We start from the raw sequence: 57,671 nt of genomic DNA, 5'->3' as shown, positions 1-57,671 counted from the left end.
CGCCCCCGATGACGAAGTTGCCGGTGAAGGAACAGCCGTCGCCCGCCGAAACCGAAACGTCGCCGGTTACGTTTGCCGTGCATTCGATTGCATGGTTGAATGCGTAGCCGCCTCCGATGACAAGGCCGCCCGACGTGCATCCCTCGCCGAAGGCGACCGAGGTGCTTCCCACGTCAGCCGATGCGTTGCGCGCTCCCTGCGGCTTGCCGTCGAACTCGTTTCCCCATGCGATGCCGCCTCCCACGGCTCCCCGCGCTACCGAAGCGCCGGGTTTCGCCTCGATGCGCGCCGTGCCTGCAACGTCGGACGTGCATACGTTGCCTTTTGCGATGCCTCCCCCGATAACGCTCATTCCGGTGCTGCTTCCCGAGGTGAGGTTAGCTCCCTTGTGGATGATGACTTCGGTCGAATCGGCGCAGGCGGATGTTGCAAGATCGTTCGAGTTGTTTTCGGCGAATCCCCCGCCTGCAACGAGGTTCGCGTTCTCGTAGTTCGCTTTCTGCCCTTCGATGCCGAACACTTCGACGCGCGTCGCCCCGAGCACGTCGGCCGTGCCGCCTGCAAGCGCATAGCCGCCGCCGATGATGCCGGCGGCCGATTCCCACCCGCATCGGGCGGTCATGATGACGGTTGCCCCCACGTTGGCCTGCGCGCCGCCGTACAGGGCGCATCCGCCGCCGTAAAAGCGCGAAAACGCCTTGCTGTCAGGTTGGGATTGCGCCGCCGTGTCGTCTTCGAGCGCCGTGATGGTGACCGTTCCTGCGACGTCGGCGGCCGAACGGTTGGCGTTTTCCTTGCTGGTGCCGGTGGCGAGGCCGCCGCCGTACACGTGCATCTTGCTCATCGATCCCGAANAAGGGAAACAAAGAGGGGCAGGACGAAGGCTGTCTCTTATAACCATCTGGATGGGTAGAAGGAACAGGCGTCGCCCCGACCCCGCCGGCCGTGCCGCCTGCAAGCGCATAGCCGCCGCCGATGATGCCGGCGGCCGATTCCCACCCGCATCGGGCGGTCATGATGACGGTTGCCCCCACGTTGGCCTGCGCGCCGCCGTACAGGGCGCATCCGCCGCCGTAAAAGCGCGAAAACGCCTTGCTGTCAGGTTGGGATTGCGCCGCCGTGTCGTCTTCGAGCGCCGTGATGGTGACCGTTCCTGCGACGTCGGCGGCCGAACGGTTGGCGTTTTCCTTGCTGGTGCCGGTGGCGAGGCCGCCGCCGTACACGTGCATCTTGCTCATCGATCCCGAAGAATACGCCTGGGCTTTCGCTCCGAACGTAATCGATGCGCTGCCGGCGACGTTTGCCGTTGCGGCGGTGTTGGAAAGGGTGCTGAGCGCGATCGATGCGGCCCCGGCGCTTCCGCCCCCGTACACTTCGTCGATCGAGCCGTTCACCGTGATGTTCGTCGAGCCCGTTGTGGCCGCATCGGCGCTGAGAGCGGCGCTTCCGCTGCTCGGGAAGCAGGCGATGCCGCCTCCGATCGCCTTTTGGGCGCCGCCTGCTTCGCCGATGTCGACAAAAGACGATCCGCGCAACGTCGCCGAAGCGTTCGCCAGGCCGCTGTCCGAGGCGTATGCCCGACATCCGCCGACGACGGTCGAGGCGGTGCCTTCTACGAGAATCGTCGCATCGCCCGAGAGATCCGCGTTGAGGCTTCCGCCGAACAGGCTCCTCGCGAAGGCTCCTTCGCGAACGGTTATGCTCGAAGCTCCCGAAAGAGGCGTGCCGTTCGATCCGCCGTAGATGAGGGCGTTCATTTTCAGAGGAGCTTCGATGATGATCGGCACGCCGTTGGCGAACAGGTTGATGCAGTAGGAATCCGATCCTCCGTTGCCGACGATGATTTGCTCGTTTGCATCCGAGGTGATAGTGAGCGAGGTCATGTTGCGATCGGTGGGCAGGCTGAACGAGATGCCGCCCGGCAGATAGTCCCGATAGTCTTGGTACAGATCGCTTTTGACGTTGAAGACGACATCGCCCGCATCGTCGGGTATGGCTGCGATCGCCTCGGCGAATCCGGCATAGGGCTGGCCGTCTCCGATATCGAAGACCGATGCGGCATTGGAGCGGGCTTCTGCGGAGCTTTGCGGGGCGGAAACGTTGGCCTTCGCTTCGGCTTCTACTGGAAGGGAGTCCCCGTCAGCAAGTCCTGCGGCCTCCCGGTCGGTCTCGTCGTCTATTTCGTCGGGGGCCTGAACCTCATCGGGCGCCCCTGGTTCCCGTTCGGGCTGGACGGCTTCGCTACCGTTGACGTCGCCGACTGTCGAGGGAGCCTGGGGGGGGGTGGAGCTTTCCGCGCTCTCCGTCTGCGCAGCCCAAGCGCAAGGGGAACAGAGCGTTATTCCAAGGAGGGCCGCCATGCAGGATGCGAGCAGGTCTTTCTTCATCATGCTTCCTTAATATATAACCGAATCGCTTATATTAGGATAGCTGAAACTTTAGGTTGAGTCCATGTTAAATCGCCTGTTAGATTGCCTGCTTCGGCAATTTATCCGAGGGCGTGCCGCCTTGCGGGCGATCGCGCGGTAGCGGATTCGGCCAATCGGGCGCTCGGGATGAGCCTTGCCCGCGCCCGAGCTGAGCTTGGGCGATGCTGCAATCCTTGATAACTTTTGCCCGTCAGGGCTTTTCTTTTCAGATGGTTGTGCTAATATAACGTCCGCTGCAACAACAGCATCGGGATGTGGCTCAGTTTGGTAGAGCGCTGCGTTCGGGACGCAGAGGCCGCAGGTTCAAATCCTGTCATCCCGACCATGTAGACTCGGGATGTATTCTTTTGTTAAGATGCATCCCTTATCTATAGGTATTGTGGTAATCTGACGAGGTTAGATTGCGCGGGCGGACGTCCCGCATCAACGAGTGGAGGACAATATGAAAATTCTCGGCATGGGCGTTCCCGAGCTGTTGATCATCCTTGTTGTGATCCTGCTTATCTTCGGCCCCAAAAACCTTCCCAAGCTGGGCAGTGCACTCGGTAAGACCGTCAAGAACCTCCGCGAAGGCATCGGCGGCGGCGATAAGGAAATCGAAGAGGTCGAGGAAGAAGAGGAAGTCGAAGAGGTCGAGGAAGAGCAGCCTGTTAAGAAGACTGTCAAGAAGACCACGACGACGGCCAAAAAGCCGGCTACGAAGAAGAAGGCCGAATAGTACCACCCTTCGGGTATGTTTTCGCGGCATGTGCAGTGCGTGCACGTGCCGCGTTGTCGTATACCGAGCCCAGGTTCGCCGCGAAAGCGATGGGCTCGATCGATATAAGCGAACCGCGTACACGTAAGCGCACGCTTCCAAGCGTGCATGTTTCTCTGCAACAGACAGGTGATGGTATGGCAGACAAGGATTTTATCCTCACGCAGGAGGGAAAGGAGAAGCTCGAAGCCGAGCTTCATTTCCTCGAAACCGAGAAGCGTGCCGAAATAGGCGAGCGCATCAAGGTTGCCCGTGAGTTCGGAGATATCTCTGAAAACTCCGAATACGACGACGCCAAGAACGAACAGGGCATGATGGAGGCGCGCATCGCCGAGATCAGCCGCATTCTGAGCGAGGCGACCGTCGTCACTATTCCCAAGCGGTCGAACAAGGTCAACATCGGCTCGAGCGTGACGGTCGACATGGACGGGCGGGAGCGCGTGTTCACAATCGTCGGCGGCGCAGAAAGCGATGCTGCGGCGGGCAAGATCTCGAACGAATCGCCCGTAGGGTCGGCCTTGCTCGGGCACAAGAAGGGCGATGTCGTGGAAACGCAGGGGCCCACCGGCAAGAAGATCGTGATGACGATCACGAAAATAGATCACTAAAAACACGGCCCCGGCGAAACGGGCCGCCACACAGCGGTTCCGCCGAAGCGGTGCCGAGCTTTACGGGCCCCGGGAATCGAGGGCCCGTTTGCGTTATCGGACGATACGAAAAGGAAGCACATGAGCGAGACAACGAACACCGCCCAGGATGGAGCCGAGCAGATCGAAGACGATCCGATCGAGGTTCGCCGAGCCAAGCGCGAGGCTTTGCTTGCGGCCGGCAAGAACCCCTACGGCCATGCGTTCGAGTACAGCCATCACATCGAAGAGCTCGACGCGAAGTACGCCGATCTGCCCGATGGGGAATCGACCGAAGATGCCGTGAAGGTGGCGGGCCGCATCATGGCGAAGCGCGACCAAGGCAAGATCATGTTTCTCGAACTGCGCGACGCTACGGCCGATATCCAGCTGTTCTGTCGCATCAACACCCTCGGCGAAGAGGTGTACGCTGAATTGAAGGATCTCGACGTGGGCGATTGGATCGGCGTATCCGGCACCATGATCCGCACGCGTCGGGGCCAGCTTTCGGTGGCGGTCGAATCGTTCGAGCTTCTGTCGAAGTCGCTCAGACCCCTGCCCGAGAAGTTCCACGGCTTGGCCGACAAGGAAACCCGCTATCGTCAGCGCTACGTCGATCTGGTCATGAACCCCGAGGTTCGCTCGACTTTCGAGGCCCGCTTCAAAATCATCTCGGCCATTCGCTCCTATATGGAATCGCAGGGATTCTACGAGGTTGAGACGCCGATTCTCCATCCCATTCTCGGCGGCGCGAACGCAAAGCCCTTCATCACCCATCACAATGCGCTCGACAAGGATTTCTACCTGCGCATCGCAACCGAGCTGCATTTGAAGCGCCTGCTCGTGGGCGGGTTCGAGAAGGTGTTCGAAATCGGGCGTCAGTTCCGCAACGAGGGTATGGATCCGTTCCACAATCCCGAGTTCACAACCATGGAGGCCTATCAGGCTTATTCCGATCTCGAGGGCATGATGGAGCTCACGCAGGGCTACATCCAGGCCGCCGCCATGGCAGCGTGCGGCACGCTGCAGATCACCTATCAGGGCAACGAGATCGATCTTTCGGGCGAGTGGCCGCGCAAGACCATGATGCAGCTCATAGAAGAGGAGTCGGGCGAAAAGGTCGGCTTCGATATGATCCGCGAGGAGCTTGTCGAGATTGCCGAGAAGTACGGTGTGAAGGTTGAGGATGCATGGGGCAAGGGCAAGCTCATCGCCGAGATATTCGAAGCGACCGCTGAAGACAAGCTCGTTCAGCCGACGTTCGTGACCGACCATCCGCTCGAGGTGTCGCCGCTTGCCAAGAAGAAGACCGATGACGAGAACCTTACCGAGCGCTTCGAACTTTTCATCTGCGGACACGAGTACGCAAACGCCTTCAGCGAGCTGAACGACCCGGTCGATCAGGCGGAGCGATTCCGGGCGCAGGTCGCCGCGAAGGAAACCGGCGACGACGAGGCGATGGGCTACGACGATGATTACGTGCGCGCGCTGGAGTACGGCATGCCGCCTGCGGGCGGCGTCGGCATCGGCATCGACCGTTTGGTCATGCTTTTGACCGATTCGGCATCGATCCGCGATGTGCTGCTGTTCCCGCACATGCGCGACGAGGCGAGGTAGGCGGTCCCGAAGCGCCGCCTGGCCGTCGGTTTCGCTATCGTGCGCCAGTTTTGGTGATGTTGTGAGAGCGCTTTACGGCAAGGTGTCGTTTTAGCACTCTCTTGACTTGAGTGCTAATATTATGCGGAAACCAAAAACTTGCGAGAATTGAGGCATGCATGAGCTTTGAGAAATTCACCGACAAGGCCCGCAAGGTCCTCGTCCTGGCTCAGGATGAGGCCCGTGCCTTGCACCAGCCCTACGTGGGCACCGAGCACTTGCTGCTCGGGTTGATACAGGAAGAAGACGGCTTGGCCGCCCAGGCTCTCGATCGATTGGGCGTCGAATACAACGCCGTCGTCCAAGCCATCCGCCAGGTCGTCGCAATCGATGAGGATACCGATGTCTCGGGGCATCTGAGCTTCACGCCGCGCGTCAAGCGCGTGCTTGAAAACTCGCTGCGCGAGGCCATGCAGATGGGGCAGAGCTATATCTCCACCGAGCACTTGCTGCTCGGCATCGTCCGCGAGGGAGACGGCACGGCGCTCGAGGTGCTCGGTCGCCTTGGCGTCACGGGCGACAACGTCCGTTCCGCCTTGAACGATCTTGTGGGCCAGAGTCCGGTATACGCGGGCCGCGGCGCGTTCGAGGCGCAGGCTGCATCGTCGGACAGCATGCTCAAGGAGTTCGGGACCGACCTTACCAAAAAGGCGACCGAGGGCAAGCTCGATCCGGTTATCGGGCGCGCAGGCGAAATCGAGCGCGTCATGCAGGTGCTGTCGCGCCGCCAGAAGAACAACCCGCTTCTGATCGGCGAGCCCGGCGTGGGCAAGACCGCCGTCGCCGAAGGCTTGGCGCAGCTGATCGTTTCGAACCAGGTTCCCGATATCCTGCGCAACAAGCGTCTTATCACGCTCGACATATCCGCGCTCGTCGCGGGCAGCAAATACCGCGGCGAATTCGAAGAGCGCCTGAAGAAGTGCATCAAAGAGGTGCAGGACGAAGGCGATATCATCTTGTTCATCGACGAGATCCATACGCTCATCGGCGCAGGTTCGGCCGAGGGTTCCATCGACGCCGCCGCCATCCTGAAGCCGCCGCTGTCGCGCGGCGAAATCCAGGTCATCGGCGCCACGACGATCGACGAGTACCGCAAGCACTTCGAGAAGGACTCAGCGCTCGAGCGGCGCTTCCAGCCCATTACGGTGGGCGAACCCAACGAGGAGCAGGCGCTGCGCATCATGGAGGGCCTGCGCGATCGCTACGAGGCCCATCATCAAGTGCATTTCACCGACGATGCCCTGCAGGCCGCCGTGTCGCTTTCCGGGCGCTACATTCAGGATCGATTCCTTCCCGACAAGGCGATCGACGTGCTTGACGAGGCGGGCGCGCGCATGCGCATCCGCAACATGACGCTTCCCAAGGAGCTGCGCGAGCTTGATGACGAGCTCAGGCGCCTGCGTGCCGAAAAGGACGAGGCGATCGCATCGCAGGATTTCGAGCGTGCCGCAAGCCTGCGCGATGAAGAGTCTCAGCTGCGCGAGAAGCGCGCCGAGGCCGAGAAGAAGTGGGAAGAAGATGCTCAGAAGTCCATCAACCAGGTGACGGTCGAGGATATCGCCGACGTCATCTCGATGACCACGGGCGTGCCGGTGTCGAATCTCACCGAAGCCGAGACCGAGAAGCTGCTGCGCATGGAAAGCGTGCTTCACGAGCGCATCATCGGCCAGGAAGAAGCCGTGACGGCGCTTTCGAAGGCCATCCGTCGCAGCCGTTCGGGGCTCAAGGATCCGAAGCGCCCCGCCGGATCGTTCATCTTCCTCGGCCCTTCGGGCGTCGGCAAGACCGAGTTGTCCAAGGCGCTCGCCGAGTTCCTCTTCAATTCCGAAGACGCGCTTCTGTCTTTCGACATGAGCGAGTACATGGAGAAGCATTCGGTGTCGAGGCTCGTGGGATCGCCTCCGGGCTACGTCGGGTTCGACGAGGGCGGCCAGCTTACCAAGGCGGTGCGCCAGCGCCCGTACTCGGTCGTGCTGTTCGACGAGATCGAGAAGGCCCATCCCGACGTGTTCAACATCTTGTTGCAGATCCTCGAAGAGGGTCGCTTGACCGACGCCCAGGGCCGCACGGTCGATTTCCGCAACACGATCATCATCATGACGTCGAATGTGGGCGCCCGTGAAATCGCCCAGTCCACGCCGCTCGGATTCCAGAGCGATCCGAACACCGGGCTGTCGGACAAGGAAATCCACAGCCGCGTTATGAGCGAGATGAAGAAGCTCTTCCGTCCCGAGTTCTTGAACCGCATCGATGAGATCATCGTGTTCAAGTCGCTCAACGAGGAGCAGATAGCCCAGATCGTCAGCCTCATGGTTGCCGAGCTGCGCGAGCGCCTGATCGCACAGAACATGTCCATCAACTTGACCGATGCCGCTGCGCGGCACATTGCGAAGGAGGGAACCGATGCAACGTTCGGCGCGCGTCCTTTGCGCCGCGCCATCCAGCGCTTGCTTGAAGATCCCATTTCCGAGCAGATCCTCGAGGGGCGGTGGACGAGCGGTTCCATCATCGATGTCGATTACGTTGACGGCGAACTTACGTTTGAGGCGGGAAGCGGCTCTATACCTGCACCGCGCAAACGTGATAGCATAGCCAAGGACACAGAATTGCTCCTGACCAACTTCGATCTGGGGCATGCGGGTGTCACGAGCGGCGGCTCGATGTCGGGCGGTGCTGCAGACTAACGCGTGTTTTGAAAAAGCGATGAACCTTACGGGAGCCGTCGCCGTTGCGCGACGGCTCCCTCGCATCGCCGACGAAGAAGGGCAGAAGACCACATGGCGAAGACCATCGATCCTGTATTTTCGCCTCAGGTGCTGAAAAGACCTGAGCTGGCGCTTGACGATCTTGATTTCGACGCGCTTTCGCAGAGTATGGGGGGCCTTAAGGGCAAGATGGATGAAAACCCCAAAACGGCGGCCATCATCCTGGCCGGCGGAACGGGCGAGCGCTTCGGCAAAGAAGGCGGCAAACAGCTCGTCGAGATCGCGGGCAAACCCATCCTCACCTGGTCGGCCGAGGCGTTCGATGCGGTGGGCGATATCGGGCTCATCGTGATCGTGTGCCCCGAGGATCGAGAGGACGAGTACCTCAAACGCGCAGTCGATCCGTTCCCCTTCGTCACGCCGGTCGTCGTCGCCCCCTCGGGGCCGAGCCGTCAGGAGTCGGCGTTTTCGGGCCTCGAATGCGTGCCCGACGAGTTCGAGTACGTGGTGCTGCACGACGGCGCCCGCCCGCTCATCTCGCCTGATCTTATCCTGCATGCCATCAACGTGCTCAAGGGCAACATCGACTGCGATGGAGCCGTAGTGGCGCATCCCGCCGTCGACACGCTCAAAGTCGTTGAGAACGGCGTCATCGTGGGAACGCCCGATCGGCGGGTGTTCTGGAACGCCCAGACACCGCAGGTTTTTCGCTCGGGCATTTATCGTCGCGCCCACGCTTCGGCACTGTCCGACGGGTTCATGGGCACCGATGACTCGTCGCTCATCGAGAGGCTCGGAGGCCGCGTGCTCGTGGTCGAGGGAAAGCGCGACAACATCAAGCTCACGGTTCCCGAGGACTACCTGCTGCTTGCCGCCGCCGTCAGATCCATGTACATGAGGGATGCCGAGCAGTGATCGAGAGCACCCGACAGGCTTCCAGCCAACCGCAGGCGTCGGGCGCCGAAGCGCCTGCCATGAGTTCGCGCGTCTCCGATGCGCCGCAGCAGGACGCGTGCGCTGCCGGCCGGTCGCAGGAGGCGACCGCCGCACAGGTGCCTGCCGCGTTGGCGAGCCTGAAAACCGGCCTCGGATTCGACGTGCATGCGTTCGCCGAGGGCCGCAAGCTCATCTTGGGCGGCGTCGACATTCCCCATGATCGAGGATTGCTCGGGCATTCCGATGCCGATGTGCTCGCCCACGCCATCTCCGATGCGCTGCTCGGGGCGGTGCGCGGCGGCGATATCGGCAAGCTGTTCCCCGATACCGATCCCGTCTACAAAGACGCCGACTCGCTCAAGCTTCTGGCTGCGGTAGCCGAATTCGTGCGCAGCTGCGGGTTCGAGATCCTCGATGTGGACAGCGTGATAGCCGCCCAGGCGCCCAAGCTGTCCCCGTACCGCGATGCGATGCGGGAAAATCTGGCGCGCGCGATGGGCGTTGCGGTCGAATCGGTGGGCGTAAAGGCGACGACGACCGAATGGCTCGGCTTTGAGGGCCGCGAAGAGGGAATCTCGGCACGCGCCGTCTGCCTCGTTTGTCGATGTAGCGGGCAAGAGCGCTAATCTGCGCGCCTTGCCGCATGCGATCGGCATGCAATGCTACAATGCACATTCGACTGGAAGACGGATGCTCTATGAATATATTCAAGACCATAGGTGAAGATATTGCAGCGGTGAAGGAACGAGACCCCGCCGCACAGAACTCGTTTGTCATTTGGCTCACGTACCCGGGTCTCCACGCCCGATGGTCCCACGTGGTGGAACACTGGCTCTGGACGCATGGCTTCAAAAGCCTCGCTCGCATCTCATCGCAGTTCACGCGCTTCATGACGGGCGTTGAGATACATCCTGCCGCGGTTATCGGACGCAGGTTCTTCATCGACCACGCCATGGGCGTCATCATCGGCGAAACGACGGTCATCGGAGACGATGTGACGCTGTACCAGGGCGTGACGCTCGGCGGCACCGGCAACGAAACGGGCAAGCGCCACCCGACGCTTGGCAACAACGTGCTGGTGGGTGTGGGCGCCTCCGTGCTCGGCAACATTACGATCGGGGATAACTCGAAGGTGGGCGGGGGAGCGGTCGTCGTGCGCGACGTGCCCCCGAACTGCACGGTTGTCGGCATCCCCGGCAAGATCGTCATACGCGACGGCAAACGGGTCGAAACCGAGAAGCAGGATGCCGCCAAGCATCGCGAGTGCTTGCCCGATCCGGTAACCGAGGAATGCGAGCGGCTCGCCGAGCGCATCGACGGGCTGGAGCGCAAGCTGAGAGAAGCGCAGGAAGCGTCGGCGGTAGACTTGCTGGCTGCCCGCATCGACGAAGTGGAACGAAGGTTGGGAGAGAAAGCATGATCAAGGTATACAACACCCAGACCCGAAGCAAGGTTGATTTCGAATCGGTCGAGCGAGGCAAGGTGGGCATGTACGTGTGCGGCCCGACCGTGTACAACTACATACACATCGGCAACGCGCGCACGTTCATCGCGTTCGACATTATACGGCGGTACTTCATGTGGCGCGGGTTCGACGTCACGTTCGTGCAGAACATCACCGACGTCGACGACAAGATCATCGCCAAGGCCAACGAAGAGGGCCGCACGGCGGCCGAGGTCGCCGCGGAGTACACCGAGGCGTTCATTGCCGACATGCGTGCGGCGGGCGTGCTCGATCCCGATATCAGGCCCAAGGCGACCGAGGAGATCGACGCGATGATCGAGCTCGTATCCGAGCTCATCGAAACGGGGCATGCTTACGACGCGGGCGGCGACGTGTACTTTTCAGTGCGCTCGTACCCGGCCTACGGCGAGCTGTCGCATCGCAACGTCGACGAGATGGAGTCGGGTCATCGCGAGCTGCGCGCATGCGGCTCGGGCCTTGAAGACCGCAAGCGCGATCCGCTCGATTTCGCGCTTTGGAAAGCGGCGAAGCCCGGAGAGCCTTCGTGGCCTTCCCCTTGGGGCGAAGGGCGCCCCGGCTGGCACATCGAGTGCTCGGCCATGTCGCGCAAGTACCTCGGCCTTCCGTTCGACATCCATGGCGGCGGTGCCGATCTCGTGTTTCCCCATCACGAGAACGAGCGCGCTCAAAGCGAAGCCGCGTGCGGCTGCCGATTCGCCAACTACTGGTTGCATTCGGGCATGCTCCAGATCAATTCCGAGAAGATGAGCAAATCGCTCGGCAACTTCCTGCTTCTGCGCGACGTGCTTGAAACCACGAAGCCGGCCGTGCTGCGGATGCTGATTCTGCAAACCCAGTACAGAAGCCCGCTTGACTTCTCCGACGAGCGTTTGGGCGAGGCCGAAGCGGCTCTTTCGCGCATCATGAACGCGGTGAAGAACATCGAGTGGATCATCGAGAACGCCGAAGACATCCCCTCGCCGCTCGATACGCGGGCGATTCTGGACGCTACGCGAAACCTGCGCACTTCGTTCATCCTTTCGATGGACGACGATTTCAATACGGCGGGCGCGCTCGGCGAGATATTCTCCTTTGTGGGAGAGCTCAACGGACAGCTGGGCGACAAGACCGTTTCCGTAACCGATGTCGCCGCGCTCAAGCAGGCTCGCGATACCGTCGTCGAGCTGATGGGAGCCTTCGGTATCGATCTTTGCGAGAACGAAGCGTGCAAAGCATATCCGGCGGAGGTCGTCGGCCTTGCGCGCGAGCTTGCAGGTTATGCGGGCGAAAATCCGGTCGAAGCGGTTGACGCGCTGCTGGAATGCCGCGCCGATGCGCGCAAGCAGAAGGACTGGGGTTTGGCCGACAAGGTGCGCGACGGGCTGGTGGCGCTCGGATTCGTGATCGAGGATACGCCGCAGGGCGCACGCGTGACGCTCGGTTAGGCTCGGCTCGTCTGTGGATCGCTCTCGAAAAAAACCCGAGCTGCTCGCTCCTGCCGGGGGCATGGACCAGCTCGAATTCGCTCTGCATTTCGGGGCCGATGCGGTGTATCTCGCCTGCGACAGGTTCGGTTTGCGCCAACGTGCGGCGAACTTCTCGCTCGACGAGATTCCGCGGGCCGTCGAGCTCGCCCACGCATGCGAAGCGAAGGTGTACGTGACGCTCAACGCTGCGATGACGGGCGACGATGTGGCCGTGTTGCCAGCATACCTCGAGGCGCTGTCAGCGGCGGGCATCGATGCGGTGATCGTGAGCGATCTGGGGGCGGTGCGGCTCGCCTTGCGCCACGCCCCCGATGTGGCCATCCATATCAGCACCCAGGCTTCGTGCATGAACGCCGAGGCGGCGGCGATGTGGCACGAGCTCGGCGCGAAGCGCATCGTGTGCGCACGAGAGATGAGCGTAGCCGATATCGCCGCCTTGCGCGCCGCCGCGCCGAAAGATCTCGAGCTCGAGGCATTCGTCCACGGCGCCATGTGCATGGCGGTTTCGGGCCGTTGCCTCATCAGCGATCATCTCAACGGCAGATCGGCCAACAGGGGGCACTGCACCCAGCCCTGCCGATGGACGTATTCGCTTGTTGAGGAAACCCGTCCCGACGAGCGTTTTCCCGTAGAGGAGGATGAGGGCGGCAGTTTCATATTGAGTTCGAAGGACCTCAATATGCTCCATCACCTCGACGATCTTGCGAACGCGGGAGTCGATTCGATAAAAATCGAGGGACGCGTCAAGAAGGCATACTACGTGGCGACCGTCGTGAACGCGTATCGCCAGGTGCTCGATGGCGCCGAGCCGAGTGATTTCGACCGCGATCTCGAAGCCGTGAGCCACCGGCCCTATTCGACGGGCTTCTTCTACGGACCCGCCGAGCAGGCCCCGCATGGCCCCGAGTACGCGCAGACCCATGCGCTTGCCGGCACGGTTCTCTCGTGCGAGCAACGCGACGACGGCCTCTACGATGTGCGCATCGATCTGCGCAACCGGTTCTTCGAGGGCGATGTTCTCGAGGTTCTCTCTCCCGGGCAACCCGTGCGAGCGCTTTCTGCCGCCTGGATTCGCCGCATCGCCGTATCCGAAGCCGAGGGCAACCCGTGCGAGTGGGAAGAGGCGGTGCCGGTGGCCGATCGCGCTACGACCGTCTACGCGATCGCGAGTCCGTTTCCGCTGCAGCCCAAGGATCTCCTTCGCGTCGAGCGGCCCGATCTCTCAGCACGTTCGTCATAGAACGGTTAACCTGCGAACCGTTCCGATACCCAGCTGCTACACCGCCGCGACCGACGGATGCGGCTGCGTTGATAGACTTTTCCCAGACAAGCCAACGGGCCGCCATGCGGCTTTCGTTTCGAGGGAAGAGGACTAGCGATGAGCGATACAGCAAGCAGCGCCGCATATCGGCAGAGAAAACAATCGGTGGCGCAGGCGACGGGCGGTACGTGGCGCGATGCCGGCGGGCACGAAGCCGACGGGACGCACGCCGCAAAGACGAACATCGCGCTCGTGTGGGTTGCCTACGCGATCACGATCGCCTGTAACGCAGCGTTCGAGGTATTCTCGTTGGGCGGCACGACATCGGCAGAGGTGTCGGGCGAAGTGTTTGCGTGGTTCACGCCTGCAGGCTACGTGTTCGCCATCTGGTCGGTCATCTACATTGGGCTTGCAGCGTGGCTCGTCTCCTATTCCGGCGAAGCCTCGCACGACGAGCCGATGGGCGCGATGCGGATAGGCAGGACCGCAGTTCTTTTCACCGTATCGTGCGCTCTCAACATCGCCTGGCTTGCGCTGTGGCACTTCGAGCTGTTCGTTCCTTCGATCATCGTAATCGCCGCTTTGCTCGCAACGATCGGATTGCTGTACCGGCGCGTGCATGTCGAGTCGACTCGCCTGATCGACAGGGTGCCGATCTCGCTGTACTTCGCATGGCTCTGCGTAGCGACGGTTGCCGATATCGCCCATGTGGCAACTCGTTTCACGGGAGCCGAGACCTCGATTCTGCAACCTGCCAGCACGCTTGTGCTCGCGGTGGCATTCTTTGCGCTTGCCGTGTACATGAAACGCGCGTTTAACGACTACGCGTTCGGGGTGGTGATCGTGTGGGCTGTTGTCGGCATCGGCGTGCACCTGATGACCGTGAACCTCGCGATTTCCGTCATCACCATCATGCTTTCCGGACTCGGCGCCCTCGCCGTCTTCTTCCCGTGGGAAAAATACCGCCTCCAACCGCGAAGGTAGAAACCGCGCTCGCCAGCTCAAAACGGAAGCAGAGTTTGCGTTTGCTGGATCGGCTTGGAGCAGGGCTCGCGTTCGCCTGTTCGGACCGGGCCGTTGCGCGAGCATTCGGGATTCTGCCGATGCCGACAGCGTTTCGAACGCTCGCAACCCCGAATGCTCGCAACCCCGAACTCTTGCGATCCCCGAGCGCTCGCGACTCCGAACGTTCGAGGTCGCGAATGCGTTGCGTAAGAGCTTCCTTTGTGAAAATCACGTCAAAAATGGCGGTCAAGGCATGCTTCTGTCGGTAAAACGCGCCATTTTCGGTGTGATCGGACCCATTCGGGCCGCCGCAGGTCTCCTTGATTTTTGCGACCTGCGCAAACGTTGGGAATTTTTCAATCCTAACATGAAGAAGATGACAGAAGCATGCCTTGACCGCCATTTCGGCGCCGTTTTTCCGAGGTTGTATCGAATTGCGGGCTTTCGGTCCTCGGAGCTTATCGGTGCGGGTATAATGCTCGCATGAAGATTGCAGAAACATTCACCCAGGGCTCCCAGCCCATATCGTTCGAGATATTTCCGCCCAAGGGGGATCTCTCCCTCGAGGTCGCGCATTCGGTCGCCCGAGAGCTGGCGGATCTCGAACCCGATTTTATCAGCGTCACCTATTCGGCGGGCGGCAGCGGCAATTCGGGCGCTACGGCGGATGTCGCCCATATGATTCAATCGGAATTCGGCATTCCGGTCATGGCGCACCTCACGTGCATCGGTTTAACCGAGGATGCATTGGCCGATCGCGTGGCCGATCTTAAGGCGAAGGGCATCGAAAACGTGCTCGCCCTGCGAGGGGATCGGGTTGCGGGTTGCGAAACAACCGACTATGCGTATGCGAAGGATATCATCGGGAGGCTGTCCGACGAAGGGTTCTGCGTCGGTGCGGCCGCGTATCCCGAAGGCCATATCGAATGCGACCTGCTTGAGAAGAGCGTCGAGCATCTCAAGCAGAAACAGGATGCGGGCGCCTCCTTTTTCGTGTCGCAGCTGTTTTTCGACAACCGGTATTTCTACCGTTTCCTTGAAGCGTGCCTCGATGCGGGGGTGTCGGTGCCCATAGCGGCGGGCATTATGCCGTTTCTCGGGAAAGCCCAGATTCAGCGCATGGTGTTCATGTGCGGCGCTTCGCTGCCATCGCCCATCATCAAGCTTTTAGCCAAGTACGAAGACGATTCGGAGAGCCTGCGCAAGGCGGGCATCGAATACGCTTGCGCTCAGCTGACCGATCTGCAGGCCCATGGGATCGATGGCCTGCACGTCTACACGATGAACCAGCCCGATATCGCCTGTGCGACCGTCGAGGCGCTGCGTGCCCAAAGGGGCGCCGCGTTTCGCAAGCCCTGCTGGCGGTAGGTGGCAGCTATGGGTTACGGGGTCGACAGGAACGAAGTCCTGCGCTACCTCGGTTACGCGGGGCAGGCGATGGAACCTGGGCTTCTCGGGCGCATCGATGCCATCATCGATCGCTGCGAGCAGGATCTTTCCCCGAAAAGCATCGTGGGGTATTTCGGCATCGCCGTGCATGGGGCCGATGCGGTGGATCCGAGCGGCGGGGTCGGTTGCGCGGGCGGCGCTGAGGAGCCGTGCGGCGAAACCCAATGCGCGGACGGCTTGGCCTACGTCGACGTTGCGGGCGCCTCTCTGCGCCTTCCCGGTTTCGATATCGTGCGCCATCTGCGGGGTGCGCGGGAATGCGCGCTTTTCGCCTGCACGCTGGGTGCGCGAAGCGAACAGGAGCTTGCGCGGCTCAACATCGCCAACCCGCTCGATGCGCTCGTCTACGATGCGGCGTGCTCTGCTTTGATCGAGCGGGTTGCCGACGCGACGGAAGCGCGCATCGTAGCCGAGGCGGCTGAGCGCGGACTCCATGCGAATTGGCGGTACGGTCCCGGCTACGGCGACCTGCCCCTGTCGGTGCAGCCGCAGTTCCTTTCGGTGCTCAAGGCGTTCGAAACCATCGGATTGTCGGTAACCGATACCGATCTGCTTCTGCCTACGAAAAGCATCACCGCGATCGTGGGGCTGTTCGATGCGCCGCCCGCCGCGGAAAAGCCGCGGGTATGCGAGTCATGCAATATGAAGGATTTCTGCACCTTGCGTGCAAAGGGAAGGGTTTGCCATGGATAAGAGATCGGCGAAGAGCCTCCGCTGCACCCGACGGGGAGGCGATGCGGCTTTTTGCGAAGGCGCGTCCTACGATAGGTTTTCGGGCCTTGCGATCAAAGACGAGCATCTTGCGGCCGTTCTTCGAGGCGAGGAATACCTCGTGCAGGACGGTGCAATGGGAACCATTCTGCAGGCGAGGGGCCTTGTAAAACCCGGCCAGGAACCCGATCTTCTCACCGTTTCGAACCCCGAGGCGATCACGGCCATTCATGCCGATTACGTGGCCGCCGGAGCGCAGATGCTCACGACCAATACGTTTTGCGCAAACCGGAGAAAGCTCGCAGGCGAAGCGAGCGTTCAGGAGGTTTTCTCGGCGGCGATCTCGTGCGCGCGCGATGCGGGAGGCCGCTACGTGGCTGCGAACATCGGCCCGATCGGGGCTCTGCTCGAGCCGCTGGGAACCATGACGTTCGACGAGGCGTACGATCTGTTCGCCGAGCAGGTGGTTGCGGCGCGAGAGGCGGGAGCCGATCTGCTCGCCATCGAAACGTTCACCGATTTGCTCGAAGCGAAAGCCGCCGTGCTCGCTGCGAAGGAGAACTGCGATCTGCCGATTTTCATCTCCATGACGTTCGGCGAGGATGGCAGAACCTTCCTTGGCACGAGTCCCGAGGTGGCGGCGCTCACGCTTTCGGCACTCGGAGCCCATGCGGTTGGAGTCAACTGCTCGCTCGGACCCGCGGAGCTGGCACCCATCGTCGAGACGATGGTCAAATACGCGCGCTGCCCCGTGGTCGTGCGGCCCAATGCGGGCCTTCCGCGCATCGAGGGGGATGCGACGGTGTTCGATGTCGAACCCGATGAGTACGGCCGAGCCATGGAGCGCATATTCGCAGCGGGGGCAACCATCGTAGGCGGATGCTGCGGAACGACGCCCGCCTACATCGAGAAGATCGCCGCTCTGGCGGACGGCCGCACGCCCAGCCTGCGCGAGCCTGCTTCCGTCTGCGCCGTAGCCGGGCCACGGGAGGCGGTGATCCTGGAAGGCTCCGAGGCCGCCACGGCGGTGATCGGCGAGCGCATCAACCCCACGGGCAAGCCGCGGCTCAAAGAGGCGCTGCGCGAGGGCAATCTCGATTACGCGATCGGCGAGGCGATCGCTCAGCAGGAAGCAGGCGCGCAGATCCTCGACGTGAACGTAGGGTTGCCCGAAATCGACGAGCCGGCCGTGCTGCTCGAGCTGGTCAAGAAGCTCCAGGTTGCCACTGCGCTGCCGCTCCAAATCGATTCGAGCGATCCGGAGGCCGTCGAGGAGGCGGTGCGCCGCTATGCGGGCAAGCCCATCATCAACTCGGTGAACGCCAAGCGCGAAAGCCTTGAGACCGTGCTCCCGATAGCGAAGCACTACGGGTGCGCCGTCGTCGCCCTCACGCTCGATGAAAACGGCATCCCGCCAACCGCAGAAGAGCGGTTCGCGCTCGCGCAGCGCATCGTTGAATCCGCCGCTTCGTATGGCATCCCGCGTGACGATATCGTGATCGACTGCCTGGTCATGGCGGTGTCGACCAACCAAAAGGAAGCGCGCGAGATACTCAGGGCCGTAACGCTTGTGAAGGAGCGCCTCGGCGTTCGCACGACGCTCGGCGTTTCCAACGTGAGCTTCGGGCTTCCCCAGCGCGAGCTGGTGAACGCGACGTTTTTAGCGGCCGCGTTCGGCGCGGGCCTCGACATGCCCATCCTGAATCCTCTTTCGGAGCGCTACATGGATGTCGTGAAGAGCTTCCGCGTGCTCGACGCCGAAGACGGGCAGGCGGCGAACTTCATCGAGGAGTACGCAGCCAAACCCGATCCGTACAAGGGAGGCTTTCGGGCTGCGCAGGCATCTGACGGCACGCAGGCCGTTTCTGCGCCAGCGCCGGCGGGGGAGGCTCGAAGCGACGATCCCGTCGAAGCGGCTCGCCACTTCATCATGACGGGGCGCAAGGAGCAGATGCCAGAGGCGACGCTCAGGCTGCTAGCCGAACACGAGCCGCTGTCGGTCATCAACGACGTGTTCATTCCCATTCTCGATCTTGTGGGTGCGAAGTTCGAGCGGGGCGAGTTCTTCTTGCCCCAGATGATGGCTTCGGCCGAGGCGGTGAAAGCGGGTTTCGACGTCATTCGGGCAAACGCCGAGCCTGGCACGCTCGAGAGCGATAAGCGCATCATCCTCGCTACGGTGAAAGGCGATATTCACGATATCGGGAAGAACATCGTCAAGATGCTGCTGGAAAACTACGGGTATCGCGTGATCGATCTCGGCCGCGATGTTTCTCCCGAGGCCGTGCTTGCGGCGGTGAGGGAACACGACGTGAAGCTGGTCGGTCTTTCTGCGTTGATGACCACGACGGTTAAAGCGATGGAGGAAACGATACGCCTGCTGCGCGAAGAAGTGCCGGACTGTACGGTTTTCGTGGGGGGAGCGGTGTTGAATCCGGAATACGCCGAAATAATCGGTGCCGACTATTACGGCAAAGATGCGGCCGAGGCCGCGCGCATCGCCGGCGAGTTCTTCAGCGGGCGGGTTTAAGACGGGCGAGGGCTTCGGTCGCTTGCTGCGCGTGCGCGGTCGACAGAGCGGGACTTGCAGCTCAATCTGCGATTCTGAGTTCCGCACGTGGCTTTAAGTTGCTATGATGGGTGCATGGTATTTCCCGAAGAGAAGGGGGCCCGTATGGGAACGAAAGCAACGGAAGAGCTTGACGTGTCCTTCGATGAGCTGCCGATGTATCTGCGCGCTCATCATTCCGCTTACATGGAGGTCAACGGCGCTTTGTACTACCTGACCGACGTGAACGACATGTATTGGCGGGCGCAGGACACGGCGAAGCTCAACGAAAAAGGCCACTACACCGATGCGAGCGAGCTGGTTCCCACTATGGCGGAATTCATGGCCCTGCCCTTCGTCGACGGCAAGACGATCGAAGAGGTGTTCGGCGAAGCGGTTTTCTACGCTTCGGAAAAAAGCGAATAGCCGATACGTTGGCGGCTGGAATCCCAGCCGCCAACGCGTTTCATGGCGAACCGCCCGTCGAGAGGCGTCGCCTTTTAGCGCTTGAGGGCCTTGATGGCGACGAGGTTCATGAAGGCGCCCGCACCGGCTTCCATGGCTGCTCTGTCGGCGCGCGCGTACTCGTTGTCGCAGGCGAGCCAATCGGTCCACGCTTGATCGAAGCACGCCATTTCCCCGATCGAAACGATATCGATCGAATCGGATGGTCCGAGCAGGTTTTCCCACCATGAGCAGGAGTGCATGGTGGAAAGATCTTCGGGGGTCCAGGATAGGAGCATCTCTTCGGGGATGAGAACGGTGTTCGGTCCCATGATGTTTGATGAAACGAACTCATCCGACAGTTCGATGTGCATGGTTTCCTCCTTTTCGGTGGTGCCGCATTGTCCCATATCGGTTGCGAGCATGCAAGCAGAGTCGCTCGAAGGGCGGAAACGGCTCTGCGCGGTCGTCGCGCCTAGGCGCGACGACGAGGTTGCCGTATACTCGGTGCGAAACGCGAAGCGATAGGAGAGAGCATGATCGTCGAGTACAAGGGCATGGAGCCCGATACGGCGCAGGCGGCATTCGTTGCGGATACGGCCACGGTGAGCGGAGACGTGGTTTTGGGAGAAGAGAGCTCGGTCTGGTTCGGCGCGGTTATCCGGGGCGAGGTCGATTCGATTCGCATCGGGAGCAAGAGCAACATACAGGATAACGCAACGCTGCATTCCGACCATGGATGCCCTGTGATCATCGGGGAGCGCGTTTCGGTGGGGCACAACGCCGTCGTGCACGGCGCAGTGGTCGAGGACGGCTGCCTTATCGGCATGCATGCCACGGTGCTGAACGGCGCCCGTATAGGGGCGGGTTCGCTCGTTGCGGCGGGGGCGCTCGTTAAGGAAGGCGAGCTGATACCCGAACGCTCGCTTGTGGTGGGCGTTCCAGGAAAGGTCGTCCGCACGCTCGACGACGAGACGGTTGCCCATACTGCGAAAAACGCCCAGGTGTACGTTGACGATGCGAAGGAGTACGCGAAGCGCTGCGACGTGCGATAGAGCGAATGCACATCGTGCGCCGCCTGCGTTGGGCGATCCCTTATCGCCTGCGATTGCGCTTCCTCGGCGGCTCTGGGTAACGAAAGCGGCCCCGCTGCTGTTGCGGCGGGGCCGCTTTCTCTTGTTGCCGATTATCCGGCGCTGCGGTTTCGCTTAAGGTTAGTCAACGGCTACGAGCACGTCGGTTGCCTTCACGATGGCCACGGCGGCGGCACCCTCGACGAGGCCGAGATCTTCGATGGCCTCGTTGGTGACGGACGCGGTGATCTTTGCGCCATCGGCGATCTCGATGGCAACATGGCCGTTCACGGCGCCCTTTTCAACCTTGGCAACGGTGCCGGGGAATTGGTTGCGCGCGGAGATGGTGTCGATGCGCTCGCTGCCTGCGGCGATAAGGACGTTGGAGGCCTTGATGATGGCGATGGCTTTCTTGCCTTCGATGAGACCGAGGTCCTTGATGGCTTCCATGGTGATATCGCTCTTGATGGTATGATCGCCAACCTTGATGGTGACGACGCCGTTCACGGCGCCTTCCTTGACGGCGGCTACGGTACCTGCGAGTTGGTTGCGCGCGGAAATCTTCATTGCGTGCTCCTTTTCTTCGTCCGCTGCGGTTTGCAGCGGCTCTTTCCTGGTGACATCTGCCACTCTACGTTTTTTCGGCAAGGCTTCAACCCCTGTCGCAAAATCGTTGGGAATCCGCTTCGTCTCGTTACGTTTCGCGCAGAATCATACTATACTAAAACGAGAATAGAAAGGAAGGCTATGGAGTTCAAGCAGAAAGCTTTGGCCGCAGAAGACGTTGCGCACATGCTCGATGTCAGCAAGAACACCGTTTACAGCCTTGCGAAAACAGGGAAGCTCTCGTCGTATAAAATCGGGAGGAAACTGCGCTTCACGCTTGATGATGTGCAGGCGTATATCGCCGGATCGAAGCAGGGATCGGCTATCTTCCGTACGGGCTCCGCTGCCTCCGATAGCGGAAGCCTCGCTACGTGGGTTCCTCCGGTTTCGGGCATCGGGAAGCGTATCCCCCGCACGGCAGCCGACGCCTTTTTGCTCGGCGGCGCCGATGCCATGGTCGATGGACTGGCGACGTGTTTGGCAGAATCGGGCGCGTATGTGCTGCGAAGCTACCAGAACAGCTACCAAGCCCTCGTCGATCTGTATTTCGGGTATCTCGATGCGGCGGCGGTGAGCCTGTGGGATAGTTCGAGCGAAACCTGCAACCTTCCCTATATCAAGCGCCTGTTGCCCGGCATGCCCGTGAAGGTGTTCCAGATGGCCTGCTACACCCAGGGTTTGCTCGTGCAGCGCGGCAATCCGCTCGGGTTGCGCTCGTGGGCCGATCTTATCCATTCGGGTGCGGTGCTTGCGAATCGCGAAAGGGGAGCGGCGGCGCGCGTGCTGCTCGACGAGCGCTTGCGCATCATGGAAGCCGATCCGAAAACGATACCCGGCTACGAGCGCGAGGTGTCGTCGGCCCTCGTGCAGGGTTCCCTGATCGCGCGCAAGGACGCCGATGTGGGCGTGGGTACCGAAAAAGTGTATCATCAAGTGCGCGGACTCGATTACCTCCCGCTGCAGGCGGAGCAGCTCGTGTTGGTGGTTGCCAAGAAACCTTCGACCGAGCGCATTGCGAAGACGGTGCAGCGCTGCCTGAAAAGCGATGCTTACAAACAAGGTCTTGCAAGCATGGTGGGATACGATTTCCGCTTGCTGGGTGAATGCATATACGAGACGTAGCGGGATGCCCGCTTCGACGGGCGAGCTCCGAGGGATCGGATGCGGCAAAGCGGCTGCGTATCGTTTCGCGTACCGCCATTTCCTCGAACCGGAAAGCGCTCGGGCGTTTACAATGCAACGTATCGTCGGTAAACCAGCGTGCGAGAGGTGTCCTATGCGTGAAAAAACCAGATGCTCTTGGGCAGGGGGCAGCCCCCTGTACATCGATTATCACGACAACGAGTGGGGGCGGCCTCTGCATTGCGATGACAAGCTGTTCGAAATGTTGATACTCGAAGGAATGCAGGCGGGTCTGAGCTGGATCACGATACTCAAGAAGCGGGAGGCGTTTCGAGAGGCGTTCGATGAGTTCGACCCGAACAAGGTGGCACGCTACGACGAGGCGAAGATACAGGAGCTGTTGGAAAACAAGGGGATCGTCAGGAATCGACTCAAGGTGCATGCTGCCGTTGCGAATGCCAAGGCGTTTCTGGAAGTGCAGGAAAAGCACGGAAGCTTCGATGCGTTCATATGGTCTTACGTGAACCATGCCCCCATCATGAATCACTGGAAGACGATGGACGAGGTGCCGGCGTCTACACCGCTTTCCGATCAGATAAGCAAGGATCTGAAGAAGTTGGGATTCAGGTTCGTCGGTTCGACGATCATCTATGCTTACATGCAGGCGATAGGCATGGTGAACGACCATGTTGCCGATTGCTTTCTATGCCAGGGAGCAGACGCATAGTTTCGTCGCTTCGGCTCTGTACTGGCAGCAGCCCAGGGCGTTCGGCAAGGCGTACTAAAAAGAAAAAACCACTGACGAACAGTGGTTTTGAATGTATGGTGGAGCCTAGGGGGATCGAACCCCTGACCTCATGGCTGCCAGCCATGCGCTCTCCCAGCTGAGCTAAGGCCCCGTAAAAAGTGCGAGATTTAGTATACCTGACTTAAACACACGGTCAAGCCCCAATTTTTACGAAAACGATCCAACGCCCTCCGAGGGGATCGAAGCTTGAGGATCGATCCCGTCCGTCTCGTCCGACCAAGGGCGACGGATTCGCCTGGCGATCCGAATCTGCCGAATCCGCCTTTGCTCCTGCAACTGCATCCTGCACTCGCCAATCCTCAAGCGAAATCCAAAAAGCCAGATCATCTCTCCGAAAAGAAGCTGATGGACGGTTGGCGGACATCAGCGGCAGAGCGTTCGTCGGACTCGTCTCGGACAAGTGCAGTATAATGAATTACGTTATATATCTTCGGCAGCGATACGGCGAAGCCGCGCACGCGAGAATCGGGCAGCTTGAATTGGATGGTAGGCGATGACAAAAGAAAAGAAGGTTCCCGTTGGCGCCGATGGGAAACCGATGACGTCGTGGCAGGTGTGGTTGCGCCGCCTTTGCATCGTCTTGCTCGTCTGGGCGGCGCTCGAGGTCTTGCTCGGCGCCCTGCTTGTGATTTTCTCGGGTTTCGTCCCCGCTGACCTTCTCAAAGGAATCGAAGGCCTCGGAGCCGACATCGATGCGCAGTTCTTCGCCAAGTTCCTCGGCGTTTCGGCTATGGTGGGAGCGGTTATCAACGTCGTCGTCGCATTGCTCGGCATCCGCGGTGCGAAGAATCCCGCAAAGATCGCCCTGTTCTTCTGGATTGCGCTCGTTGACGCCGTTGTGACCGCCTGGGCGCTTGCGGGCAGTTTGTCGCAGGGCGCCCTTGATCCGAGCAGCCTGATAAGCGGCCTCTTCATCATATCCCTTGCCGTATGCGCGTGGCAGGTGCGCAAGCAGACGGGGTACTTCGACGTGCATCCCTGAGAGTTGCGTTTTTGTTCGGAGCGGGCTCATTGTAGGGATCTGCTTTCGCGCGGTCGAGAGAAAGCAAAGGGCGGCCGACGCCGGCGGGGCTGTCGAACATGCAGTTTCTAGCTTGTTCGGTTTTGCTTCCTGATGCTGTATTCGGCTAAGAAGGCTTGCCGAAAGAGGAACGAGTCGAAATCGAGGCGGTACTTCTTCTGCAGGGATTCGATGCGGTACAGAAAAGAGTTTCTGTGCATGAACAGGGTTCTTGCCGCAATGCTGACCTTTCTTTCGCAGTACAGATAGGTGATGAGGACATCCATATTGTTGGTATTGTTGACGCTGTCGTCTCGTTCGATTCTCTCGATCAGGCTGTGCGCCTGCAAATACGAATAGAGTTCCTTGTTGCTGCGTCCTACAAGAAGAAAGTCGTAGAGGCACTCTCGAAATACCGTGATAGGAGGAAAGGGCTTTTTCTCGAGGGAGGGGGGCAGTGCGCTTCGGTGGGAGAGGGCGTATAGAGCCTGCAGATACGCGAAGCGTATCTCGAATGCCGACTCGACTGGATCAGATAGGCCGCAGAGGCCTCCGTGGGCATTGAGAAACGCGGCAACGCAGGAGAGAAAAAGGGTTTCCTCTCTCTGGTCGTCTACCGGATCGTTTTGCCTATCTTCTTGCGTGTGCTCATGCAGCAAGATGAATTTGTTTCCGATGCTTGCCATTTTGTCTCTTGGAAACTCCATAGCCAGCTGGGTTTGATAGTAATGACGCTCGCTCGGCAATAGCTCTTCTGGAAACGCCGAAGGAGAGAAGGCCAAAACCGAAAAGCGGGCTTCTTTGGGTATCCCTGCCAAAACCAGCTCTTCCTCGATGACCGTTTGCTTATCGAGCTTTCCCGTGCAGAGTCCCGTGAGTGTTTTCGCGAATGCCGGCCCCTGCTTTTTTCGTTTGATCCAGTCTTTCCTCACCAGAATCTCAACGTGATTAACGAACACCTTGAATGTGTCGACGAGGCCTTTGGTTCTAGGCCTCTTGTTGAACCTCATTACAATGTGGATGAAATAGGCGCCGTTCAGACGGAATATGTAGGATGCGCTCTCGGTGTCCGTCGTTAAAGGGTTCTCGTGAATTTTTAGGCCATTTTCCTTCTCCCATGTTTTGAAGAGGTTGTTGCGCCTGAAGATTTCGATGGTTTCCAGATCATGGTATCCGTTGCGGATAAGGCGTTGCGAAACGCCGTCGCTCGGCTCGATCGTCTTAGTGAAAGCGAGAAGCTGAAAAGAATAGTCCGTTATCGAAACGAAGTTCGAGAGCATCGATTCGCTGCAGTCCAAAAGCCGCTGATAGCTTTCATGGTGGATCAGTTCGGTTTTCATGCGATCTTGCCATAGCTGGATTCGGTTATGGGCTTGCTGGATTTTTAAAAGCGCACTGGGAAAGGGGTCGCTTGCGATCAGGACATAGCAGCGAGACATCAGCTCCCGATGGTTGTCCGAGAAGGGTTCGGCTTCGTTTTGGAGAATGCATGCGTACGCATCGGCGTTGGCTTCGAGGAAAGACAGCGATTCGCTCGGTCCGCCGACGAACAAGGTTGTTCCCGATCCGGATTCAGCCGTTTCATCGAATTCGGTGAAACGGGTGGGCTGGGGAGACTTCGTCGCTCTCGCTTTCGGTTCGTCTGCTGGTTCGAGCATATGTTCTTCTTCGCGGCTCGGGGGGCATATGAGCAGAAGGTCGAAGAAAAGATGACGGTCTGGCTCTGATGCGATTCTGAATTCCGACATGCCGTCGATGAGCATATTGAGAGAGAACACCGCTTGTCTCCATGCAAAATAGCCAATAATTAACTATATTTTAGGTTTTTTTAACGTAAGAAACAAGAATTGTGCTGACTAGAATTCTCGTCATCGGAGAAAACGGCAGTCGGTATGGAGGTTTGCAGTGGATTACGCCGAGCGCCTCAAACGCAATCTCGCTCTCTCAGATGAAACGATGGTTCGCATGGCTCGCGCCTCTCAAGCCGAGGATTTCTTTGCGCTCCTGAAGGAGTACATACGCTTGCGCTTCGTTATCGATGACGGCGATTTCTGGTCGGATGACATCCGCGAGCTTGCTTCGTTTAGCCTTGAGCATCAAAGGGCTGCCATCGGCGGCGGAGAGCCAGACGGGCTTCGGGATACCTCTTTGAATTGCGCTGGCGCATCGTCTGCGGAAACAAAGCAGATCCTTCTCCTCATGAAACTTAAAAAAGATTTGACCATTGATCTTTCTCCAGAATACATCGGAACTGCAAAGAGCGTTTCGGACATCGCCCAGCGTGCGTTTTCCCAGATCGAGGCACGACGTGCTGCTGGGCAGATATAAAAGCAAGGATACGAAAGGAGACGGAAAGATGAGCATCGACAATGCACAGGACGTGAAGCTCAATATCAAGCCACTCACGATCGGGCTCGTTCACGAATACGTGTTCGAGGGTCCCTGTCGTTTTGGCAGGGGGGAGGAACTGACTGCTGAGTTCGACGAGGCGCGCACCGCTCAAATAGCAGGAGATTGGAACGAGCAGCTTGTCAATAATCTCGGCAAGTTCGGATTCGTAAACGTTATGGATCCTTACGTCAGCAAGCGGGACGAGACGTTTCCCCTTACCGACGAGATACTCGACGAGGCTTGCGCTGACGCGGAGGAGGTTGATCTCTACGCGGTAACCTACTACCCCTTCGGGATCGATTTGGCTCTGCAGGTTGCCAAGCGTACTAAGAAGCCGATTGCCTGCCTGCTCACTGGCTCTGCGACGGGCACTGCTACCATTGCGACGTTGAGCGCCCATGGTTGCGAATGCTACGGTTGGACCAACTGGCAAGAAGCCGAAACGGATGTCAGGGCTCTTCTTGCGCGCAAGGTTATGGGCAGTCTTCGCGTTCTTGCTCTCGTTCGCAATAATTCTACCACTTCCATCAGCGCACCCGACTCCTTTATCGACCATGGGGTTGTCGCCGATAAGATGGGCATCCGCTTCACCTACATGAATCTTCACGAATTCGTGGATCAGACGCACGAGTGCGATCCGTCCGAAAACCCTTCGCTTCCGGGTCGCGTCGAAAACAACATTACGGCAGAGGAAGCAGCAGAGATAGAGCGCATGACCGACGAACTGGTTGCTTGCGCTTGCGAAGTGGATATGCCTAAGGAAAACGTCGCCAAATCCATGAAAGCTCATGTCCTTACGAAAAAGCTGCTTGCAAAGACCGGGTGCAACGGTTTCACGGCTCCGTGCCCCGACATGTGCGCAACCCGTCGTCTGAACGAAGAGCAGTTCACGATGTGTCTGAACCACTCGCTGAACAACGAAGAGGGTATCTGCTCTGCGTGCGAGTATGATGTGACCGCTCTGGTTTCCATGCAGCTTCTTAGCGCAATTTCGCGTACCGCCCCGTACATGGGCAATACGATGATCGTGAAATACGATGTCGATTCTACCGTGTCTGCCCCAAAGTCTTTGTCCAAGCACGAGGAGGCTTTCGCCGCATTCAAAGAGTCCATCGAGGGCCGCAGCGGCATTGTCTGCACCTACCATTCCACGCCTAATCGGAAACTCAAGGGCTTCGATGCCGATGCGAGCGATTATGCCATCCGCCCCTTTGCGATGGATGGTCGCTGGGGAGCTACCATCCGGTACGATTTTGCAAAGGACGCGGGGCAGGTGGTCACCGTTGCGCGGTTCGACCCGACGTGCTCGAAGCTGTTCGTGGCGCGTGGAAGCATCGTTTCCGGGGCTGGTTACTATGACGAGAACTGCTCTGAAGGCGTGTACTACGCCGTGAACGACATAGATGCTTTCAACGAGGGAAGCAAGGCCACCGGCAACCATATGGCCTTGGTGTATGGAGATGTGTTCGATGCGACCGTTCGCTATGGGCAGATTGCCGGGTTTGATGTGATCGCCTGTGCGTAACTGGGATTGCCGGTGGATAAGATGGAAGTCGATCAGCGCATACGCATAGCGCAAAACAAGATAGTCGCTCGTTTCACCGAGATGGACGATCCGCTGTTCACCTATGAGTTGCTGCTTGATTCTGCTCGCAGATTTCGTCCATTGGACGAAGATGACAGGCGTGACGAATACAAAGTGCGGGGATGCCAGAGCCAAGCGTGGTTAAAGCTGTCCTGCGAAGGCGGTGCGTTTCATATGGAGGCAGACAGCGATACCCTTGTCGTGAAGGGAATTATCGCTCTTTTGGCAGAGGCTTTCGAAGGTCGGCAATGCTCGGATGTCGCCCTGGCTCCCGTATCGTTTCTGCAGGAGGCGAGAGTGATGGACACTTTCGACGCTTCTCGGCGCAGCGGCATCGAAAAGATTGTCGAGCGGATTCAGGCTTTCGCGCGTGCCTGCTGACGGATCGAAAAGCGGTGGGCGTTGGCATCGTGGTTCTTGTTTCGAAGCTCGGCACCATGACGCCGAGCGGGGTGCTATCGCCATTAAGTACGGCGGCTTTACTCCTGTCGCCGTGTCTTCCGGCGTTTCGGCGAAGCCCAAATGGTTTTGTCGAAACGCCGGAAAGTCGCATATGCCGTTATTCGTTTGGGCTCTCCGCTGGTTCTCTTTCGGCTGTCTTCACGCTGCCCTTTTTAACGCCTGTTGCCATTTCGGCCAGTATCTCGCCCACGATTTTTCCGTGCGTGATCGCCATGCCATGGCTGATGCCCGGGGCGGCGAGGGGGTAGTCGACGAGGAATCTGCCGCCTTGGCAGTTTCCGACGGCGTACAGGCCCTCGATGAGCGTATCGTCTTCGGCGTTGATCACCTGGAAATTCGTATTGGTAACAAGGCCTCCCATGCAAACGAGCAGCACAGTATCGGTCATCGGGTAAGCGTAAAAGGGCGGCTCGACGATGGGGAACATGCGATCGGAGCGCTTGTTGAAATCTTCGTCGACGCCCGCTTCGGCGAGTTCGTTATACCGATCGATCGTGTTCTTCAGCGCATCTGCATCGACGCCCATGCGTATGGCAAGTTCTTCGAGGGTGTTGGCGAACACGCCTTCGCCGTCTTCCGAGAAGTACGAATCGAAGCCGGGGGTGTTGCCGTCTTCGCTGGCTTCGTCGGAGATGTAGGCGTTCTTGCCGTACGAGCCGTTCGGTACGTCGTCGGCGTTCTCCACGTACCAGTTCACGTTGCCGTGCCCGACGTCCATGGAGCCGATCTGCTCGGGCCATTTCGAATCGAATACCTGCCAGGCTTTCTTCTGGGGCAGGCGCGATATCTGGTTTTGCAGCCACTGGCCGCCCACGTCTTCGTTCATGAAGCGGTCGCCGTAGACGTCGACGAGCAAAAAACCGTCGACTCCGAGAGGGCCTCCGAGGTGGTGGGTCATGGGCGCGTGGGGTCCAGCCTCCATTTTCGCACCGATCCACATGCCCATACGCTGGCCGTCGCCCGTATTGGTCTTGTTCCCCTTCGCGTCCACATTGGGAAATATGCTGTTGAATCGCGTTGCCCAACGCACATAGTACTGCATCATCTCGGTATTCGACGAGTAATCGCCCGTTGCGAGCAGAACGGCTTTCGATGCGTTTACCTTGCGGTAGCCGTCGTCGATGCCCATGATGATCACAGCTTCGACGCGGCCTTTGCCGTCGTCGCCGCGAACGAGCTGGCGCGCCCATGTCGAGAATCTGAATTCGACGCCCAGATCGAGACAGGCCTGGTATGTTTCCTTCAGGTACGGATGCAGCTCCGGCAGCAGTACCTGGCAGGTGTCGAAGACGGGGTAGTAGTCGTTTTCGGGATGGGCGGCTTCGGGGTGGGGCCAGTGGAGTTTTCTTACCGACATGCTCTCCCCGTCATAGGGATCGCTTTCGGCTTCGATGACGTAGTCGCCGGCGCATGGTTCGAGGAACCAATCGAGCGCTTCGCCGGAATGGTTGGCCCAAAGGCTGAGGATTCGCTGGTTGGGGCGGTAGCCGCACTCCTTCATGAGCTGCGACACAACCTGTTTACCGTCGATGTCGATCTCAAGGGCTTCCTGAACCTGGCCGCCTATGGTGCCGACCTGGTTCGAGCGGCATTGGTAGGAGTCGGCCTTTTCGATCACGATGACCTTTTCGGCGCCGTTTTCCGCCGCGGCGCGTGCTGCGCAGAGGCCCGAAAGCCCCGCGCCGATGATGACGAAATCCGCTTCGATGGTTTCCTTGAGGGAACTCTCCGCTATGGGGTCGGGAATCTGAAGGAATTCGGGCGTCGAGGTGTCGTTGGCGGCGATGCCCGAGGCTCCCGTTGAGCCGCTGTTGGACTCGTCGATGGCTGTGGTCGAGACCGATGCCGAAGGGGTGCATCCCGCAAGGCTCGCGCCGGCGGTCACGGCCGCAGCGGCGCCAAGCCCCAGAAAGGCGCGGCGGCTGAGATCTCTTTTCGGACGAAGCTCGTCGAGCGTTCCGGTTTCGTGGTCCATGGGTCCGGCTCCTCGTATGCGAAAAACGCTTCAGGGGATTTCCCGAGCGATGCGAATCGGTTCGTTTTATAGTAACCGAAAGGGGATAATTCAAGCAAAGAAACCAAAAAAGCCCATGCGGTCAGCGTAGAGAACCGCATGGGCTACACCGTTGGTTGTACGTAGCCGCAACGTGCAGATGAATCGTGCGGATGGCCCGGCTATTCGGCCTTCCACTCCGCCTTTTCGATCTGGGCGACGATCGGATCGAGCGCATCGGCGACATCGTACTCTTCGACTTTGCCGGCATCGCACAGGCGAGCGAAATCGGGATCGATGGGGAGGGTGGCGTATGCCGGGATCTCGTAGCGCTCTGCCACCTCTTTGCCTTGAGGCTCACCGAAGATATGGTGCTTCTTGCCGCAGTCCGGGCACGTGAAATAAGCCATGTTCTCAACGAGGCCGAGGATCGGCACATCCATATCCTGAGCCAGGTGAACAGCCTTGCCGACGATCATCGCAACGAGCTCCTGGGGAGCCGAAACGGTGACGATGCCGTCGACGGGAAGCGATTGGAACACCGTGAGAAGGACGTCGGAGGTTCCGGGAGGCATGTCGACGAACAGGTAGTCGATCTCGCCCCAGTTCACCTCGTTGAAGAACTGGCGAACCGCGTTGGAGACGACCGGGCCGCGCCATGCGACGGGCAGGTCGTCTTGGGGAAGCATGAGGTTCGTCGAGATGACCTTGATGCCGCTTTGCGTCTGCGCCGGCAGGATGCCGTTCGCGTCGGCTGAAAGCGGGTTGGTGATGCCGAAGGTCTTGGGGATGGAGGGACCCGTCACGTCGGCGTCGAGGATGCCGACCTTGAATCCCTTCTTCTGCATGCTGCTGGCGAGCAGGCTCGTGACGAGCGATTTGCCAACGCCGCCCTTGCCCGAGACGACGCCGATCACGTGCTTGATCGTCGATTGGTCGTTCGGTTTGAGCGTGTGGTCGACCGGTTGGCTGCGGTCCCCGCAGTCGGATACCCCGCAGCCGGAGCATTCATGCGTGCATTCTTCTGCCATGACTCCTTCTTTCTTTTGCCCGTTGACGGGCCGTTCTCATCCAAGCCCTGCGTCTCTCGTCTTGCTGCAGCGGCGCCAAGGCTTTATCTCGTGATAGGCGGTATGGTATCACAAAGTGCGAAGATCGAACCGCTCCCGGCCATCTATTGCGGCGATGGCAGCATCCCAGATGCGGTAGGCTTGCTCGCAGAACATCTTCGCGTCGGCGATGCGGGGCGCGTTGATGCGCGCAGCGGGTGCTCCGGGAAAGGCCGGCTCGAGAAATCCCGCCGAGATGAGCCGGGGGTCCAATACGACGTCGAACGGGTTGTCTTCGAAAAGGGAGGGCATGAGGATGTACGCCGGCACAAGCACGTCCCAGCAGCAGAATTCGTCGAGGCCGTACCAGCGCTCCATCGTATCGAACCACGATGCGCAGAGGTTTCTGACCGTGCCGCCCCCCTTGGCTCCCGAATCGATGCGGTCGAGGAATTCCTCCCGCTTGAACGAGGCGGGCAAGCAGTTGTTCGCGGTTGCGACGACAACGGTCGCGCCGCGCGCGGCTGCCTCGAAGATCATCTCGGTTGCCTGCGGGTCGCACGACAGGTTCAGCTCGTCCATGATGGTGCCGTTGAACGCGAGCGTGCGGGTTATGCCGCCCATGAGTACGATTTCGCGGAAGAGCGAAAGCACGTCGGGGTCGAGGGCGAGGGCGCCTTTGAGGTTGGTGGTCGAGCCCGTGACGGCCAAGGAGAGCTCGCCGGGGCTTGCGTGCGCCGCGTCGACGATGAACTGCGCGGCTTCGGATTGGGGATGGTCTTTGTCGACGGCGCCCTTGAGGACGGGTGCATCGAGTCCGAACGTGTTCGCTATCGCGAGGGTGTTCGCGTATACCGCTTCGAGCGTGTTGTTGCCGTAGCTGGCGCAGATGCCTTCGATCGAAGCGGTTGCCCCCGCTTCGATGCAGCCCATGGCGAACAGGATGGCCAATCCGTCGTCGACATCGCAGTCGGGAAGGCCCATCGTCGTATCGGAATCGAAGATGATGCGTTTTGCATCGTTGCGCAGCTGATCCATGGAACCCCCGTTTGCAGAAAAAATCTTGTAATAAACAATTAATAGATATAGTCTTATAATAGATTAAACCAACTGTTTTGGGAAGACGGTGGCATTGGTTGCATCGAGGGCGAGCGTTTTGCCGCTCGGCGGACCGGGCGGCCGCGAGGAAGGGAGCGTACATGGCGACTGACGGGATGCGCGAAGGAAACGGCGGAGCAGACGGCGCAGGGGCTGCACGCGAGCTGCCGAGCGCGATGACGCGCCGCAGGTTCGTGGCGGTTGCGTCGACGGCGGCGGCAACGGTGCTTCTCGGCTCGGCGCTTGCCGGCTGCTCGGGCGGATCGGACGGGGATGCCGGTTCGGGCGAGGGCGCTGCAGGCGAGATCGATTACGCGAACTGGGATGCGGTTCTCGAGGCGGCGAAGGGTCAGACGGTTTCATGGTACGGATGGGGAGGCTCCGAGCCTCGCAACACGTGGATCACCACGGTCCTCGCTCCCGCGCTCAAAGAGAAATACGACGTTACCTTGAATCTGGTCGGCATGGACATCAACGACATCCTCACGAAGCTTTCGGGCGAGATGCAGGCGGGCATGGAAGAGGGCAGCATCGATTTCATCTGGATCAACGGCGAAAACTTCTACTCGACCAAGGCAAACGGCTATCTGTGGGGCCCGTTCACCCAATATCTGCCCAACTTCAACGACTACATCGACGCCGAAAGCAACGAGGTTCTCTACGATTTCGGCTCGCCGGTCGAAGGCTACGAAGCGCCCTACGGCAAGGCCCAGATGCAGATGTGGGTCGATTCTGCAAAGGTGAAGAGCATGCCGGCGAACCCCGAGGAGTTCCTTGCGTTTTGCCAGGAGCACCAGGGGCAGGTCACCTACCCCGAGCCGGGCGATTTCGCCGGCACGGCGTTCATCTCGTGCTTGATTGCGGGCGTCGTCGGGAAAGACGAGTTCGAAAAGCTCTCCTCGATGGAGAACCCCACAACCGAATCGGTCAAAGCCGTCGTAGATCCGGGCCTCGAATACCTGCGCTCGCTCAATCCCTATCTTTGGAAAGAGGGTTCGACGTTTCCGGCCGATGCCGCCACGGTGGATACGATGTACGCCGATGGCGAGCTTGTGATGAACATGGGCTACGGCGCACCCGAGGCGCTCGTCAAAAACGGAACGCTGCCCGAAACCACCCGTTCGTTCATTTTCGAAACCGGCACGGTGGGCAACTCCAACTTCATGGCCATCGCCAAGAACGCGACCAACAAAGCAGGTGCACTCGTGGCGATCAACGAGGTCATCTCCCCCGAAATGCAGCTTTCGCAGTACGAGGAGCTTGCGAACATCAGCGTGCTCGATATGGACAAGCTCCCCGAAGCCGATCGCAAGGCGTTCGAGGACGTGCCGCTCGGCGTGACGCAGCTTCCCATCGACGAGCTTTTGGATCACCGCATCGTCGAGGCCGCCGGTCCGGTGATTCCGATAATCGAACAGTTGTGGCTCGACGAGGTTATCGGCAAGTAGCGATACCGCTATACTGATTTGCGATGCCGCTTGCGGCTCGGACGACGCGGAACCTGCGGGCTCCAGCGGCTGGCCGGGCGTCGGCGGCGTCGTATCGGTTTGCGAAAACAGGCGAGGAAGGACGAGGCGCGATGTCGTTGCGAGGGCGTAAGATCAGAGGAGCGCTGGCCCCGTATGCGCTCATCGCCCCCACGGTCGTCCTCGTTCTCATTTTCGTGTACGGCGTGGTGAACGGCGTGCTCCAAGGATTCGGGGTCATGCCGTTTCTCGGAAAGACCGAGTTCACGTTCCAATACTACATCGAGGCGCTCAGTCGCTCGGACTTCACGGCATCGCTCGGATTCAGCCTCTACCTCTCGGCGGTGTCCTCGGCGCTTGCCGTTGTGGGCGGCATCGTGCTGTCGGCGGCGCTCACGCGCCTTTCGGCTTCGCGTGCGGCTCGGATCATCGGCATCAACATCCCGCTCATGACCGCGCATACCCTCGTCGTGCTGTTCGTGGTTTCGCTATTCGCGGGCACGGGGCTCGTCCCCCGCGCCCTTTACGCGCTCGGCGTCATCGATGGGATAGGGGCGTTTCCCTCCGTTGTGGGCGATCCGAACGGATGGGGCATCATTCTCGTCTACCTCTGGAAGGAGGTGCCCTTCGTAGCGTTTTGCACCATCGCCATCATGGCGAACGTGTCGGACCGTTACGGCGAAGCGGCGCTTACGCTGGGGGCATCTGCTCTGAGAACCTTCTTTTCCGTAACGCTGCCGCTGTGCAGGGGCGCGCTCGTGAAGGCGTTCCTCATCGTGTTCGCCTTTTCGTTCGGCTCCTACGAGGTTCCGTTTCTGCTCGGGCCGACTCTGCCGAAGGCGATTCCCGTCCTCGCTTACATGGAGTTCCAAAACCCCGATATCCTGAACCGCTCCTATGCGATGGCCATCAACGGCATCATGGTGCTCATCTGCACGGTGCTCGCCATCGCGTACTTCGTCGTGCTGCAGCGCGAAAGGAGGCGCTGATGGGTGGAAAGCGCGTCGCGAAACTGTTCGTCGCCTTGCATGTAGCCTGCGTCCTTGTTCCGCTTGCCATCGTCGTGGCCTGGGCGTTCACAAGCTCGTGGCCGTGGCCCGAGCTGCTCCCCCAATCGTTTTCCGATCGCGGCATCGTCGAGCTGTTCGTGACTTCGGGCGATCTGGGCTCAGTGCTTGCGACGAGCATCGGCATATCGCTTGCGGTGGCGGTGCTCTCGACGGTTATCGCGGCCATGGCCGCCCGTGCGCTTGCCTTTCATCGATTCTTCGGCAAGGAGCTGTTCCGCTTTTCGACCGTGCTGCCGTTTCTCATTCCGGCGACGGTGTTCGCCATGGGCGTGCAGGTGATCTTCCTCCGTGCCGGTCTTGCCAACACGGTGTTCGGCGTCGTGCTTGCCCATACCATCATCGCGCTGCCCTATGCGATCACCATCATGAGCGAAGTGACCGCGGCGGCGGGCAAGAAGTTCGAGCAGCAGGCGCGCGTTTCGGGCGCGGGCCCCGTGAGGGCCCTTCTCGAGGTGCAGATGCCCCTGCTGCTGCCAGGGCTGCTTTCGGCGGCTTCTCTTTCCTACATCACGTCGTTTTCGCAGTATTTCCTGACGCTTTTGGTGGGCGGTGGTACGGTGAAAACGTTTGCGCTCACGATGTTTCCGTATCTGGCAAGCGGCGACCGCACGATTGCCAGCGCGTACGGCGTTGTGTTCATGGTGGTGACGCTCGGCGTGTTCTTCCTGTTCGAGCTGCTGCTCAAGCGGTTCTCGCCCGCCAAGACCGAGTATTTCACCGATTGATCGAGGTTGATACGAAAGGAAGCTGTCCGACTGTATGAAGCTATCGGTATCCGGCATAACGATCGATTTGGGGACGAAGCCCGCCAAGCGCGTGCTCGACGACGTATCGTTCGAGGCGTACGATCGGGAGTTTCTCTCGTTGCTCGGGGCTTCGGGCGCGGGCAAATCGACTCTTCTTAAAATCATCGCGGGCATTCTCGTGCAGGATGGCGGTTCGATCGCGTTCGACGGGCGCGCAGTCGACGGGGTCGCCGCGCACAAACGCAATGTCGGCTACGTGTTTCAGGACATGAGGCTGTTCCCCAACATGACCGTCGAAGAAAACGTTGCGTTTCCCTGCAAGATGCGGGGCATGAGAAAGGATGCGCGCTTTGAGCGGGCACGCGAACTGCTTGCCCACGTGCAGCTCGACGGATTCGGCAAGCGCGAGGTGTCGAGCCTTTCGGGCGGCCAGCAGCAGCGCGTCGCCCTGGCGCGCGCCCTTGCGGCAACGCCTCAGGTTCTGCTGCTCGACGAGCCTTTTTCGGGACTCGACGAGCATCTGCGCGACGAGATGCGTTCGCTGGTGCTGAAGCTGCACCGCGAATTCGGCATGACGACCATCATGGTGACCCACGATGCGATCGAAGCCATCGAGATGTCCGACCGCATCGTGTACCTCAGCGGCGGCAGGGTGGAGCAGTTCGGGCTTCCCGACGAGCTGTTCGAGCGGTCGGCAACAAGCGAGATCGCCGCGTGCTTCGGCGATTGCTCGACGATCAAAGGCGTTGTGGAGGACGGCGTTTTTTCCGCGGGGCCGCTGAGCCTTTCGGCCAAGGGCGTGGCGCCGGGTTCTGCCACGGCGGTGATACGGCAGAGCGCCGCCGCGGTCGATGCCGGCATGCCGCCGCTCTTTCCGGTTCGATGCTGCGTGTACCGCGGCTCGACGTATCTGGTTCGGATCGACCTCGAAGGCCAATCGCTGAGCGTCCCCTCGCCTTCGCCGGTTGCCGATGGCGCCCTCGTCGGCGTGGCGTTCGACGGATCGGGCGTATTCGTGTACGCGGAAGAGGGTGGCGACGATGCCGGACGATGAGCTGACGAGCGGTGGGCGATCTTGCGCCTGCGCGGCAAAGACGAAGCAGGTGCCGGGCGATTGCGGGATGTCGTCGGCGCCGGCTTGCGGCCTCGAGCCGTGCGAGGTGGAAGCGTATCTGGCTCGAAGCGCCGCCGCGCGCGCGGCGCTCGACCTGCCCGAAGGCGTACCGATCGAGGCTCGTCTGCTCGCGCGGGGCGAATACAACGCGAATTTTTCTTTCGCCCACCCCGTCACGGGGAAAAAGCTGCTGTTTCGCGTCAATCTCGGATCGCAGATGCATCTGGACGATCAGATCGGCTACGAGGCCCGCGCTCTGGCGCTGCTCGAACCGAGCGGCCGGACGCCGCGTGTGCTGTTCGTCGATCCGTCGAAGTCGTATTTCGGCAAAGGGGTGCTCGTGGAGGAATGCCTTCCCGGCCGTCCGCTGTCCTACGGAACCGATAGGGACATCGCCGCCGAAATCTTGGTCGACGTGCATGCCGTGGCGCTGCCCGACGGCCATGGCCTTGTCGTGCCCGCCGATCCCCTGGGGGCCGTCGTCGACGAATGCGAGGCGATGTTTCGGGTTTACCGACGGTGGGCGCGCGCGGATCGCCAAACGGTCCGGCGTATCGAGCGCCTGTTCGCGCATGCTCGCCGCGTTGCGGAAAAACCTTACGCTCCCGCATGTCGCCATATCGTGAGCACCGAGCTCAACTCCCGTAATTTCCTGATAAACGAGCGGCTTCCCAGCTATCTGGTCGACTGGGAGAAGCCCGTTGCGGGCGAGGTCGAGCAAGACATCGCGCACTTCCTCGCGCCGACGACGACGTTCTGGAAAACCGAAACGGTGCTCGATTCCCGCGATATCGACCGTTTTGTCGAAACGTACGAGCGCATGGCAGCCGGTCGCTTCGAGCTCGGTTCTTTGCGGGAGCGCACGGCCGCCTATCTGAGCGTTACGTGCCTGCGCGGACTCACGTGGTGCGCGATGGCCTACGCCCAGCATCGAAGCGGCGAACGATCGGTTGCCGATGCCTACACGTTCGGCAAGGTGGAGTCGTTTCTCGGCGATTCGTTTCTCTCGCTTGTCGAGCGGGAGTACTTCGGGTTTTGACCCGAGCGAGCCTTGCATCCTGCAAGGTCGCTGCTCGTCAATGATATAGTACTGGCTTGCGGGCTGGTCGCGCCTGCAAAACGAGATAAGGAGTTGTCAATGCTGTTTTCCGATATTGCCCTGCTCGATGAAAACTTCGAGGTGCAGACGAACCGATGGGTCGGCACGCTCGACGGTCGCATAGCCTACATCGGGGATACGGCTCCCGGACCCGAAGAGGCGGCGCTTTACGGCGAGGTGTACGACGGCGACGAGAAGCTGCTCGTGCCGGGCATGTACAACGCCCACGCGCATGCTCCGATGACGCTTTTGCGCGGCTACGCCGAGAATCTGCCCCTGCAAGCCTGGCTCAACGACCGCGTGTTTCCCTTCGAGGACAAGATCACCGGGGAAGATACTTATTGGGCGACTATGCTCGCCTGCGCCGAGATGCTGCGCTACGGCACGGTGAGCTTCAGCGATATGTACTACCACACGCGCGAGCGCATCCAGGCGGTCGCCGAATGCGGCATGAAGATGAACGCGTGCGAGGGACTTCTTGCGTTCGAGCCGAAGCCGTATGCCGAATACCCCATCTGCCGGATGAACGAAGATCTGATAAGGGAATTCCACGGCAGCGCCGACGGCCGCATCCTCATCGATTACAACATCCATTCCGAGTATCTGTCGAACCCCGTCGTGGTGGCCGACATCGCGAAGCTCGCAAAGGAGAAGGGCCTCAACATCCATGTGCACGTGTCCGAAACGAAGCTCGAACACGAAGAGTGCAAAGAACGCCACGAGGGCATGACGCCGATCCGTTACTTCGAAAGCCTCGGCGTGCTCGATGTTCCCGTGACGGCCGCTCACTGCGTGTGGGTTGACGACGGCGATATCGAGATACTGGCCGCGAAGGGCGTCTACGTTGCATCCAACCCGGTTTCCAACATGAAGCTCGGCAGCGGGTTCGCGCCGGTGGTGCGAATGCTCGAGCGGGGCGTCAACGTTGCGCTCGGTACCGACGGGATGGCCTCCAACAACAACCACGATATGTATCAGGACCTCTACGTTCTCGCGCTCATCCAGAAGGGCGCAAACCTCGATCCGACCGCCGTGTCGCCCGCAAGCGCGATGCGGGCGGCCACGCGCACGGGAGCTCTGTCGCAGGGACGCAAGGATTGCGGGCATATAGCGCTTGGTGCGAAGGCGGACCTCGCAGTCCTCGACGCGAGCGGTCCGTCGTGGTGCCCCGCAACCGACATGCTGAACAACCTCGTGTTCGCCGGGCACGGCTCCGATGTGTGTTTGACCATGGCCGATGGGGCGGTGCTCTATCGCGAGGGCGAATGGCCGACGATCGATGTGGAGCGTGCGAAGGCGGAAGTCGAAGTGCGCACCCAGCGCATCATCGCCTCGTTGTAAGAAGTCGCCTGGCGGCAAGATGCGGCGGGCGGGCCGATTCGCGAAAGGCTTTGGCTCGCCCGCCGTTTTTCCTGTGTTCGCTTTTGCGGTCGCGTGGGGCTGCTTGGCTACGCGCCTGCTTGCGTGACCGCTTTTTCAAGATGGGAGTACATATCTTGGGCGCTTCCCGCGAAGACGGTGGAAACGACGCCGTCTTTGTCGATGACGACGGTGTAGGGGATGCCGCTTGCGGGGTAGAGCGCCTCGATCGCGCCGTCCTCATCGAGGCCCCAGGCGAAGTCGTACCCAAGATCGCTCGCCTTCGCTTGGGCATCGGAGGTCTTGTCCCCTCGGTTGATGGCGACGATCTGAACATCGTCGAAGCTCTGATCGAGCTCGTTCAGCTCGGGCATATCCCGCATGCAATATCCGCACCAGGTTGCCCAGAAGGTCAGCACGACAACGTCGCCCTTGTAATCCGAGAGCTTCGACGTTTGCCCGTCCATGGTTTGAAACTCGAAATCAGGCGCCTCGACGCCCTCTTTGATCGCGATTTTTTGCTGGCTTGAAGAATTGCCGCTCGCGTTGGATCCGGCGTTCTCCGATCCGTTCGATCCGGTCGACGCGTCTGTCGCCGAACATCCGAGCAGGGCCGTCGATGAGAGAGCGAGTGCGAGCGCGAGGCCCAAAACCCGTTGTGCAGTCGAGCGTGCGGTGCGTGTCATGAAAGCTCCTTTACGCTTCGGGCGGCGCATCGTCGCGCCGAGACCCGTCTAAATGTAAGTTATTCGCTAGCATATCACGAAGCGAGAAGCGGATGGCGTTGGTTTTGCATGACGTTACGCAGGCTCCACATTGTATGCACTCGCGGTCGCTCACCGTGCGGATATCGACCTTGCATACCGCAAGGCAGGCTCCGCAGTTCGTGCATGCTTCGTTATCGACGCGGTAGCGTAAAAGAGCGAACCGGTTGAAAAACGAATAGAGCGCTCCGAGGGGACACAGGAAACGGCAGAACGGGCGGTACACGAACAGCGAAACGAGGACGAGCGCAACGAGCACGCCGACTTTCCAGTTGAACAGACTCCCGAGCATGAAGCGGAGCCCCTCGTTCATGGTGACGAGCGGGATGCCCGCCTCGATCGTTCCGGCCGGGCAGAGGTAAGCGCAAAACGCCGGTGTGCCGACGCCTGTCGCACCCAGAAGAACAAGCGGGGCGATGATCACGAGCCCGATGAGGATGACGTACTTGCCCCAGGAAAACGCCCGGCTCCAGGCTCCCTTCCTTACCTTGGGCAGCGGTGCCTTGTCGAGCAGGTCTTGGATCAGCCCGAACGGGCACAGCCATCCGCAGACGGTTCTTCCCAAAAGTGCGCCGAAGGCGAGAATCGTGCCGATGACGTAGAGCGGGAGCTTCTGATCGCTTGCGACGAGCGCCGCCTGCAACGAACCGATGGGGCACGCTCCTATGGCGCCGGGGCACGAATAGCAGTTGAGTCCCGGTACGCAGATGCCCTTCGAGCTGCCCTGGTAGATGGTGCCCGTAGCGAAGCCTTCGAAGTTGAGGTTGTAAAGCAGGGCGGCGAGCAGCTGGATGATATGCCGTTTGAACCGGGCGATCAGCTTCATTTCTACCCGATTCCGATGCATTCGTAGCAGACGAGCGCCGCTTTGCGCATCGTATCCTGGAAGTCGCCCTGGGCGATGCCGAGCACGATGAGCGCAGCGCCCGCGATCAGCACGACGAGCCACCAAGGTATGCGATGAGCGAGTTTTTTCATGGGGGCATTGTAGCTTACGGCGGGCGGTCGCGTCGATGGCTGCATATCTTCGCAAGAACATCGGCACAAAAGCCATTCGCCTCGATGAGCCCGTCCGCCGCGTTTTGCGCATCGGGCGCTCGCTTTCAAGGCGCCGGGCTGCCTTCGGGTGCGGAACCGTTTCGGCCTGCATTTGAACACCGTTCAGGCGAAAAGCCGGTTTCTGCTCGATGGGCTACTTCGCGAAAAGCCGTTTCGCCCCGCTCGCCATGAGGTAGATGCCGCCGCCGATGGCAAGCAGACCGGGACCCGGCAAAATCAGCATCGGCACACCGACGAGCGTGCATACGCCGCCTGCTGCGATGCGCGCCGCACCGCCAAGCCGGCTTTTCGGTTGGCCGCCTGGAGATCCTGCGCCGCCGGCATCGATGACGTGCGCGTCGACGGGAACGGTTGAACTTGCAGGTGCGCCGTTTGCGCCCGTATGCCAGGATGTTCCATCGAAGGTGTAGTAGGGTTTCTTTGCGGTGTGGCCCGCAGCCGAACCCGACGTTTGCGGCGAGGCTGTGCGGCCGGGTTGCTGTTTGCGGGATTGATCGACGGGCGTGACGTCGATGATGCTGTCGTCGTGTTCCATGGCTGCCTCGTTTCTAGTCCGTTTTTCTCTTGATTATACGGAACCGAGGGCCTCGATCGCCAATGGCGATCTGCGCTGTTATCTTTCGGTAAGGAAAAGCTCATAACCATAAGGCCCTTGCGTGCGATCGCCTTCCAGGCGTGCGCCGCGCTGCCCCCGGCGCGCTCTTGCGGTTCGGGAGAAGATTTCGATGTGGTTCTTTTTATACGGGAGACGGGCGGTTATACGGGAGACGGGCGGTCGTCGTTTTTTTACAGGAGGCGAACGGCCATCATTCTCGCTTGTCGCAGGCCATGTTTGCGCTACACTGGTTTGCAACGGTTTTATCGCACTTCCAAGTTGCTTTGTTTGTGTAAGGCTCGACAGTGGTTCGCGCCTTGGGAATAAACAAAAGGCGCGGGCCACGCAACAGGAAAGTTGGTGGTCAATATGGCAGCTCCTGCTACCGAACACGTGCGTAACATTGTGCTTGTGGGGCAAGACGGTGCCGGCAAGACTTCTCTTGCAGAAGCGATGCTGCACGTCTCGGGAAAAACGCCGCGCATGGGCACGACCCACGACGGCAAGTCCTATCTCGATTACGACGACGAAGAGATCAGGCGCAAGTTCACCATCGGTACGTCAATCGCCCCCATCCCTTACAAAGACTTCAAGATCAACGTGCTTGACACGTCTGGACACCCCGACTTCATAGGCGATACGCTCGCGACCATGCAGGCAGCCGAGATGGCCCTGTTCGTCGTCGACGCGGTTGCCGGACCGCAGGTTATGACCACCAAGCTGTGGTACGAGGCCGAGGATATGCGCCTGTCGCGCGCCGTGTTCATCAACCATATCGATCGCGAGCATGCAAACTTCGATTCGGCGATGGCGACCCTTCATGCGCGCTTCGGCTCGCGTTTGGGCGCGGTTACCATCCCCATGGGCGTCGATGCCGAGTTCAAGGGCGTCATCGACGTCATTCGCATGAAAGCCCGCTATTTCGAAGGCGAAAGCGAGCATATCGTCGATATTCCCGACGAATACGCAGACGCCGCCATCGTCGCGCGCGACAAGCTCTGCGACCTTGTGGCCGAGGCCGATGACGAACTTATGATGAAGTACCTCGACGGAGAAGAACAGCTCACGCAAGGCGAGCTCGAAGACCTTCTCGACAAGGCGATTGCCCAGGAGCTGTTCATCCCGGTGTTCGTGGGATCGACCATCATCAAGCAGGGTGTCCAAGGCCTCATGGAAGATATTGCAACCTACTTCCCCTCGCCGCGTGCACACGGGCGCTTCCGTCTCGCCAACGGCGAAGATACGTTCATCGACGAGGGCGGCGAGCCCGCCTGCTTCGTGTTCAAGACGCTCTCCGATCCCTACGTCGGCCGCATGAGCTTCGTCAAGGTGATCTCGGGCGTGCTCGAGCCCGGTATGGAGCTTATCAATTCCCGCACGGGCAAGAAGGATCGCCTCGGGCACCTGTACGTCATGATGGGCAAGGAATCGACCGATGTGAAAAGCGCGAAAGCGGGCGACATCATCGTGGTTCCCAAGCTCACCGATGCCAAAACCGGCGATACGCTTTCCCGCTCGGGCGATTTGGCGATCGACCCCCTTCCTCTGCCCGTGCCGCAGTATCCCGTCGCCATCGAGGCGGCCGTCAAAAAAGACGAGGACAAGCTCGGCACGGCGCTCGCGCGCATTGCAGAGAACGATCCGACTGTGCGCATCACGCGGAGCGAGGAAACCCACCAGACCGTGCTCACCGCTATGGGCGATACGCAGGTCGATACCATCCTGGCTCGCATGAAGGAGCAAAACGGCGTCGAGGCGGTGCTCGTGCCAGTGCGCGTGCCGTATCGCGAGACCATCCGAAAGACCGCCGAAGCGCAGGGCCGCCACAAGAAGCAGACGGGCGGCGCGGGCCAGTTCGGCGATTGCTGGCTTCGCATCGAGCCCAATCCGGGCGGCGGCTACGAATTCCTCGATGAGATCGTGGGCGGCAAGATTCCGCGCAGCTTCATTCCCGCCGTCGACAAGGGCGTGCAGGATGCCATGGCCGAAGGTTTCTTGGCGGGATATCCCATGGTCGACGTGAAGTGCGCAGTGTTCGATGGATCGTACCATCCGGTGGACTCGAACGAAATGGCGTTCAAGACGGCTGCGCGCATCGGTTTCCGTGCGGCGTGCGAAAAAGCCGACCCCGTCATATTGGAGCCGATGGCGAATATGGACATCGTGGTGGGTGAGGAGTACGCTGGTGCGGTCATGGGCGATATCTCGACGCGCCGCGGGCGCATTGTCGGCACCGATTCCAACGATGCGGGCGAAACCGTGATCATGGTGCGCGTGCCCTATGCCGAGGTGGTCACCTACACCAAAGACCTCCGTTCCATCTCTCGCGGCAGCGGCTCGTATTACATTCAGATAGAGGGCTACGAAGAGGCTCCGCACGATGTGCAGAAGAAGCTCGCCGAGGAATACCAGGCAGCGCGCGCGGCAGGAAACTAGCGCGCCGGCTTCCGAAGCCGAGGATGGGTTCGCCCGAGCCGATCGGATGCGTCTTCCCGTCGATAAGCCAAGCGTCGGCCGCACGGGCGGCCGACGCCTTTTTTTGCCCGAGACCTTGCGTCCGGTCGATCGATGGGCTAACCTCGCCTATCATCAACCGATACCGATAAGATGCCGCTTTCATGAAAACCGTTTTCCAGATATTGGCCCGCGATCTCCGGCGGCTTGTGCGCAACCCGATTGCGATGATCATCATCGCGGGCGTATGCATCATACCCTCGCTCTATGCGTGGTACTGCATTGCGGCGAACTGGGACCCGTATGCGAACACGGCGGGCATTCGCGTTGCGGTCAGCAACAACGATCGGGGAGCGAAAAGCGAGATAGCCGGCGATCTCGATGCGGGAGGCCAGGTGGTAGACCAACTTCGGTCCAATCACGACTTGGCATGGGAGTTCGTTTCCGAAGACGAAGCGATAGAGGGCGTCGAATCGGGCGCGTACTATGCGGCGATCGTCATTCCCGAAGATTTCAGCGAAGATCTCGTCGGTGTGTTCTCGGGCGATTTCGAACAACCTGCCATCACCTACTATGTGAACGAGAAGAAGAACGCCGTGGCCCCGAAGGTGACCGATACGGGTGCCGCAACCATCGAAGAGCAGATCAACTCGACGTTCGTGTCGACGGTCAGCAAAACCGTCATCGACATGGCTCAAACGGCGGGCTTCTCGATGGAGGACAGAGCCGACGAGGCGAGCGAAGGGCTTTCGAAAAGCGTCGAGGAGGCAAACGGCGCGATCGATCGCATCGGGACGCTGCTTGACGGCGTCAGCGCAACCGTCGACGACTCGCGAGATCCCCTTGCGGAAACCCGCGAGACGCTCGACAGCCTCGAAAAACAGATCCCCGCAATCACCGCTGCGCTTGATCAGAGCACCGAGCTTTTGGGAGACGTGCGCCAGGCTGCACGGGATCTCGATGCCTCCCTTTCGGAATCGGCCGCTCGGGGCGAATCGCTCGTTGGGGATGCTTCGGCACAGGCCAACCTTGCGATCGGGGAGTTCGCGGGCTCTGTTGCGAAGATCCAGGGCAGCGTCGATGCCGCCCTCGCCGATCTCGAGCGCATCGCCGACCTCAACGACGATATCATCGAAGAGCTCAAAGGCGAACAGGCTCAACACCCCGAGCTCGCCGACGTCATCGCCGCACTCGAGGCCCAAAACGAACAGCATCGGAAAACCTTGGCGGCGCTCGAGGATCTCAGCGCCGATGTTTCGGCGGTGGCCGAAGCAACCGCTTCGGCATCCGAGGCCGTCAACGGATCGGTGCAGGATGGCTTGGCCGCCGCATCTGAAGCTCGGCGCCGTATTTCGACCGAGGTGCTTCCGCAGCTTGCGGAGGGCCTTGATGCCTTCTCGCGGATTTCGGGCGGCCTATCGGGAACCGTGTCGTCGCTTGCCCCCTCGATTCAGCAGGCGCGCGGGCTGCTCGATCAGCTCTCGAGCATTCTCGACCAAACGAAGGAGATCGCGCTTTCAACCAGCTCGTCGCTTGCTTCGATGCGCGACGAGCTGTCCCGTACGGTGACCGATCTTTCGGCTCTCAACGATTCGGTGTCGATCGAGGAGCTTTCGACGCTGCTCGGCATCGATCCCGAGGACGCGGCAAGCTTCATGTCGTCTCCGGTAACGCTTGAGAACAAGGCGATCTATCCCGTTGCGAACTACGGCTCGGGCGTTGCGCCCTTCTACACCAACCTGGCTCTTTGGGTCGGGGGCTTTATCCTCGTCGCCATTATCAAGCTGGAAGTCGATCGCGAGGGCGTGAGGTCGTTTTCGCCGACGCAGGCGTATCTGGGCAGATGGCTGCTGTTCGTGCTGCTCGGCCTCGTGCAGGCGGCGATCGTCTGCGCCGGGGATCTCGCGATCGGCGTGCAGAGCACCGATCCGGTTGCGTTCATGGCGGCGGGGCTGTTCATTTCGTTTGTCTACGTCAGTCTCATCTTCGCGCTCGCGAGCACGTTCAAGCATATTGGAAAAGCGGTGGCCGTCGTGCTGCTCATCATGCAGATACCCGGATCGTCGGGCATGTATCCCGTTGAGATGATGCCTGCCTTCTTTCAGGCGGTCCACCCGTTTTTGCCGTTCACGTACGGAATCGGCGCACTGCGCGAGGCGGTGGGCGGCATGTACGGCTTGACGTATGCGGTCGACCTCGCTCGGCTTGCGATCTTCGTTCCCGCGGCGCTGCTCATCGGCCTCGTTGCCCGGCCGTATCTGCTCAACCTGAACCTGCTGTTCGATCACAAGCTCGCGGAAACCGACGTCATGGTGTGCGAGCAGAACAACCTGCCGCGAACGCGATACCGGTTGCGCACGGTGATCAAGGTGCTGCTCGACACCGACGCGTACCGTGCAAAGCTGACGGATCGCGCCGAGCGTTTCTATCGCAGCTATCCGCGCCTTTTGCGGGTGGGGTGGATCCTCATCTTCGCGCTGCCGGCGTTGATGCTCGTCGTCATGTCTCTGTTCGATGTCGGCATCGACACCAAGATCGTGATGCTCGTCGTTTGGATACTGTCGCTTATCGCGGTGATCTCGTATCTTATCGTCGTCGAATACCTTCACGACAATTTGAGCTACCAGCTTGATATGAGCACGCTTGAAACCGACGATCTCGAGCGAAAACTGCGCGAGCACGTGGTCGCCCGCACGGCCGATGCCGAAGACGGCGATTCTTCGCCCCGCAAGACCGATGGGGACGGGGGCAGGCTATGAAGAACATCATGCGCATCTTTCGGGGCGACTTGGCCCATGCGACCAAAAACGTCATCGGCGCCATCGTTCTCGTGGGGCTTATCGTGGTGCCTGCGCTTTACGCGTGGTTCAACATAGCGGGAAGTTGGGATCCTTACGAAAACACCGGGGATCTCAAGGTTGCCGTTGCCAACGAAGACAAGGGGCATCAAAGCGATCTCATCCCCCTTGAAGTCAACATGGGCGATTCCGTCGTATCCGCGCTTCGGGCCAACGACCAGTTCGATTGGGTCTTCGTCGACGAGGACGCCGCGGTCGAGGGCGTCCGGTCGGGAAAGTATTATGCGGCCATCGTGATCCCCGAAAGCTTCAGCGCCGATATGATGACGCTGTTTTCCGCAGATATAAAGCATTCGAGCATCATCTACTATTCGAACGAGAAGGAGAACGCCATCGCTCCGCGCGTCACGGAAAAGGGGGCGAGCTCCATCCAGGAGAGCATCGACCAGACGTTTGCGAAAACGGTGGCCGAGATAGGTTTGAAGACGACGAACGATCTGCTCTCGTTCATGGATGAGGGCGAGGTGGGAAGCTACATATCGGCGCTCGACCGGCAACTGTCCTCGGCGATCGACCTTTTGGGTGATTCGTCTGCGCGCATGTCGTCGTTTGCCTCGCTTATCGGATCGACTGCTTCGCTCATGGAATCGACTTCGGCCATGCTCGGCAGCACACAGGGCTCGTCGGCCGACGCCCTCGATGCGATCGCCTCGTCGAAATCGGGACTGACGGATGTTCGGGGTGCGCTTGGGGACCTTGTGGAAACCGTCCGTACGGCATTCGACCGGGCGAGCATCGGCTACGACGAGGTTGCGGCGAGCATCGACAAGGCCCTGGGCGATCTGGCGGTGGGATCGACGAGCGCGGCGGCGAGCCTCAACGAAGCTTCGGACGAAATACAGGGCCTGATCGACGGCATGGTGCAGATACGCGATGCCCTCGCGGCCGCCGAACCCGACAGCCCCGTCCTCGCCGAGTTCGATCGTTCGATCGAACTGCAGCGGTCGCTGAAGAACCGCGTTGACGAGATGGCTCAAACGCTTTCGGGCGCTTCGGGCGATATCGACGGCCAGCGTGCCGAGATCGCCGATCTCGTTGCCCAGGCAAAGCAAAGCGTGTCCGACGTGCAGTGGGGCTATGCCGCGCAGCTCGAAGACGAGCTTGCGAAGCTCGGAAATTCGCTTGATGACATCGCGTCTTCTTCGGCGGGCATCGCCGATGGACTCGATGGCGTTGCAGCGGGTCTTTCGGGCGTGTCGGGGTCGCTTTCGGGTGATCTGGCTTCGGCGAAGGCGGCTCTCGAAGAAGCTGCCGAGGCGCTCGGCAGCTCGGCCGATAAGCTCGATGCGGCCCGATCGAGCTTGCGGGGCGCGGCGGAGAGCGGCGATGTCGAAGAGATAAAGAGGATCGTCGGGTCGGATGTGTCGACGATGGCCCAGTTCCTCGCAGCGCCCGTGCGCGAGGATCGGCGGGCGGTGTACGCCATCGCAAACAACGGATCGGCTATGGCGGCGTTCTATACGATTCTGTCGCTTTGGGTGGGGGCGGTCATCCTTGTTGCGATGTTGAAGGTCGGCGTATCGGATCGGCGCGTCTCGGAACTCGAAGACGCCAAACCCTACCAGCTGTACCTAGGGCGCTTCGGCATGTTCTCCCTGCTCTCGTTTTTGCAGGCTACGGTCGTCTGCCTGGGGGACGTGTTTTTCCTCGGCATACAGTGCGAGCATCCCTTCCTGTTCATGCTTGCCGGCTGGATTGCGGGCTTCGTGTTCTGCAATCTGATCTACACGCTGACCGTATCGTTCGGCGATGTCGGCAAGGCGGTTGCCGTCGTGCTGCTGGTCATGCAGGTTGCCGGTTCGGGCGGGACGTTTCCCATCGAAATGTCGGCGGGCTTCTTCCAGGCGGTGTATCCGTTTCTGCCGTTCACCCATGGCATCGCGGCCATGCATGCGTGCATCGGCGGCATATACGGCAACGAGTACTGGGTTGAAATCGGAACGCTGCTTTTGTTTTTGATCCCGTCTTTGCTGTTGGGCCTTGTGCTCCGCAATCCCGTCATCCGCCTGAACCGATTCGTGATCGAGCGCCTTGAGCAGACGAAGCTCATGTGAGAGAAGCGGGCGGCGTGTTTCGTTTGCAGAGGCGGAAGCTGTCGTCGTCGTGCGAAGAGGTGCTCTTTCCGCAAGGATAGGCGCACGTAAGTCCGCTGTACGAGCAGAGCACGGGCTTCGGGCGCGCGATTTCCGAGAGGTCGGCCCCGCATTTTTTGCACTGCAGGTCCGCTCCCGCGATTATGTCGCGCCGATCGAAAATCGTGCACGTGCCGCACTCGGGGCACTGCGCAGATTTCTTCGGCGCGGGTTGGCACTTTCCGCAGAAAGGGTTGCAAACCCAGCATCCTCCCGCCATAATGCGTCCTTTCCATGGGGAAACGAAAAAAGGGCAAGATACCAAACAATCGAAGGCCGCCCATACCCTCGTCGGTATGAAAGCGCGAAATCTAATACCGGGAGCCATAGGGTCGTTTTTCAAAGTGGCGTATCGTCTTACCAGTACCTACGGTGAATGATGAGCATTCGGAACAGGGGGATCCGTATGGCCGAGCATGCCAGTGCGTTTCTGATCGACAAGAAAACCGCAAGGATGCTCGGGTTCAAAACTTTGCTTGCGTGGCATTATCTCGTTTTGTTCACGCCGATGTTCATAGGGGATATCAAATCGGGTTCGTTCCCTTTCTTTTTCGAGCGGCAGTTCACGCTGTATCTGACGCTTGCGGTGTCGTTCGGCGTGCTTGCTCTGTTCGGGAAGCGAATGCTTCGCAACAACAAGACCATGCCCTCGACGGTCGTGCTCGTCGTCGCTTGCGTGCTGGCGACTGCATCCTCGATCGTCGCCATTGCGTTCGTCGGGTCCTCCGATGCCGTGCTCAAGCTTGCTTCGACGGTGTTTCTCGGGGCGAGCGAGGCCTTGCTCATGTTTCTGTGGCTGCATTACTATGCGGTGGCGGCGGGGGAGTTCGTGTACCGGTCGTTTGCCGTCGACATGATATGCGGAGGTCTGCTCGCGTTTCTCATCTGCATTCTGCAATACCCGTTCTCATCCGTCGTCGCGGTCGTCTTGCCTCTCGTGGCGGGCATATCGCTGGTGCTCAACTGGCAATCGGTCGAGCCGCAGCAGCCTTTCGCCCCGCTTCCCCTTGCTCCTGCGCCGTCCGATCGGGAGGTGATGCGCCATTTCCTCAAAACCGTTCTGCCAACCATGGTGTATGCGTTCGTGTTCGGTCTTCTGCAGGGGGGATACATCCTGAGCGAGGTCGCGTTGCTCATGGCGTACGATCCTTTGATACTGCTCGGCATCCTCGTTTGCGGCATCCTCGTTTTCGCGATACCCGAAGATCCGAGTAAGCATTCCGATATCGATGCGATGCACCGCCTGTCCATGTTCCTGTTCGTTCTCGGCATCGTGTGCTTGGCCTTCTTCGACAACGTCATCCACAAGGTGTTTGCGGAAACGACGATCTTCGCCGGGTTCAACCTGTTCGACTACGGCGCCATGATCCTTGCCCTCGGCATGTCGAAGCGGCTTCGGACGAAGGGGCTGCTTTTCATAGAAGGCGGACGTGCGCTTACCTATTTAAGCTTGGCCCTCGGCATCATGGCGGGAGAGCGGCTCATGCTGCTGTCGGGAGGCGATTCGGTAACGCTCTACACCATCAGCGGCATCGCTATCACGTTGCTTGTCATCACGTCGCTCACGCCCTTCCGGGAAGGCNTGCGTCGCGTGATCGAGAGGGCGAAGGTCGAGACGGCGGCCGAACCCGAAGCGTAGGTTGCCGCCTGTTCGCGCGTGCGGCAGGCACGCATACGGCGGGAGGACCAGTCGAGCGGCTGGGCCTCCCGCCGTTTTTCATTCGGGGATCCCGCATGGTCGTTTTCGCAGGAAAGAGGCTGGAAGAATCTCCCGTCAGGTGGGCGAGAACCGTATAACCCCCAGTACTAGATCGCTTTTTTTCATACCTTCGTAGGTATAGGAGCGCGTCTCGCAGGTGGTACGTTACGCCTCGTGGATGCACCCCATGCCACCACGGAGCTCTACCGACGTAACGGATGTACGAGATGAGAGAAGGAGGAATCGCATGTGCTTCAGACCGCCATCGTTCGACGAGATGATGAAGAAATGCCCCTNGTGCGCTTACCTATTTAAGCTTGGCCCTCGGCATCATGGCGGGAGAGCGGCTCATGCTGCTGTCGGGAGGCGATTCGGTAACGCTCTACACCATCAGCGGCATCGCTATCACGTTGCTTGTCATCACGTCGCTCACGCCCTTCCGGGAAGGCGACGGGGATGCAAGCGCCCCGGGCTTTTCCTCGAAAACCGTCGTCGCTTGTCCGGGGAAGCCCTGCGCGGACTGCGCGGTCGTGCTCGGGAAAAGCGCTTCGGGGGGATCGGGCGCGCCTGCAGGATCGAAGGCCGACGGGACGGGCGATGCGGAGGCGAGGCCGTCGGGCGATTCGCTGGCCTCGGGCGGAATCGACGGCCAGCGCGACGGCGGAGCCTTGCGCGGCACTCCATGGAAGCGCACCTGCGCCGAAATCGCGAAGCTCTACAAGCTCTCGCCTCGCGAAACGGAGATATTCCTTCTTATCGCCAAGGGCCGGAATGCCGAGTACGTGCAGCAGCAGCTCGTTATATCGACCCATACCGCAAAGACCCACATTGCCAACATCTACCACAAACTCGGGGTGCATTCGTCGCAAGAGATGCTGAACCTGATCGAAGACTACAAGCGACAGGGAAAGCCGAACGATCTTGCGGATCAGTGACGTGCGATGCGCCGCCCGATGCGACGGATCGCCGGAAAGACAACATGAAGGGAATGGAATGGACACGGAAAGAAACGACGCTCAACCCATCGATTTGACACGGTTCGAGCTGACCGCTTGCGACCGGGTGACGATAGCGATGCCCGAGATGCCGGAGGTGTGCGAAGACGACATCGACGCGCAGCTGTTCGCCTACGTGGCAAGCGCACCGAAGGGCAGCCCGGTCAAATCGATCGCCGATCTCGACGACGCATGGGTGAGGGAGAACCTGCCGCTGTACGAGGGAATAGGGGAGGTTCGAAACGCCATCAGGGCGAATCTGACAAAGGAGACGGCTGCGGCGTTCGATGAGCTCAAGTATGCCAAGTGCGCAGACGCGCTTGTCGGGCGCCTGCGCGGCGATCTTCCCGCCGAGGCGGTCGCCGAAATGGCCGAAGCCGTGCGCGCCCGCAACGAGGACATGCTGAGGCAGCAGGGACTGACGGTTCGGCGCTACCTCGAGGATCATCGCATGAGCGAAAGCGACTACGATGCCAAGGTGCGCGAAGAGGCCGAGCGGGAACTCGCTCTCAACGTGGCGCTCGACAAGATGGTCGAGGCGACGGCGACAACCGTTGCGAACGGCGAGATCACCGAATACCTCGCCTGCGACGACCCGGAATCGTTTCTCGAAGAAGTGCGCGAAAGCGGAAGGATCGAGGATGCGCGCAGGGCGGCATCGAGAGTCAAGGTCATGCGTCGCGTGATCGAGACGGCGAAGGTCGAGACGGCGGCCGAATCCGAAGCGTAGGTNCCCGGCGCCCCGAAAGCGCCCGGCGCACCGAAGCCGCCTGCACCGCCGACGGCGTAGGCGGGCTGCACGGCAAGACGGGCAGCATGAAAGCTATCGGAGATTCGATCGCGCCAGGCTGAGGAGGAATGGCGAACGGAAGGCCGCATGCAAGGGGGTACCGGTCGCATGCGGGGCCGGATCGGGTCTCTGGGCATAAGAGCAACAAATAGTTGGAATCTTACACGAAAGGGGGAAATTCATGATCAACGAATACAACAAAGATCTTTACAAAGAAGACTGGCGTTGGTACGAAGACGGTTATGAAGTGACCCGAACCTCGGTCTGGACGGGCCCTGGTTGTCACAACGGGTGCGGCGTTCTTTGCTACACCAAAGACGGCAAGCTCGAGAAAATCGAAGGTGACCCCAACTTCGGTTACAGCCAGGGACGTCTGTGCCTGCGCTGCCTGAACATGGTCGAGAACATCTACAACAACGACCGCCTGAAGTGGCCCCTCCTCCGCGACGGCGAAAAAGGCGAGAACAAGTGGAAGCGCATCACGTGGGAAGAGGCCTTCGACTGGCTTGAGGAAACCTACGCGAAAATCTGCGATACCATCAAAAACGAGTACGGCGGAATCGGACCCGAGGGCATCGTCGCCCTTTCCGGTACGGGTCGCAACGCCATGTGGCACGGCGCCATGTGCCTCCGTGCGGTCTTCGGCAGCCCGAACATGGCGTTCGGCTTTTTGTCGGCGGACTCCTGCTATCAGCCTCGCATGACCGCGAATCTGATGAAGGACGGCGACTGCTGGATCCTCGATGCATCGCAGCTGCATCCCGACCGCTACGACAACCCCGAGTGGGTCTGCCCCGAAGTGGTCGTCGTCTGGGGCAACGAGCCGCTCGCTTCGAACGGCGACGGCTTCATGGGCCACTGGCTCGTCGACCTGATGCGTTTGGGCACCAAGCTCATCGTCGTCGACCCGGCGCTCACCTGGCTCGCCTCCAAGGCCGACGTCTGGTTGCAGGTGCGTCCCGGCACCGACTGCGCGCTTGCGCTCGGCATGCTCAACGTGATCATCAACGAAGACCTCTACGATCACGACTTCGTTGAAAACTGGTGCTACGGATTCGACGAACTCGTCGAGCGCGTGGCCGAGTACCCGACCGACAAGGTCGCCGAGATCTGCTGGCTCGACGAGCAGGACATCATCGACGCTGCCCGCATGTATGCGGCTGCCAAGCCCGCAGGCGTCCAATGGGGGCTTGCCATCGACATGCAGATCGCTGCCATGGAGGCCTCGTTTGCGATTTCCGACCTCGTTGCCATCACCGGCAACCTCGATGTTCCCGGCGGCAACGTGCTCGTGCGCTACGCGTACAACAGCTCCAAGAAGTACGGCTGCGGTCTCGAGTTCATCGACCAGGATATGCTCGACCGCCGCATCGGCACCGAGCAATCTCCGATCCACAAGGCCGGCTACACGCCGTTCATTCCGCCGGATCTTCTGCTCGAGGCCATGGAGACGGGCGTTCCCTACATGCCTCAGATGATGTGGGTGCACGGTACGAACCCGATCGCCAACATGGGCGGCGACGCCCCGCGCATCTACCGCGCATGGAAGAACGTTCCCTACACGGTCGTCGTCGACTACTACCTGACTCCGACTGCGGTGGCCTTCGCCGATCTCGTGCTGCCGGTCGCCATGTCGGTCGAACGCGACAGCTTCCGCTCCTGGTGGCAGCCGCTGCGCACCATCACGGCATCCGCCGGTCGCTACTACGAGTGCAAGATGGACGAAGAGCTGGTGCTCGATTTGGGCAAGCGCTTCAACCCGAAGTTCTTCAACCAGTTCAATGACGTGCACGAGTTCTTGACCTACATGATCCAGGACGACGGCTACGGCGTCGATTACACCTTCGACGACCTCAACAAGAAGGTCTACGACTGGTGGGATTTCAACGAGACCTACAAGAAGTACGAGAAGGGCCTGCTGCGCGAAGACGGCAATCCCGGATTCGTTACGGCAACCGGCCTCTACGAAATCTACTCGCCGCTGTTCGACGTGTGGGGCTTCGATCCGCTGCCCCAGCACCTGGAGCCCTACGAGAGCCCGGTCCGCACGCCCGAGCTGTACAAAGAGTATCCCTACATCTACACGTCCGGTCATCGTCACATCGGCCTGTTCCACTCCGAGCATCGGCAGCTGCCGACCATGCGCGAAGTGCACCCGACGGCGATCGCGGACATCTCGCCCGAAATCGCCGAAGAGATCGGCGTCATCGAAGGCGATTGGGTTTGGTTCGAGAACAAGCGCGGCAAGTGCAAGCAGCAGGTGCACATCGCTCCCGGCCTCATGCCGAAGCTTGTTCGCGCGCGCCACGGCTGGTGGTTCCCCGAGCAGGAGGGCGCAGAGCCCAACCTGTACGGCGTGTTCGATTGCAACGCCAACAACCTGACCACGATGGGCGTATACGGGCCGACCCACTACGGCGCCCCCTACAAGTGCTCGCTGTGCAAGTGCTACAAGGTGACGGAAGAAAACGACTGCTCGCCGAGCGAGATCGTTACCCAGGGAGGAGGTTTCGGTGGAAATGACTACACCCGATTCGAAGGCAAATAACTACGGCATCCTCATCGATTACGAATACTGCACGAACTGCCATACCTGCGAAGTTGCGTGCAAGAAAGTTCTCGATCTGCCGCAAGGCCAATACGGTATCAAGGTGCTCGAGGACGGCCCCCGCAAGAACACGCTCGGGAAATGGGAGTGGACTTACGTGCCCCTGCCGACCGATCTGTGCGACCTGTGCGCCGAGCGCACGGCCGAAGGACGCCTTCCGAGCTGCGTTCATCACTGCCAGTCGGGAATCATGTACTACGGTACGCTCGAGGAACTGGCGGTCAAGTTGGCTGAAAAGCCCAAGATGGTGCTTTTCTCTAAGTAAGGCGGAAAAGGAGGTAAGCGAGTATGGCTAAGCAAGAAAAAGGCGGATTCAGGCCGCCTCCGTTGGTGAAGATTCTCTGGACATGCGCCGAGTGCGGTACGTTCAACGCCGCCGACGCGGAGGTCTGCAAGAAATGCGGAGCCCAGAAGGTCGTTGACGAGAAGCTCGTCGGTGCCACCAAGCCGATCGACGACAGCGAACGTCACCTGAGGGAAGACTAGCGTTTCCGGGGCCTTTGCCCTTTCGGCAAAGGCCCCTTTTTCACTGCAACCATTCGCTTCGCAAAGTTTGGGTCTATTTGGGGACTATCGGGGGAAGGGGCCTTCCGGCAAATCGTTTGGACGGCGCCTTCTGGAAGCCAAACTACGCACATTGTTTACGAGTGAGCACATCAGACCGTTTTCTTTGTCCTTGCGAACCATTGCCGTCACCTGCCGAGGTCGGCATCAGGCCTGGGCGGGAATTCAACAAGGAGCGGAACATATGAGTGCAGCAGCAGCGAAAAGTCCTGGGAAGTTCACCATATCCCAGGCGATAGACTCCATAGGGGTCAACAAGTTCACCATCTCAATCTTTTTCCTCGTCGGTATCGCCATGATGTTCGACGGCTACGACTACATGATCATCTCGTATACCAATACGCAGATCGCTCTCGAGTTCGGCGTCGACGACATAGCGAAGGGAGCGCTGTCGTCGTGGTCGACCATCGGCATCGTGGTCGGATCGTTTGCGGCCGGGCCCCTCTCCGACGGATTCGGCCGCAAGAAGATCCTTTCGATCGGCACGTTCATGTACGGCCTGTTCACCATTCCGTGCATCTTCGCGCCGAACTATTTGATCTTCGCGGTATTCCGCGTCATCGCCGGACTGTTCCTCGGCGTGTGCACGCCTATCGTAACAACCTTGTTTACCGAGTTCACGCCAACGAAACAGCGATCGTTCTTCATAACGTTCGGCATGGCGTGGATGATCGTCGGCTGGGTTATGTCGGCGCTTGTCGGCACGGTGGTCGTGCAGCTGTGGTCATGGCACGTCTGCTATGCGATCGGCGCATTACCGGTGCTCTATGCGTTCATCTTCAACCACTTCACGCCCGAATCGGCCCACTGGGCCGCCGTGCACGGGAAGATTGACGTGGCTGAAACGACGCTTCGGCGCATCGAGAAGCGGGCGGGCAAGGAGATGCCGTACGACTTGTCGGGATCGAACATCCTCGTGCCGCCCGTCGCCGCGAAGGCGAGCCCTGCGGAGGTTTGGAAGGGCAAGTACCTTCGGACCACGTTCGCACTCGTGGTTCTGTACTTCGCCGGCAACTTTACGATCTACGGCGTGAACGCCTGGCTGCCGTCGATCATGCTTGCGCGCGGCTACGAGATCACTTCGGCATACCTGCTCGCCATGGCGCAAAACGCCGCAGCGGTCATCGCAAACTGCACGACGGGCTTCGTGTCCGAGGCGATCGGACGTAAACGCAACATCATTCTCGGATACGCGGTATCCATCCTGTCGTGCTTCCTGGCGGCGTTTGCAACCGGCTCGTTCTGGCTCGTTCTCGGCTCGCTCATCTTCTTGGGCTTCGCTTTGAACTACGCCATCACGGCCGTGCAGCCCATGATGTCCGAGTCGTATCCGACCGAATTCCGCAACTCGGGCGTGGCGACCATCGTCGCGCTGGGGAAATCGGCCGGCATCTTCTCGCCGATCGTGCTTGGAGCGCTGATCGGGATGGGATTCGATTTTACGGTGCTCTTCAGCCTGCTGGCCATCCCCATGGTTCTGGGCGTGCTCGCCGGCCTGCTTTTGCCGAAGGGCGCAAAGGGCATGAACATCGACGACATCGCCGAAGAGAGCGTTGCAAGCACCAAGTAACGCAGCGGGTCTGAGCCCGCTTGCCCGCGCCGCCCGCCGCAGGCTTGCTGCGGCGGGCGGGCG

General features: G+C 60.2%; 47 protein-coding genes and 2 tRNA genes (1 of these 49 only partly in view). 37 read left to right on the top strand and 12 right to left on the bottom strand.

The genetic code is table 11. The features are described from left to right. Positions 1 to 844, bottom strand: partial view of a hypothetical protein gene (locus tag C1719_RS12015; protein WP_146007899.1) — the 5' portion only. 2,501 nt of this gene lie to the left of the window's left edge; only the first 844 of its 3,345 coding nucleotides appear in the window; it begins with the start codon at positions 842 to 844; the stop codon falls past the left edge of the window. Between the two features lie 1,833 nt (positions 845 to 2,677). Here C1719_RS12015 and C1719_RS12010 point away from each other — a divergent pair. The 15 genes from C1719_RS12010 (at position 2,678) to C1719_RS11935 (ending at position 19,461) form a co-directional block, all read left to right on the top strand. Beyond that, positions 2,678 to 2,754: transfer RNA gene (locus tag C1719_RS12010), tRNA-Pro, on the top strand. A gap of 117 nt (positions 2,755 to 2,871) precedes the next feature. Beyond that, positions 2,872 to 3,147 carry a twin-arginine translocase TatA/TatE family subunit gene (gene tatA / locus C1719_RS12005; RefSeq protein WP_102375330.1) on the top strand — a complete coding sequence of 92 codons (276 nt, stop codon included), beginning with the start codon at positions 2,872 to 2,874 and terminating at the stop codon, positions 3,145 to 3,147. 176 nt (positions 3,148 to 3,323) lie between these two features. Beyond that, positions 3,324 to 3,794 carry a transcription elongation factor GreA gene (gene greA / locus C1719_RS12000; RefSeq protein ID WP_102375329.1) on the top strand — a complete coding sequence of 157 codons (471 nt, stop codon included), beginning with the start codon at positions 3,324 to 3,326 and terminating at the stop codon, positions 3,792 to 3,794. A 120-nt stretch (positions 3,795 to 3,914) separates the two neighbouring features. Further along, positions 3,915 to 5,429 carry a lysine--tRNA ligase gene (gene lysS, locus C1719_RS11995; RefSeq protein ID WP_102375328.1) on the top strand — a complete coding sequence of 505 codons (1,515 nt, stop codon included), beginning with the start codon at positions 3,915 to 3,917 and terminating at the stop codon, positions 5,427 to 5,429. Positions 5,430 to 5,587: 158 nt separating this feature from the next. Then, positions 5,588 to 8,152, top strand: a complete 2,565-nt coding sequence (locus tag C1719_RS11990; RefSeq protein ID WP_102375327.1) for an ATP-dependent Clp protease ATP-binding subunit — start codon at positions 5,588 to 5,590, stop codon at positions 8,150 to 8,152. Between the two features lie 93 nt (positions 8,153 to 8,245). Further along, positions 8,246 to 9,088 (top strand): 2-C-methyl-D-erythritol 4-phosphate cytidylyltransferase, encoded by an 843-nt coding sequence (ispD, locus tag C1719_RS11985; protein WP_102375326.1) that lies wholly within the window; start codon positions 8,246 to 8,248, stop codon positions 9,086 to 9,088. 137 nt (positions 9,089 to 9,225) lie between these two features. Further along, a complete protein-coding gene (gene ispF, locus C1719_RS11980) occupies positions 9,226 to 9,735 on the top strand; it encodes a 2-C-methyl-D-erythritol 2,4-cyclodiphosphate synthase (RefSeq protein ID WP_281255991.1) in 510 nt (169 codons plus the stop codon). Positions 9,736 to 9,806: 71 nt separating this feature from the next. Then, positions 9,807 to 10,529: a serine O-acetyltransferase gene (cysE, locus tag C1719_RS11975; protein WP_102375325.1), complete on the top strand. Its 723-nt coding sequence runs from the start codon at positions 9,807 to 9,809 to the stop codon at positions 10,527 to 10,529. Then, entirely contained in the window at positions 10,526 to 12,019 is a 1,494-nt protein-coding gene (gene cysS, locus C1719_RS11970; protein WP_102375324.1) for a cysteine--tRNA ligase, read from the top strand. Before cysE ends, cysS begins: the two co-directional genes overlap by 4 nt. 13 nt (positions 12,020 to 12,032) lie before the next feature. After that, positions 12,033 to 13,301 (top strand): peptidase U32 family protein, encoded by a 1,269-nt coding sequence (locus C1719_RS11965; protein WP_342745913.1) that lies wholly within the window; start codon positions 12,033 to 12,035, stop codon positions 13,299 to 13,301. Positions 13,302 to 13,439: 138 nt separating this feature from the next. Next, positions 13,440 to 14,306, top strand: coding sequence for a TspO/MBR family protein (locus tag C1719_RS11960; RefSeq protein ID WP_102375322.1), 867 nt, complete (start codon positions 13,440 to 13,442; stop codon positions 14,304 to 14,306). 504 nt (positions 14,307 to 14,810) lie between these two features. Next, on the top strand, positions 14,811 to 15,695 hold the full coding sequence (locus C1719_RS11950; protein WP_102375320.1) for a methylenetetrahydrofolate reductase: 885 nt from the start codon (positions 14,811 to 14,813) through the stop codon (positions 15,693 to 15,695). Between the two features lie 9 nt (positions 15,696 to 15,704). After that, a complete protein-coding gene (locus C1719_RS11945; RefSeq protein WP_102375319.1) occupies positions 15,705 to 16,469 on the top strand; it encodes a vitamin B12 dependent methionine synthase in 765 nt (254 codons plus the stop codon). Next, entirely contained in the window at positions 16,462 to 19,017 is a 2,556-nt protein-coding gene (locus tag C1719_RS11940; RefSeq protein ID WP_102375318.1) for a homocysteine S-methyltransferase family protein, read from the top strand. The genes C1719_RS11945 and C1719_RS11940 overlap by 8 nt, the downstream gene beginning before the upstream one ends. Before the next feature lie 144 nt (positions 19,018 to 19,161). Next, positions 19,162 to 19,461: a CDP-alcohol phosphatidyltransferase gene (locus C1719_RS11935; RefSeq protein ID WP_102375317.1), complete on the top strand. Its 300-nt coding sequence runs from the start codon at positions 19,162 to 19,164 to the stop codon at positions 19,459 to 19,461. 74 nt (positions 19,462 to 19,535) lie between these two features. Here the strand turns inward: C1719_RS11935 and C1719_RS11930 are convergent, their stop codons facing one another. Beyond that, positions 19,536 to 19,853: a hypothetical protein gene (locus C1719_RS11930; RefSeq protein ID WP_102375316.1), complete on the bottom strand. Its 318-nt coding sequence runs from the start codon at positions 19,851 to 19,853 to the stop codon at positions 19,536 to 19,538. Between the two features lie 162 nt (positions 19,854 to 20,015). On the opposite strand from C1719_RS11930, the gene C1719_RS11925 reads away from it, so the two are divergent. Next, positions 20,016 to 20,534: a gamma carbonic anhydrase family protein gene (locus C1719_RS11925; protein ID WP_102375315.1), complete on the top strand. Its 519-nt coding sequence runs from the start codon at positions 20,016 to 20,018 to the stop codon at positions 20,532 to 20,534. Between the two features lie 159 nt (positions 20,535 to 20,693). On the opposite strand, the gene C1719_RS11920 is transcribed toward C1719_RS11925, so the two are convergent. Continuing rightward, positions 20,694 to 21,119 carry a TOBE domain-containing protein gene (locus tag C1719_RS11920; protein ID WP_102376054.1) on the bottom strand — a complete coding sequence of 142 codons (426 nt, stop codon included), beginning with the start codon at positions 21,117 to 21,119 and terminating at the stop codon, positions 20,694 to 20,696. A gap of 180 nt (positions 21,120 to 21,299) precedes the next feature. On the opposite strand from C1719_RS11920, the gene C1719_RS11915 reads away from it, so the two are divergent. Continuing rightward, positions 21,300 to 22,280, top strand: coding sequence for a substrate-binding domain-containing protein (locus C1719_RS11915; RefSeq protein WP_102375314.1), 981 nt, complete (start codon positions 21,300 to 21,302; stop codon positions 22,278 to 22,280). Positions 22,281 to 22,434: 154 nt separating this feature from the next. Continuing rightward, positions 22,435 to 23,007 carry a DNA-3-methyladenine glycosylase I gene (locus C1719_RS11910; protein ID WP_102376053.1) on the top strand — a complete coding sequence of 191 codons (573 nt, stop codon included), beginning with the start codon at positions 22,435 to 22,437 and terminating at the stop codon, positions 23,005 to 23,007. A 96-nt stretch (positions 23,008 to 23,103) separates the two neighbouring features. Here the strand turns inward: C1719_RS11910 and C1719_RS11905 are convergent. Continuing rightward, a tRNA-Ala gene (locus C1719_RS11905) sits at positions 23,104 to 23,179 on the bottom strand. Between the two features lie 402 nt (positions 23,180 to 23,581). Here C1719_RS11905 and C1719_RS11900 point away from each other — a divergent pair. Then, entirely contained in the window at positions 23,582 to 24,070 is a 489-nt protein-coding gene (locus C1719_RS11900) for a hypothetical protein (RefSeq protein WP_102375313.1), read from the top strand. 107 nt (positions 24,071 to 24,177) lie between these two features. Here C1719_RS11900 and C1719_RS11895 read toward each other — a convergent pair whose 3' ends face one another. Next, the gene (locus C1719_RS11895; RefSeq protein WP_180963583.1) at positions 24,178 to 25,746 is read right to left on the bottom strand and encodes a helix-turn-helix domain-containing protein; all 1,569 of its coding nucleotides are present in this window, start codon (positions 25,744 to 25,746) and stop codon (positions 24,178 to 24,180) included. Positions 25,747 to 25,993: 247 nt separating this feature from the next. On the opposite strand from C1719_RS11895, the gene C1719_RS11890 reads away from it, so the two are divergent. The 3 genes from C1719_RS11890 to C1719_RS11880 are packed head-to-tail and all read left to right on the top strand — an operon-like array spanning position 25,994 to position 28,445. After that, positions 25,994 to 26,416 carry a hypothetical protein gene (locus tag C1719_RS11890; protein ID WP_102375311.1) on the top strand — a complete coding sequence of 141 codons (423 nt, stop codon included), beginning with the start codon at positions 25,994 to 25,996 and terminating at the stop codon, positions 26,414 to 26,416. Positions 26,417 to 26,444: 28 nt separating this feature from the next. After that, positions 26,445 to 28,004, top strand: coding sequence for a hypothetical protein (locus C1719_RS11885; protein WP_102375310.1), 1,560 nt, complete (start codon positions 26,445 to 26,447; stop codon positions 28,002 to 28,004). Between the two features lie 21 nt (positions 28,005 to 28,025). Then, complete coding sequence (locus C1719_RS11880; protein ID WP_102375309.1) at positions 28,026 to 28,445, top strand: SufE family protein; 420 nt, start codon at positions 28,026 to 28,028, stop codon at positions 28,443 to 28,445. A 178-nt stretch (positions 28,446 to 28,623) separates the two neighbouring features. Here the strand turns inward: C1719_RS11880 and C1719_RS11875 are convergent, their stop codons facing one another. From C1719_RS11875 to C1719_RS11865, 3 genes are all read right to left on the bottom strand, one after another. Beyond that, the gene (locus C1719_RS11875; RefSeq protein WP_102375308.1) at positions 28,624 to 30,501 is read right to left on the bottom strand and encodes an FAD-dependent oxidoreductase; all 1,878 of its coding nucleotides are present in this window, start codon (positions 30,499 to 30,501) and stop codon (positions 28,624 to 28,626) included. A 200-nt stretch (positions 30,502 to 30,701) separates the two neighbouring features. Then, on the bottom strand, positions 30,702 to 31,550 hold the full coding sequence (locus C1719_RS11870) for an Mrp/NBP35 family ATP-binding protein (protein ID WP_102375307.1): 849 nt from the start codon (positions 31,548 to 31,550) through the stop codon (positions 30,702 to 30,704). A gap of 108 nt (positions 31,551 to 31,658) precedes the next feature. Further along, positions 31,659 to 32,606: a nucleoside hydrolase gene (locus tag C1719_RS11865; protein ID WP_102375306.1), complete on the bottom strand. Its 948-nt coding sequence runs from the start codon at positions 32,604 to 32,606 to the stop codon at positions 31,659 to 31,661. Positions 32,607 to 32,767: 161 nt separating this feature from the next. On the opposite strand from C1719_RS11865, the gene C1719_RS11860 reads away from it, so the two are divergent. The 6 genes from C1719_RS11860 to C1719_RS11835 all read left to right on the top strand — a co-directional run bounded on the left by C1719_RS11860 (position 32,768) and on the right by C1719_RS11835 (position 39,502). Next, positions 32,768 to 34,114, top strand: a complete 1,347-nt coding sequence (locus tag C1719_RS11860) for an ABC transporter substrate-binding protein (protein ID WP_219717861.1) — start codon at positions 32,768 to 32,770, stop codon at positions 34,112 to 34,114. 131 nt (positions 34,115 to 34,245) lie between these two features. After that, positions 34,246 to 35,121 carry an ABC transporter permease gene (locus tag C1719_RS11855; protein ID WP_180963582.1) on the top strand — a complete coding sequence of 292 codons (876 nt, stop codon included), beginning with the start codon at positions 34,246 to 34,248 and terminating at the stop codon, positions 35,119 to 35,121. Beyond that, complete coding sequence (locus tag C1719_RS11850) at positions 35,121 to 35,927, top strand: ABC transporter permease (protein ID WP_102375304.1); 807 nt, start codon at positions 35,121 to 35,123, stop codon at positions 35,925 to 35,927. Before C1719_RS11855 ends, C1719_RS11850 begins: the two co-directional genes overlap by 1 nt. A 34-nt stretch (positions 35,928 to 35,961) precedes the next feature. Beyond that, on the top strand, positions 35,962 to 37,002 hold the full coding sequence (locus C1719_RS11845; RefSeq protein WP_102375303.1) for an ABC transporter ATP-binding protein: 1,041 nt from the start codon (positions 35,962 to 35,964) through the stop codon (positions 37,000 to 37,002). Next, the gene (locus C1719_RS11840) at positions 36,989 to 38,101 is read left to right on the top strand and encodes a protein kinase family protein (RefSeq protein WP_180963581.1); all 1,113 of its coding nucleotides are present in this window, start codon (positions 36,989 to 36,991) and stop codon (positions 38,099 to 38,101) included. The genes C1719_RS11845 and C1719_RS11840 overlap by 14 nt, the downstream gene beginning before the upstream one ends. Before the next feature lie 99 nt (positions 38,102 to 38,200). After that, positions 38,201 to 39,502 (top strand): amidohydrolase, encoded by a 1,302-nt coding sequence (locus C1719_RS11835; RefSeq protein WP_102375301.1) that lies wholly within the window; start codon positions 38,201 to 38,203, stop codon positions 39,500 to 39,502. 107 nt (positions 39,503 to 39,609) lie between these two features. Here C1719_RS11835 and C1719_RS11830 read toward each other — a convergent pair whose 3' ends face one another. From C1719_RS11830 to C1719_RS11815, 4 genes are all read right to left on the bottom strand, one after another. After that, complete coding sequence (locus C1719_RS11830) at positions 39,610 to 40,206, bottom strand: TlpA family protein disulfide reductase (RefSeq protein ID WP_180963580.1); 597 nt, start codon at positions 40,204 to 40,206, stop codon at positions 39,610 to 39,612. A gap of 10 nt (positions 40,207 to 40,216) precedes the next feature. Then, complete coding sequence (locus tag C1719_RS11825) at positions 40,217 to 41,110, bottom strand: 4Fe-4S binding protein (protein WP_102375299.1); 894 nt, start codon at positions 41,108 to 41,110, stop codon at positions 40,217 to 40,219. 2 nt (positions 41,111 to 41,112) lie between these two features. Further along, positions 41,113 to 41,262, bottom strand: a complete 150-nt coding sequence (locus C1719_RS15765; protein WP_180963579.1) for a CD1871A family CXXC motif-containing protein — start codon at positions 41,260 to 41,262, stop codon at positions 41,113 to 41,115. Between the two features lie 214 nt (positions 41,263 to 41,476). Continuing rightward, positions 41,477 to 41,878 carry a hypothetical protein gene (locus tag C1719_RS11815; RefSeq protein WP_102375297.1) on the bottom strand — a complete coding sequence of 134 codons (402 nt, stop codon included), beginning with the start codon at positions 41,876 to 41,878 and terminating at the stop codon, positions 41,477 to 41,479. A gap of 429 nt (positions 41,879 to 42,307) precedes the next feature. Here C1719_RS11815 and C1719_RS11810 point away from each other — a divergent pair, with 429 nt between their 5' ends. From C1719_RS11810 to C1719_RS11760, 9 genes are all read left to right on the top strand, one after another. Next, on the top strand, positions 42,308 to 44,374 hold the full coding sequence (locus C1719_RS11810; protein WP_180963688.1) for an elongation factor G: 2,067 nt from the start codon (positions 42,308 to 42,310) through the stop codon (positions 44,372 to 44,374). 182 nt (positions 44,375 to 44,556) lie between these two features. Next, the gene (locus C1719_RS11805) at positions 44,557 to 47,151 is read left to right on the top strand and encodes a YhgE/Pip domain-containing protein (RefSeq protein WP_102375295.1); all 2,595 of its coding nucleotides are present in this window, start codon (positions 44,557 to 44,559) and stop codon (positions 47,149 to 47,151) included. Then, positions 47,148 to 49,304: a YhgE/Pip domain-containing protein gene (locus tag C1719_RS11800; RefSeq protein ID WP_102375294.1), complete on the top strand. Its 2,157-nt coding sequence runs from the start codon at positions 47,148 to 47,150 to the stop codon at positions 49,302 to 49,304. The genes C1719_RS11805 and C1719_RS11800 overlap by 4 nt, the downstream gene beginning before the upstream one ends. A 2,109-nt stretch (positions 49,305 to 51,413) precedes the next feature. Continuing rightward, positions 51,414 to 52,016: a response regulator transcription factor gene (locus C1719_RS11785; RefSeq protein WP_146007894.1), complete on the top strand. Its 603-nt coding sequence runs from the start codon at positions 51,414 to 51,416 to the stop codon at positions 52,014 to 52,016. A gap of 58 nt (positions 52,017 to 52,074) precedes the next feature. Beyond that, positions 52,075 to 52,806, top strand: coding sequence for a trigger factor (locus C1719_RS11780; RefSeq protein WP_102375290.1), 732 nt, complete (start codon positions 52,075 to 52,077; stop codon positions 52,804 to 52,806). A 241-nt stretch (positions 52,807 to 53,047) separates the two neighbouring features. Next, the gene (locus C1719_RS11775; protein ID WP_102375289.1) at positions 53,048 to 55,414 is read left to right on the top strand and encodes a molybdopterin-dependent oxidoreductase; all 2,367 of its coding nucleotides are present in this window, start codon (positions 53,048 to 53,050) and stop codon (positions 55,412 to 55,414) included. Next, the gene (locus C1719_RS11770; RefSeq protein WP_102375288.1) at positions 55,386 to 55,739 is read left to right on the top strand and encodes a 4Fe-4S dicluster domain-containing protein; all 354 of its coding nucleotides are present in this window, start codon (positions 55,386 to 55,388) and stop codon (positions 55,737 to 55,739) included. Before C1719_RS11775 ends, C1719_RS11770 begins: the two co-directional genes overlap by 29 nt. Before the next feature lie 23 nt (positions 55,740 to 55,762). Further along, positions 55,763 to 55,960 (top strand): hypothetical protein, encoded by a 198-nt coding sequence (locus tag C1719_RS11765; protein ID WP_102375287.1) that lies wholly within the window; start codon positions 55,763 to 55,765, stop codon positions 55,958 to 55,960. A 262-nt stretch (positions 55,961 to 56,222) separates the two neighbouring features. Beyond that, positions 56,223 to 57,608 (top strand): MFS transporter, encoded by a 1,386-nt coding sequence (locus C1719_RS11760; RefSeq protein WP_102375286.1) that lies wholly within the window; start codon positions 56,223 to 56,225, stop codon positions 57,606 to 57,608. Positions 57,609 to 57,671 lie beyond the last annotated feature (63 nt).

Source organism: Raoultibacter massiliensis (assembly GCF_900199545.1).
GTDB lineage: Bacteria > Actinomycetota > Coriobacteriia > Coriobacteriales > Eggerthellaceae > Raoultibacter > Raoultibacter massiliensis.
Note: the sequence above shows the minus strand (reverse complement) of the source record. Positions and strands in the feature narration are given on the sequence as shown.

What these genes read in the sequence shown, in the direction of transcription:
- ispD (WP_102375326.1), top strand. Translation starts at nt 8,246, where the DNA reads ATGGCGAAGACCATCGATCCTGTATTTTCGCCTCAGGTGCTGAAAAGA.
- C1719_RS11760 (WP_102375286.1), top strand. Translation starts at nt 56,223, where the DNA reads ATGAGTGCAGCAGCAGCGAAAAGTCCTGGGAAGTTCACCATATCCCAG.
- C1719_RS11885 (WP_102375310.1), top strand. Translation starts at nt 26,445, where the DNA reads ATGAGCATCGACAATGCACAGGACGTGAAGCTCAATATCAAGCCACTC.
- C1719_RS11775 (WP_102375289.1), top strand. Translation starts at nt 53,048, where the DNA reads ATGATCAACGAATACAACAAAGATCTTTACAAAGAAGACTGGCGTTGG.
- C1719_RS11830 (WP_180963580.1), bottom strand. Translation starts at nt 40,206, where the DNA reads ATGACACGCACCGCACGCTCGACTGCACAACGGGTTTTGGGCCTCGCG.
- C1719_RS11895 (WP_180963583.1), bottom strand. Translation starts at nt 25,746, where the DNA reads ATGCTCGAACCAGCAGACGAACCGAAAGCGAGAGCGACGAAGTCTCCC.
- C1719_RS11930 (WP_102375316.1), bottom strand. Translation starts at nt 19,853, where the DNA reads ATGCACATCGAACTGTCGGATGAGTTCGTTTCATCAAACATCATGGGA.
- C1719_RS11940 (WP_102375318.1), top strand. Translation starts at nt 16,462, where the DNA reads ATGGATAAGAGATCGGCGAAGAGCCTCCGCTGCACCCGACGGGGAGGC.
- cysS (WP_102375324.1), top strand. Translation starts at nt 10,526, where the DNA reads ATGATCAAGGTATACAACACCCAGACCCGAAGCAAGGTTGATTTCGAA.
- C1719_RS11770 (WP_102375288.1), top strand. Translation starts at nt 55,386, where the DNA reads ATGACTACACCCGATTCGAAGGCAAATAACTACGGCATCCTCATCGAT.
- cysE (WP_102375325.1), top strand. Translation starts at nt 9,807, where the DNA reads ATGAATATATTCAAGACCATAGGTGAAGATATTGCAGCGGTGAAGGAA.
- C1719_RS11780 (WP_102375290.1), top strand. Translation starts at nt 52,075, where the DNA reads ATGGACACGGAAAGAAACGACGCTCAACCCATCGATTTGACACGGTTC.
- C1719_RS11805 (WP_102375295.1), top strand. Translation starts at nt 44,557, where the DNA reads ATGAAAACCGTTTTCCAGATATTGGCCCGCGATCTCCGGCGGCTTGTG.
- C1719_RS11915 (WP_102375314.1), top strand. Translation starts at nt 21,300, where the DNA reads ATGGAGTTCAAGCAGAAAGCTTTGGCCGCAGAAGACGTTGCGCACATG.
- C1719_RS11845 (WP_102375303.1), top strand. Translation starts at nt 35,962, where the DNA reads ATGAAGCTATCGGTATCCGGCATAACGATCGATTTGGGGACGAAGCCC.
- C1719_RS11850 (WP_102375304.1), top strand. Translation starts at nt 35,121, where the DNA reads ATGGGTGGAAAGCGCGTCGCGAAACTGTTCGTCGCCTTGCATGTAGCC.
- C1719_RS11870 (WP_102375307.1), bottom strand. Translation starts at nt 31,550, where the DNA reads ATGGCAGAAGAATGCACGCATGAATGCTCCGGCTGCGGGGTATCCGAC.
- greA (WP_102375329.1), top strand. Translation starts at nt 3,324, where the DNA reads ATGGCAGACAAGGATTTTATCCTCACGCAGGAGGGAAAGGAGAAGCTC.
- C1719_RS11855 (WP_180963582.1), top strand. Translation starts at nt 34,246, where the DNA reads ATGTCGTTGCGAGGGCGTAAGATCAGAGGAGCGCTGGCCCCGTATGCG.
- C1719_RS11765 (WP_102375287.1), top strand. Translation starts at nt 55,763, where the DNA reads ATGGCTAAGCAAGAAAAAGGCGGATTCAGGCCGCCTCCGTTGGTGAAG.
- C1719_RS11810 (WP_180963688.1), top strand. Translation starts at nt 42,308, where the DNA reads ATGGCAGCTCCTGCTACCGAACACGTGCGTAACATTGTGCTTGTGGGG.
- C1719_RS11925 (WP_102375315.1), top strand. Translation starts at nt 20,016, where the DNA reads ATGATCGTCGAGTACAAGGGCATGGAGCCCGATACGGCGCAGGCGGCA.
- C1719_RS11785 (WP_146007894.1), top strand. Translation starts at nt 51,414, where the DNA reads ATGGCGGGAGAGCGGCTCATGCTGCTGTCGGGAGGCGATTCGGTAACG.
- C1719_RS11960 (WP_102375322.1), top strand. Translation starts at nt 13,440, where the DNA reads ATGAGCGATACAGCAAGCAGCGCCGCATATCGGCAGAGAAAACAATCG.
- C1719_RS11840 (WP_180963581.1), top strand. Translation starts at nt 36,989, where the DNA reads ATGCCGGACGATGAGCTGACGAGCGGTGGGCGATCTTGCGCCTGCGCG.
- lysS (WP_102375328.1), top strand. Translation starts at nt 3,915, where the DNA reads ATGAGCGAGACAACGAACACCGCCCAGGATGGAGCCGAGCAGATCGAA.
- C1719_RS11800 (WP_102375294.1), top strand. Translation starts at nt 47,148, where the DNA reads ATGAAGAACATCATGCGCATCTTTCGGGGCGACTTGGCCCATGCGACC.
- C1719_RS11815 (WP_102375297.1), bottom strand. Translation starts at nt 41,878, where the DNA reads ATGGAACACGACGACAGCATCATCGACGTCACGCCCGTCGATCAATCC.
- C1719_RS11990 (WP_102375327.1), top strand. Translation starts at nt 5,588, where the DNA reads ATGAGCTTTGAGAAATTCACCGACAAGGCCCGCAAGGTCCTCGTCCTG.
- C1719_RS11875 (WP_102375308.1), bottom strand. Translation starts at nt 30,501, where the DNA reads ATGGACCACGAAACCGGAACGCTCGACGAGCTTCGTCCGAAAAGAGAT.
- tatA (WP_102375330.1), top strand. Translation starts at nt 2,872, where the DNA reads ATGAAAATTCTCGGCATGGGCGTTCCCGAGCTGTTGATCATCCTTGTT.
- C1719_RS11865 (WP_102375306.1), bottom strand. Translation starts at nt 32,606, where the DNA reads ATGGATCAGCTGCGCAACGATGCAAAACGCATCATCTTCGATTCCGAT.
- C1719_RS11935 (WP_102375317.1), top strand. Translation starts at nt 19,162, where the DNA reads ATGGGAACGAAAGCAACGGAAGAGCTTGACGTGTCCTTCGATGAGCTG.
- C1719_RS11920 (WP_102376054.1), bottom strand. Translation starts at nt 21,119, where the DNA reads ATGAAGATTTCCGCGCGCAACCAACTCGCAGGTACCGTAGCCGCCGTC.
- C1719_RS11945 (WP_102375319.1), top strand. Translation starts at nt 15,705, where the DNA reads ATGGGTTACGGGGTCGACAGGAACGAAGTCCTGCGCTACCTCGGTTAC.
- C1719_RS11835 (WP_102375301.1), top strand. Translation starts at nt 38,201, where the DNA reads ATGCTGTTTTCCGATATTGCCCTGCTCGATGAAAACTTCGAGGTGCAG.
- C1719_RS11880 (WP_102375309.1), top strand. Translation starts at nt 28,026, where the DNA reads ATGGAAGTCGATCAGCGCATACGCATAGCGCAAAACAAGATAGTCGCT.
- C1719_RS11825 (WP_102375299.1), bottom strand. Translation starts at nt 41,110, where the DNA reads ATGAAGCTGATCGCCCGGTTCAAACGGCATATCATCCAGCTGCTCGCC.
- C1719_RS11860 (WP_219717861.1), top strand. Translation starts at nt 32,768, where the DNA reads ATGGCGACTGACGGGATGCGCGAAGGAAACGGCGGAGCAGACGGCGCA.
- C1719_RS11900 (WP_102375313.1), top strand. Translation starts at nt 23,582, where the DNA reads ATGACAAAAGAAAAGAAGGTTCCCGTTGGCGCCGATGGGAAACCGATG.
- C1719_RS15765 (WP_180963579.1), bottom strand. Translation starts at nt 41,262, where the DNA reads ATGAAAAAACTCGCTCATCGCATACCTTGGTGGCTCGTCGTGCTGATC.
- C1719_RS11910 (WP_102376053.1), top strand. Translation starts at nt 22,435, where the DNA reads ATGCGTGAAAAAACCAGATGCTCTTGGGCAGGGGGCAGCCCCCTGTAC.
- C1719_RS11950 (WP_102375320.1), top strand. Translation starts at nt 14,811, where the DNA reads ATGAAGATTGCAGAAACATTCACCCAGGGCTCCCAGCCCATATCGTTC.